We start from the raw sequence: 57,199 nt of genomic DNA on the forward strand, positions 1-57,199 counted from the left end.
TGTCGCTCAAGGCGACCCAGGAAGACCCGTGGCGTCAATTCGCCCGCACTCACGCGATCGGCCAGATCGTGCCGGGCAAGGTCACCAAGCTCGTTCCGTTCGGTGCGTTCGTGCGCGTCGAAGAGGGCATCGAGGGCTTGGTGCACATCTCCGAGCTGGCCGAGCGTCACGTGGAGGTCCCGGACCAGGTCGTCGCGGTCGGCGACGACGCGATGGTCAAGGTCATCGACATCGACCTGGAGCGTCGCCGGATCTCGCTGAGCCTCAAGCAGGCCAACGAGGACTACCACGCCGAGTTCGACCCGTCGAAGTACGGCATGGCCGACAGCTACGACGAGCAGGGCAACTACATCTTCCCGGAGGGCTTCGACCCCGACACCAACGAGTGGCTCGAGGGCTTCGACAAGCAGCGGGAGGAGTGGGAAGGCCGCTACGCCGAGGCGGAGCGTCGCCACAAGATGCACACCGCACAGATGGAGAAGATGGCGGCCGACGCCGCGGCCGAGGCCGCGAACGGCGGCGGCGCATCGAACTACTCCTCCGAAACCGGTGCGCAGTCCTCCGCCAGCCAGGCCGAGACCGGGGGCGGTTCGCTTGCCAGCGACGCTCAGCTGGCGGCCCTGCGGGAGAAGCTCTCCGGCAACGCCTGATCGGCATCAGCTGAACACTTGCGCCCCAACCAGGAAACCGGTTGGGGCGCAAGTTTTTTTTAGGGGGAGGGGGTTCTCCACAGCCACGTTGGACAGTCGACAACAGCCCGGTGTCGCCCACCGGTCGGCTCAGGAATGCACCGCGCGGCTCGATCGCCCACCGTCACCGCCCTGCGGGGCGCCTACGCCGATGTGGCCTGCGTATCCCGCGCGAGGGTTTCGTCGTCCCGCGTCGCACTTCGGGGAGATCGGTCGGTGGCTCGATCGCTTCATACGGTGCCGCCATCTGCGCCGTCGTGAGCGCGACGACTTGAATTTCCTCCAAACGCAGGCCGAGCGCGGCGAGCCGCGCGATCACGCCGAGCCGATGTTCCGGCAGGCCGGGACGGATCGGCAGCGGAACCTGTCCGGGCCGGCGCAGGACATACATCCTGCGCTCGGCGTCGAACACCACCGGCACGCCATCCCGGATCGCCTGATACGCGTCCAAATCCAGTGTGCTGTGCCGGATCGGGTCGATCATCATCGCCGCGATGAGGTGCTCTGCCTGCCGCAGCCGCAGGTCCCGATCCGGTGGGTCCAGATGCTCGACCCGCTGCTCGACTCGCCACCGGTAGTCCTCCACCGCACGGTGCAGCAGGTACCGGTGCCGTTCGATCTCGACCGCCAGCGCGATGAGGCGGTCGTGGTCGACCGTGCGCGGGCCACCCGGGTCGGGCGTCGAAGCATGGGCGTCGGGCATGGTGCCTCCCTCGTTCGAGTTGCGGATTACATTGAGGAGCAACTCGATCGACGTCCGACCGGATCTGATTGTGCCGGAGGGGTCCGACAAAAACGGACCCGAGGGCAGCAAGCGACAGCGGGTCGCACTCGGGATGGTCAGATGGCCTTCAACGCGCCGCCGTCGATGACCAGGTCGGCGCCGACGATGCCGCGGGCGTGGTGGGAGGCCGAGAAGGCGACCTGTGCGGCGACCTGCTCGGCCTCGATGAAGCGCCCAGCGGGCATACCGATAGCGACGGGCAACTGCGGAAAGAACTCTTCCCCCCGAGACCCCTTGGTAGTGGCGCTCTTTCCACCAGGGCCATCGGCGGCTTCCCGGAATGCGGTGTGGAGAGGCCCTGCGACACGGTGTTCACTGCTCAGTAGCCGACGGTGAAGCGGCGTTGGATGAATCGGGGTTGTTCGACCTCGTCAAGGAGGGCGACCGCGACGTCCTCCGCCGAGATGTCTTCCCCGCCGATGAGTAGTTGGTCGCCGCCGACGCGGAAGCGGCCGGTGCGGACGCCGGGGTTGATCCGGCCGGACGACGGGCTGAGGTAGGTCCAGTTGCGATTGGATGCCCGATAGACGTTCAAGGCATCGCGCAGCGCCCGCACCACGTCGGCGTACGCCGCGGGCACGTCGAGGGCGTCCGTGAGGTTTCGGATGAATTCGTCTCCGGTATCGAGCAATTGCACGCCAGGTGCCACCTCCAGGCTGCCCGCGCCGCCGACCGCGATCAGCCGCACGCGCGGCTGCTGGTCGAGCGCGGCGACCATCGCGTGCGCGCCTGCCACGAAATTGCTCGCGTTGGCGATGGTGTCCGCGACGCCGTGCCCCGCATTCACCGCGCTGACGACAACATCCAGGCCCGCGATGGCCGACGCGATGCTGTCGGCATCCAGCCAGTCGGCGACCGTCCACGCCGCGTTCCCCCGCTCGGCGGGGATCCGTGCGGCATCGCGCGTGAACGCGGTGACCCGATGCCCACGCTGCTGCGCTTCGGCGACGACACACGCGCCGATGACGCCGGTCGCCCCGAAAACTCCGATATCCATCAGCACTCCCTAAGCCTTGTTAATTTACTACACGCCGTTCAGTAACAGTACGGCTGATACTAGCCAAACGCTGTAGAGTGTCAAACGTGGCCGAGGTGGTGAAGAGTCGTAGAGAGCGCCTGCGTGCGCAGGCGTCGGGCGATATCAAGGCGATTGCGATGCGCCTGCTGGCCGATGGCGGCCCCGATGCGATTTCGCTCCGCGCCATCGCCCGTGAGATGGGCATGACCGCCGGCGCCATCTATGGCTACTACGCCACCCGGGACGACCTGATCTCCACACTCATTTCCGACGTGTACACGGCCCTGGTCGACCGGCTCGAGACGGCGCGTGACGCCGTCCCCGTGGCTGACCCGGCCGGGCGCATCGTGGCCTGGGGTGAAGCTGTTCGCGGCTGGGCGGTCGAGCGGCCCGCCGAGTTCCGGCTCATCTACGGTGATCCGGTGCCCGGCTATCGGGCACCGCCGGGTGGCGCGGCCGCGGAGGCCGAATTGCGTGCGTGCACCGGTCTGGTCGGTCTCGCGGCGGCGGCATGGCCGCGCGCCGCGACACGGCAGACCATCGGTGAGTCCACGTGGTCGGACTTCGACGCGGGCCTGGTCGGGCATGTCCGCGCCGACTTCCCGGCGCTGCCGCCCGCGGCGCTCGGCCTCGCCCTGCGTATGTGGGGTCGGATGCACGGTCTGATCGCGCTGGAGGTGTACGGCCACCTGCGTCCGCAAGCGCTGGATCCCGCCAAACTTTTCCGCACCGAGATGCTCGACCTGGTCCGCTCGCTCGGGCTGTAGTCCGCATCCTGGATTGCCCGGCCGAAATTCTTACTCGGTGCGGATGAATGCGATGTCGAACGAACGGCCGGTATGCCACGCACGTCCATCGGCCTCGTCTACGCATGAAAGTGGCCCAGCCTGGCTAGGGCTGGGCCACCGTCGAGAAAGAGTTCAGGCCGCGGCGGCAGGCACCCAACGAACCACGGGTGCGGTCGAACGTCTCCGCAGGGTTCCGAAACTGTGTCGGGCGGGACTGACGAACGCGGTGAACCACGAACGGCGGTGCTCGGCTAGCGCCGCCGCGACGGCGGGGATTTGAATGCAGTGCACTCGACCCGCCCTACCCAGGCGGTGGCGACCCGTCGGGTTGATTCTGGTGCCCAATGATGTTCCTTTGCTTTGCTGGTGCTGGCCTGGAGCGCCACGGCGAAGATTAGTCGAACCAAACAGCTCGGCAGAGTATTTTACGGAAGTAATTGCCTCGGCGTGTCGGAAAGTTGTCGCCGGCAAACCGGAACCGGCCGGAAATGTTGCGAATCGGTCTCGGCGCAGTCACGGATCGAGCAAATGGCAGCAGGAGTGGTGAAATGAGTGACCGCACCGGGTAATCGAGGGGATCGCGCCGAGGGCCGCCAATCACATGCGGCGCGCGGCTCAGATGTCCGAACCGTGTCGACGAGGCGTGTGTTCGGCTGGGTCGGGCCAGCCGGCGGCTGGTCGGTGGCTGGATGACAGACTGGTCGAATGTTACGGATCGGCCTCACCGGAGGCATGGGAGCGGGCAAGTCGACGGTGGCGCGGGCACTCGCCGACCTCGGCGCGGTGATCATCGATTCCGATCTGATCGCCAGGGAAGTGGTGGCGCCGGGCACCGGGGGCCTCGCGGCACTGGTCGAGGCGTTCGGTTCGGACATTCTCGCCGTGGACGGTAGCTTGAATCGTCCCGCGCTCGCGGCCAAGGCATTCGGTGACGACGCGGCACGCGCGAAACTTAATTCCATCACCCACCCGCTGGTCGGAAAGCGCACCACGGAATTGATTTCCACAGCACCGCAGGATGCCATTGTCGTACAGGATATTCCCCTGCTGGTGGAAAATGGTCTCGCGCCATTGATGAATCTTGTTCTGGTGGTCGATGTCGACGCCGAAACGCGTATTCGCCGTTTGGCCGAATTTCGCGGTGTTGCCGAATCCGATGCGCGGGCGCGTATTTCGGCGCAAGCCACCGACGAGCAGCGGCGTGCTGTTGCCGATGTATTGCTCGACAACAGCGGCGTTCCCGGCGAGGTCGCCGCCGTGGTGCACCGGCTGTGGGAGGAGCGGCTGGTGCCCTTCGAGCGCAATCTGCGCACCGGGACGCCCGCTGGTCGCAGCACGGTGCGGGTCGTGCCCCCGAATCCGGAGTGGCCCGCGCAGGCGCAGCGGCTGATCGCCCGGCTGTGGGTGGCCTGCGGTGCGTCCGCGTCACGGATCGACCACATCGGCTCGACCTCCGTGCCGGACCTCCACGCCAAGGACGTGATCGATCTGCAGATCACGGTCGCGGACCTGGCCGCGGCCGACGGGTTGCGGGAGGCGCTCGGCGTGGCCGGATTCCCGGTCCGGCCGGAGATCACCAGCGACCACCCTAAACCCACTCCGCAGGATCCGGTGGTCGCCGACCCCGCACTGTGGGCCAAACGGTTCCACCAGAACGCCGACCCGGGCCGGTTGGCCAACGTGCATGTGCGGGTCGAAGGTACGCCGGGCCAACAGTTCGCGCTGTGGTTCCGCGACTGGCTGCGCGCCGACGCCGCCGCTCGCGCCGAGTACCTCGAGGTGAAGCGCGAGGCGGCGGCCAAGGCGGCCGGGCTGACCGGCAAACAGGCAAAGCTGGCCTACCTCGAGGTCAAGGAGCCCTGGTTCGACGCGGCCTTCGCGCGCGCCTTGCGGGGCAGCTAGCGCCGCACTGCCGTGGCGAGGCGGTCCGAGAGCTCTGGACCCAGCCTTCCTCGGCGCCGTGCTCCGGGCTGAGCGGACCAGGCGGCAGCAGGTGGAACGACATGGTGGTCTTGCCGTCTCGGGTGTCGGCGAACGTGAGTGCGCCGGGCCGGTTGGCGTTACATCCAGGTCAGGGTGATGCCGAGGGAATTCATCCAGCCCTCGAAGGTGTGGCCGTTGCCGGCGATGCCGTCGATCGCCGTGGCCGCGTGCTGCATGGCTGCCTCCGCCTCGGCGAGACTGATCAGTCCGGCGGCATGCGCGGCGAGCAGTTCGTCGACGTCGAGCAGTTGGGTCTCGCGCGTCGAGCGCACGACGATGTCCAGGTAGTGGTCGACCGACTTCCACTTCTTCGGCCCGACCACACTGAACTCGCCCAGGTCGAGGTAGTAGTCCTGGTCGCGCTGATGGGCCGGATGGTAGTGGAACACGGTCGCGCGGATGGACAGCTCTGGCAGCAGCCAGGACTCGAGGTAGTGGAACTGTGGATGATCCGAGGTGCGCGCCATGTACAGACCCCACGGCTCGACGTGGTACCGCTCGACCGGCCGCACGAAGCCCTTCGGGTCGGTGTTGGTCAGGTCCGCGAGATTGAAGTACTCGACCTTGGGGCGGTGCACGTCGACGGAAGCTGCCTGCGTCATGGGTCCAGAATCTACCGTCGTGACGACTCCGTCGAGTCGAGCGGCGGTGACCAGCGGGTTACAACCAGGTGAGTGTGATGCCGTGAGTGGCGAGCCAGTCCTCGACGCAGTGGTCGTGCGCGGCCAGCCCGTCGAGCGCGGCCGTGGCGCGCGCGACTGCGCGGTGCGCCTGTGCCGTGTCGACCAGGCCGGCCGCGTGCGCGGCGAGCAACTCGCCGACGCCGAGGAGTTCGGCAGTGCGACCGCGGCGCACCACGATGTCCAAGTAGTGGTCCACCGCCTTCCAGCGCTTCGGACCAAGCTGGGTGAACTCGCCGATGTCGAGGCGATAATCCGGGTTCCTGTGGTGTGCCGGGTTGCGCCGCGCGACCGTCGCGCGCAGCGAAAGCCCTGGCAGCAACCAGGATTCGAGATAGTGCGAGCTCGGACCGTCGACCGCGCGCGCCATGTACAGGCCCCACGGCTCGACATGGAAGCGCTCGACCGGCCGGACGAAGCCCTTGGCGTCGGTGTTGGTGAGGTGGTCGAGGTTGAAGAACTCGATCCTCGGCCGGTGCGGGGCCGGGACGGCCGGGCCGGGTGGTGCGATCGCGGGGGCACCCGTCGTGGAGGGAACCGCCGCGCGGAGATCTCTTGCGACAAACCCGGCAAGGCCGGTGACGGCCGGCACGGCGACGAGCAATGGAATCAGACCAGTCATAGCTCTTGTCCTTCACCACATCCGAATAACCAATTCAGGCTACACCGGAGACCGGGTCGCCGCGCGGTTCCTGACGTGTTTCCGAATGTGAAATATGTTGCCGCAACGGACATTTCGGGCACGTGACGGTTTGCTCCGATAATACCCGCCCGGACTGTGAGAACGCTGTGCGCCCACCCCGAACCACATGCTGCCGATCGGATTCCGGTCGGCACCCGGCACCCGGTGATCGCCGTCCTCGGCCTCGCCGCGGCATCCGTATCGAGCGGTGCGGCGGGCGTGACCGGTCGCACCGGCCGTCGTCGCACGGCCGCGAAGTCTGTCGGTGGCTGCGCCTAGGCTGATGAGCATGGCATTCGCAACCGAGATTCCGGCGGAGGGCTACGAGGGCAGGGCCGCGGGCGAGCCGCCGCTGGCGCACTCGGAGTTCCGTCCCGTCGGCGAGATCGAGCGCGTCGACGGCCGGTTCCAGGTGGTCAGCGAGCACCAGCCGGCCGGTGACCAGCCTGCCGCGATCGAGGAGCTCGAGCGCAGGATCAGGTCGGGCGAGCGTGACGTGGTGCTGCTCGGCGCCACCGGGACCGGCAAGTCGGCGACGACCGCATGGCTGATCGAGCGGCTGCAGCGACCCGCGCTGGTAATGGCGCCGAACAAGACCCTCGCGGCCCAGCTGGCCAACGAGCTGCGCGAGATGCTGCCCAACAATGCCGTCGAATACTTCGTCTCGTATTACGACTATTACCAGCCCGAGGCGTACATCGCGCAGACCGACACCTACATCGAGAAGGACAGCTCGATCAACGACGACGTCGAGCGCCTGCGCCACTCGGCAACGTCCAGCCTGCTGTCCCGGCGCGACGTTGTGGTGGTCGCCTCCGTGTCGTGCATCTACGGCCTCGGCACACCGCAGTCGTATCTGGACCGTTCGGTGCAGCTGGAGGTGGGCGCCGAGGTGGACCGCGACGCGCTGCTGCGGCTGCTGGTCGACGTGCAGTACACGCGCAACGACATGGCGTTCACCCGCGGCTCGTTCCGCGTTCGCGGCGACACCGTGGAGATCATCCCTTCCTATGAAGAACTCGCGGTCCGCATCGAGTTCTTCGGCGACGAGATCGATGCGCTGTACTACCTGCACCCGCTCACCGGCGACGTGGTCCGCCGAGTCGACATGCTGCGCATCTTCCCGGCCACCCACTATGTGGCGGGTCCGGACCGGATGGAGCGCGCGGTGCACGACATCGAGGCCGAGCTGGCGGAGCGGCTCGCTGAGCTGGAGCGCCAGGGCAAACTGCTCGAGGCGCAGCGGCTGCGCATGCGCACCCAGTACGACTTGGAGATGATCCGGCAAGTCGGATTCTGCTCCGGCATCGAGAACTACTCGCGCCACATCGATGGGCGCCCGCCCGGCTCGGCTCCCGCGACGCTCCTGGACTACTTCCCCGAGGATTTCCTGCTCGTCATCGACGAGTCGCATAACACCGTCCCGCAGATCGGCGGCATGTACGAGGGCGACATGTCCCGTAAGCGCAACCTGGTGGAGTACGGTTTCCGGCTGCCGTCCGCGGTGGACAACCGGCCGCTCACCTGGGAGGAGTTCGCCGACCGGATCGGGCAGGCGGTATATCTTTCGGCCACCCCCGGACCGTACGAGTTGGGGCAGACCGGTGGCGAAGTGGTCGAGCAGGTCATCCGGCCGACGGGCCTGGTCGACCCCAAAGTCGTGGTGAAGCCGACCAAGGGCCAGATCGACGACCTGATCCACGAGATCAGGGGGCGCACAGAGCGCGACGAGCGGGTGCTGGTCACCACGCTGACCAAGAAGATGTCCGAGGACCTCACCGACTATCTGCTCGGACTCGGCATCCGAGTGCGGTACCTGCACTCCGAGATCGACACCCTGCGTCGCGTCGAATTGCTGCGGCAGCTGCGGCTCGGCGAGTACGACGTGCTGGTGGGCATCAACCTGCTCCGCGAGGGTCTCGACCTGCCCGAGGTGTCGCTGGTGGCGATCCTCGACGCGGACAAGGAAGGCTTCCTGCGCAGCACCACCGCGCTGATTCAGACGATCGGCCGCGCGGCGCGCAATGTCTCCGGCGAAGTGCACATGTACGCCGACAAGGTCACCGCTTCGATGCAGTTCGCCATCGATGAGACCGAACGCCGCCGCGCCAAGCAGATCGCCTACAACGAGGAAATGGGCATCGACCCGAAACCATTGCGTAAGAAGATCGCCGACATCCTCGACCAGGTGTACCGAGAAGCAGACGAGACCGAGGTCGAGGTCGGCGGTTCCGGTCGTAATGCCAGCCGCGGTCGCCGTGCACAGGGCGAGCCGGGCCGGGCGGTGAGCGCGGGGGTGTACGAGGGCCGCGACATCAAGTCGATGCCGCGCGCCGAACTCGCCGATCTGGTCAAGGAACTGACCGCACAGATGATGAACGCGGCCAGGGAGTTACAGTTCGAGCTCGCCGGGCGGTTGCGCGACGAGATCGCGGACCTGAAGAAGGAACTGCGCGGCATGGACGCCGCCGGGTTGAGTTGAGCTGTGCCGCAACGGCTCTGCCTCCGCGGACCGGGCGCCGGGCGGTCGCGGAGGCGGCACGGGCGTCAGGCCTGGGCGGCCATCCACTCGTTCACTCGGCGCTCGGCCTCCTCGCGCGAGACCTCCTCTACCTTGGTGAGCACCGCCCAGCGGTGGCCGAACGGATCGATGATCACGCCGTAGCGGTCGCCGGTGACGAAGGTCTGCGGCTCTTCGACACGGCGGGCGCCGTGTTCGACGGCGCGCCGCACGACCGCGTCGACATCAGGGCAGTAGTGCACGATCGAGGTGTGCACCCACTCGCCGTTCGGGGCGAGCACGCCGTTGTCCGGTATGGGCATGCCCATCTGCAGGGTCGAGTCACCCAACTTCAACTCCGCGTGCGCGGGCTGACCATCAGGCAGATCGTTGCGGCTGAGCACCTCCGCTCCGAAGACGGCGGTGTAGAAATCAATGGCCTTGTTGCCGTCGCCGACCGCGAGGAAGCAGGTGATCGAGTGGTAGCCGTCGGCAATGGGGTTCACTGTGTTCGTCATGGCATCAACCCTTGTCGCTCGCGGTCCGCGGGTCTTGTAAGAAAGCGACACCATGCCCGGCCGCGCTGAATCGCCCGGCATCGAGCCAGGGCGGGCCCGTAATCCGGCCGTGCCCGCCGACACCAAGGGCATCCTGCACCCGGACGAACAGGCCAAGCATCGATCTCTGGCCCGGTTGGTCCCCGGCCCGGCAATGGATCGCTACGTCGAGTGGTACTGGTCAGTGCGCTGGGATCTGCGCGGCAGATCGTCGTATCGCGCCGAGGTGCTGTCGTATCCGAGCGTCAATATCACCTTCGAACGATCCGACACACGCACCGGCGGATTCGTGAACGGCATAAGCACCAGCAAATACGTCCGCGAGCTCAGTGGACTCGGTGAAACATTCGGTATTCGCTTCCGGGCGGGCGGTTTCGGCGCGTTCACCGGACTCGATGTCGGTTCGTTTCGCGACAGCTCCGTCGGCCTCACCGACATCATGCCCGAGGCGGCGGGATTGGCCGAGCGTGTGCTCGACGTGCCCACCGACGGGCAACGCCGCGCCGTCGTCGAGGAGTTCCTCGCGGGCAAGCCGTCGGTCGACGACTCGACCTACCGGCTGGTGCTGCGCATCGTCGACGCGATGGCCAACGATCTGGAGCTCACCAGAGTCGATCAGATCACGGACCGCTTCGGTGTGCCCACGCGCACCCTGCAGCGCATGTTCCGCCGTTACGTCGGTGCCGGCCCGAAATGGGTACTGCGCCGCTATCGGTTGCAGGACGGGGCCGATCTGCTCGCCAAGGGCCGCACCGAAGACCTGGCCGCACTGGCCGCCGACCTGGGATACTTCGATCAGGCGCACTTCTCGCGTGAGTTCACCGCGGAGGTCGGAATGACTCCACTGGAATACGCCAAGAATTCGCTACGTTCGCGTAACGAGATAACGTCAAAGGTCATGCCGATTAGAAATTAGTTGCTGTCTCGATCGATTGTGGGGATTCTTCCGCCCATCCAGGAAGGGTGACCAGGCACGCAGTCGAAGTTGCGCTATCAACCATCAGCCGACAAGGAGTTGACATGGACGTCGTGGTGTTGATCGGGCGGGTGTTGTTCGCTTTCCTCTTCCTGGGCTCCGCACTCGGGCACTTCACTCAGACGGAGGCGATGGCGGGGTATGCACAGGGTCGGGGGATCCCCATGCCGAAGTACGCCGTGCTGGCCTCGGGTGTGGTGTTCGCGCTGGGCGGACTGAGCGTGCTTCTCGGCGTATGGGCGGATCTCGGGTCGCTGCTGCTGGTGGTTGCCCTACTGCCGACTGCCTTTCTGATGCATCCGTTCTGGAAGGAGACCGACGCGGAAACCGAACAGGGCGAGATGGTCCAGTTCAACAAGGACGTTGCCCTGGCGGGCGCCGCCCTGATGCTGTTCGCGTTCTTCGCGCATGTCGACGATCTCGGATTGACCATCACCGGGCCACTTTTCGACCTCTAGGCAGACCGGCCGCGCTAATAGTGCGCGTCCTATTTGCGGCAGAGAGAGGAAGGCATGACATCGGAGCGATTCTCGGCATTCTCTGGGCAAACTATGGCCAGTGGCCTTATCGCGCGGTGGGCCGATCTTCGTCTGACGGACCCAACTGTGTGACGCATATCCCATGGCGGCAACACCGTTCATCTCGATTGTGCGAAATCACAGGTTTCGAACGCCGAAATCGGTTCGGCGCTGGTTGGTTGCGCCTTTCTGGCATTTGCCGGAGAACCCGTGGCAGGAATGGTTGAACACCCCGACTGTGATGTATTGCGATTTCTGATATTTCCGCACCGTTTGCCGCTATGGTCGAGCCCAATCGCCGCGCCGGCGCCCCGATCTGCGGGACAGACCGGATGCAGCACCCGACCCACCGCTTAGTTGGAGGAGAGAATGACCGCCTACCGGACCATTGTCGTCGGTACCGATGGCTCGGACTCGTCGTATGTCGCCGTCGAGAAGGCCGCCACTCTGGCTGCGGTTTCCACCGCGACCTTGGTCGTGGCCTGCGCGTACTACCCGACCGACGATCGCGATCTCGCCGCTGCCACCGATGTCCTCAAGGAGGAGGCCTACCAGGTGCGGGGTTCCGCCCCGACCAGCGAGATCTTGCGCGTCGCGCGGGACAAGGCCATCGCCGCCGGCGCGGCGGACATCATCGAGCGCGCCATTGTCGGCGAGCCGGTGGAGTCGCTCCTGGCGCTGGTCAAGGAGGTCGAGGCCGACCTGCTCGTGGTCGGCAACCGGGGGCTGAACACCCTGGCAGGTCGGCTACTCGGCTCGGTGCCCTCCGATGTGGCGCGCAAGTCGCGCTCGGACGTGCTGATCGTGCACACCGTGCGCTGAGCCCTGCTCGAGGAAAGGCTCCGTGCTCGTCGCGTACCGCGATGGGGCACGGAGCCTTTCGTATTTCGGCGTGGGACGTCAGCACAACCTGCCGAGCACGTCCGGGAGCTTCGCGCTGTGCACAACGCCGAGCCGCTGCGTGGCGCGGGTGAGCGCGACATAGAGGTCGTTGAGCCCGCGTGGCGATTCGTCGAGGATGCTCTGCGGCTCGACCAGGTAGACCGCGTCGAACTCCAGGCCTTTCACATCGTGCACGGTGAGCACCCGCACCGACTCGCCCGTGAGGTCGTCCAGCCGAGCCACCAGCGCGTGCGGCGCGATCACCGCTGTGGTGCCCGGCCCGGATTCCGCGGCTACCAGCCGGGCGACCTCCGCGTGCACATCGCCTGGGGCCACTCGGTACGCGCGCGGCACGGTGCCGGTCTCGCGGACCGAGCGCGGTGCGTCTGCCGTCGGGTCGATCGCGGCGAGCACGTCCGCGGCGACGGCCATGATCTCGGCGGGTGTGCGGTAGTTGACCGTCAGCTCGGTCAGCTTCCACCGTGCGGCGACATACGGTTCCAGCATCCGCTGCCATGACGACGTGCCCGCCGGGTCGCCGGTCTGCGCGACGTCGCCGACCACCGTGATCCACCGATTCGGGACTCGCCGCATCACCATGCGCCAGGCCATTTCCGACAGCTCCTGCGCCTCGTCCACGATGACGTGGCCGTAGGTCCAGGTACGATCGCCCGCGGCGCGTTCCGCGGTGGTCTGGCGGGTGCGCACATCCTGTCGTTCGGCCAGCTGGCTCGCGTCGATCAGGTCGTAGGCCATCAGGATCTCGGGATCGAGTTCGTCCTCCAGGTCCTGCGGCGCGGAGCCGGTCAAGATGTCCAGCGCGTCCTGCGCCTCGGCGAGCTGGGCGCGCCAGCGGCGGCGGGCGCGTTCGCGCTCCTCGGCATCGTCCACGCCGAGCAGCTCGGCCAGCTCGTCCAGCAGCGGCGCGTCGGCCGCGCTGAACGCGCCGTTGTCCGGACGCACCAGCTCGGCACGGTCCGCGGGGTCGAGCGCGGTCGCGACCCGGTCCAGCCGCTCCGGGGCGGCGAGCAGGTCGGCAAGGACCTCCTGCGGGGACAGAATCGGCCAGAGTCTGCCGATGGCGGACTGGATCTCCTGGTCGGCGCGCATCTCGTCCCTGATCTCGGTGAGGTCGGTCGAGCTGAGTAGGCTGGGACCACCGGAAAGGTCGCCGCCCATGGTCTGCGCGAGCTGGTCGGTCAGCGCGTCGATCACCGAACTGGCGAAGATCGGTCTGGCGAGGTTGTGCGGGCGGCGCGACGAACGGGCGCGGCCGCGGGCCCTGGTGACGATCTTGCGGTCCAACGTGACCGGATAGCCGTCGAAGCTCAGCCGGATCGGTTCGGCAGGTATCTCCTGGCGATCACGCACCGCTCGCTCGAGTACCTCGATGATCGCCTGCGAACCTTTGATCTCGCCCGCGCGCAGGGAGTCCTCCCGGGTGGCCTTCACTCCCGGGTACAAGTCGCCGATGGTGGACAACAGCACGCCGGTCTCGCCGAGGGAGGGGAGCACCTGGCCGATGTAGTCCAGGAAGGTGGCGTTCGGCCCGATGATCAGCACGCCACTCTTGGCCAGCTGCTGGCGGTAGGTGTAGAGGAGGTAGGCGGCGCGGTGCAGCGCGACGGCGGTCTTACCGGTGCCCGGCCCGCCCTGCACGACGAGCACGCTCTTGTGCTCCGAGCGGATGATCGTGTCCTGCTCGTGCTGGATGGTCTCCACGATGTCGTTCATGTGGCCGGTGCGGGCGGCGTTGAGCGCCGCGAGCAGCGCGCTCTCGCTGCCGACGCCGCCGTCGGAGGCGGTGACGCCCGCCCGGCGCGCGGTGTCCAGATCGAGGTACTCGTCGTTGATCGCGGTCACCGTGCGGTTGCGCGACCGGATATGCCTGCGCCGGGTCACGCCGTCCGGGGTCGCCGTGGTGGCCAGGTAGAACGGCCGGGCCAGCGGGGCGCGCCAGTCCAGTAGCAGGCTCTCGTAGTCGTCCTTCTCGTCGAGGATGCCGAGCCTGCCGATGTAGCGGTACTCCTCCTGCTCGCCGTCGAGGTCGATGCGGCCGAAACACAGACCGTGTTCCGCGGCATCGTATTTCGCGAGGTCCTCGGTGTAGAGCTGGCTGAAGGACTCCCGTTCGCTGCGGGCCTGCGGGGTGCCGCCGGTTTCCAGCAGTACGGTGCGCAACCGGTTGCGCGCGTAGTCGCGCATTTCGTCGAGCCGGTCGTACAGCACCGACAGGTAGGCCTGTTCCCGCTCGGTCTCGCGGGTCCGCTCGTGCTCGTCCTCAGGGGTCGACAACGGCGTGCTGTCGCCCGTGTCCGCGGAGGGCGCACGGTCTTGTGTGAGGTCGGGCAAACTAACTCCTTGTCACCGCGATGAGCTGGGAGCACGGTGCCCGGACCGGGCACGTGAACGCTCGGAAAACAGAGTTGTCGAGTCTACTGTGATCGCGGCACGCTCGCCGTAACAGCAGGTCACGCCCACGGTCGCAGCACAGCGGCCCGTTCGCAGGACAGGCGAATCGCACCGGGGTGAAGTGTGTGACCAGCCGTATAACTGGCACCGCACCCGTCAGGACACGTGGGTGTTGTTTTGGCCCTTGGCGACGGCACCATCGCGGTGTCCCGGCGGCTTGGCGCGGTACATCGCCAGGTCCGCGTCGTGCAACACGGCCTCGGGGGTGCGGCGGTCGCCGATCGTCAGCGCGGTGACGCCGATCGAGGCGTTCACCTCGATTCGGTGCCCTCGCGCGACGATCGGCTCGGCCATGGTGTGGCGCAGCCGGGCGACCAGCATGTCGATGTCTACCTGGCGGGTGCGGCCGGAGAGCAGGACGAGGAACTCGTCGCCGCCGAGTCGGCCGACGATGTCGTCGCTGCGCAGCGCGCGCTGCAGCCGCTGGGCGACGATCTGCAGCACAGTGTCGCCGATGGCGTGCCCGAGGCTGTCGTTGATCGACTTGAACCCATCCAGGTCGATGAACAGCACGGTGGAGACCGGCAGCTCTTCCACGGTGGCCAGTGCGGCCGCCAGCTGGGACAGGATCAATGAGCGGTTGGCCAGACCGGTGAGCCCATCGTGCGTGGCCTGGTACTCCAATTGCCGCCTGCTGGCGCGGAACTCGGTGATATCGGCGAACGAGGAGACCGCCGACGAGCGCGGATCTCCGGGGTTGAGCAGGCGGCTGCTGCCGGAGAGCCAGCGCCGCTGTCCGTCCACCCGGTCGACGCCGAAGACATAGCCGGTGATGGTCTCGCCGGTGGCGAGCGTGCGTGCGATGGGGTGGCGGCTCGGCGGTAGCGGCTGGGCGTTTCCGTCGAGCAGCACCAGTGGCAGTGACTGGATGGTGTGGCCGATCACTTGTTCGTCGGGCCCCTCGGTGCCGAAGATGCGCTTGGCCGCCGGATTCATCGATTCGATCCGCCCCTCCGGATCGATCACCACGACGCCTTCCTCCAGTTGGGAGACGACCGTGGTGAAGTACTGTTCGGCCCGGCGCTGCGCGTCCTCGGCGTGCCGCTGTGCGGTGAGGTCGTGGATGACCACCTGGTAGGCGAGGTGGTCCTGCCAGGCGGTCAGCACCGAAACGGTCTCGACGGGGATGCTTACACCGTCCACTCGCCGCAGCATCATCTCGGTCGGCTCGGATGCGGCGCCCGCCGTGGTCAGGGTGCTGATGCGGTCCAGCATCGCGGGGATCGAGGCGGGATCGACGAACTTGGTCAGCGGTTGGCCGATCACCTCGTCTACGCTCGCGGCGGCGAGCATGCGGATGGTCGCGGGATTGACGTAGACCACGGTGCCCCGCTCGTGCACACAGATCCCGTCGGGAGTGTGCTCGACCAGGGAACGGTAGCGCTCGGCTAGTTGTTCGGCGGCGTCAACCGCGGCGGCTGCCATGTCCTCACCCACTCGAACCCCCGATCGTCGACCTTATGGCCATTGGAACACGGGATTATTCTGGTATCGACGTGTACAAGATCACACCGTCGACGCAATTGCTCAGGTCACAGTTCGGGCACTTCGTACGATTCGGGCTGGTGATCATGAGAAACCGGGTCCCACCCAGAAGCCGGGCCGACCGCTGGTCGCCGGGGGAAACCGGTGAAGGAGCGATGCTATGCCGGGTGCCAACGCCATTCGGTCCCGAAACGACAGACCGCAGTATCAAGATCATATGTCCATCGCCGGGCTCGGTGCGGTGACCGGATACGGCTGGGGGCGGGAAATCTTGTGGCAAGGTTTGCTGAGCGGCAAGTCGGCGGCGTCCATACAGAGCGGCTACGGGTTGGAGCGGGACGAGGATGCCTGGGTGTCGCTCGTGCCCGACGGCGGCGATCACCACGTGAGCACCAGCCGATACGGGCGTGCCGTACACGAGGCGGCGCGGGAGGCGATCGCGGACGCGCGAAGCCGGGGTTGGCGGCCGGGCCGCACGGTCGGGCTGCTGCACGCGATCGTGCTGGGTGACGTGGCGAACTGGCACGACTTCTACGTTGTCGATCACGGACATCGGGGCTCCCGCGATTATCTTCGGCTGTTGCCGTCTACCCCGATCTCGGTGCTATTGCAGGAGTTCGGTTTCCACGGTCCGGCGATGAACGTGTCCGCGGCGTGTAGTTCGGCCAACGTCGCGCTGATCACCGCGAAGCTCTGGCTGAACGCGGGACTGGCCGACGACGTGATCTGCGTCGCCACCGACATGTCCGCGAGCCCGGACATGGTGGAACATTTCGTCGGGCTCGGCGCGGCGGTCACCGACGCCGAACCGCTGGACGCGTGCCGGCCCTTCCAGGAGGGCAGCCGCGGGTTCAGTATCGGTGAGGCCTCGGTCGCCTTCGTCCTGACCCGCTCGGTGGACCGGCCCTACGCCGCCGTGCTGGGCGGGGCCATGACCAACGACGCCTACCACGTGGTCTCCGTCGACCCGAGCCACGAGCAGATCCTCGACTGCGCCCGTCGTGGGCTCGCCGACGCGGGGGTGAGCGCGGAGGAGGTGAGCTACTTCAACGCCCATGGCAGCGGTACCAGGCAGTGCGATGTGGCCGAAAGCCATCTGGTCGAGCACCTGTTCGCCGACCGCCCGCACATCTACGCGCTGAAACCGCTGGTGGGCCATTGCCAGGGCGCGTCGGCCGCGGTGGAGGTGGCCGCGGCGGCGCTGGGTTACGACCGCGGCGTCATCGCCGCGGCACCGGTCGTCGCGTCCGCCCACCCGCGGTTGCTGGACGGCCCCGCGCCGTTCGAGGGCGGTATCACCGCGAAGCTCTCGCTGGGCATGGGCGGGAACAATTCCTTCGTGGTGCTCGGCGCGGCCTGACCATGCTTCACGCAGCACCACCTCGGCGTGACCGGGCGGCGCCTCGGCTCGGGGTGATCGCGCGGTGGTTCGAACAAGCACAGCGCGCGGCGAGCCCGTCGGAATGGCGCGTGGCGCCGAGCTGTTGACCCTAGGCGCCGGACGGGCGATCCTACGGAGGCGTCCGGCCTGTCTCCCGGCTGATTCAGCGGTGCCCGCGGCCCGGCTCCCGCCGTTCATCGAGGTGGCGGGTGGTCCGCGAAACCTGTCGGTGCCCACGCCTAGCATGGCGGGCGGGGGTCTGTCTGGACGCTGAACACGAATGAGAAGGGACGGCTTGTGGCGGAACGCCTCACTGTGCGTGGAGCTCGGGAGCACAATCTGAAGGGGGTCGATCTGGAACTGCCCCGCGACAGCCTCATCGTGTTCACCGGTTTGTCCGGCTCCGGCAAATCGAGCCTGGCCTTCGACACGATCTTCGCGGAGGGCCAGCGGCGCTATGTCGAATCGTTGTCGGCATACGCGCGGCAGTTCCTCGGTCAGATGGACAAGCCCGACGTCGATTTCATCGAGGGCCTCTCGCCCGCGGTCTCGATCGACCAGAAGTCCACCAACCGCAACCCCCGCTCGACCGTCGGCACCATCACGGAGGTGTACGACTACCTGCGTCTGCTCTACGCGCGGGCGGGCACGCCGCACTGCCCGGTGTGTGGTGAACTGATCGCCAAGCAGACCCCGCAGCAGATCGTCGACCAAGTGCTGGCCATGGCCGAGGGCATCCGGTTCCAGGTACTCGCCCCGGTGGTCCGCACTCGCAAGGGCGAGTTCGTCGACCTTTTCGACCAGCTGAACACGCAGGGCTATTCCCGCGTCCGGGTCGACGGCGTGGTGTATCCGCTCACCGATCCGCCGAAACTGAAGAAGCAGGAGAAGCACGACGTCGAGGTCGTCGTCGACCGCCTTGCGGTGAAGCCGAATTCCAAGCAGCGCCTCACCGATTCGATCGAGACCGCGCTACGGCTGGCCGACGGAATCGTGGTGCTCGACTTCGTGGATCGCGACGAGCACGCGCACGACCGGGAGCGCCGTTTCTCCGAACGTCTGGCCTGCCCGAACGGCCATCCGCTCGACATCGAGGACCTGGAACCGCGCTCGTTCTCGTTCAACTCGCCCTACGGCGCCTGCCCGGACTGCACCGGCCTCGGCATCCGCAAGGAGGTCGACCCGGACCTGGTGGTGCCTGACCCGGCACTGAGCCTGAACGAGGGCGCGATCGCCCCCTGGTCGCGCGGCCAGACCGCCGAGTACTTCACCAGGCTGCTGTCCGGCCTCGCCGAGGCGATCGGCTTCTCCATGGATACGCCATGGCAGGACCTGCCGCTGAAAGCGCGCAAGGCGGTGCTGGAGGGCAGCGCCGACCAGGTGCACGTCTCCTACACCAACCGCTACGGCCGCAAACGCTCGTACTACGCCGATTTCGAGGGCGTGATGCCGTTCCTGCAGCGGCGCATGGAGAACACCGACTCCGAGCAGATGAAGGAGCACTACGACGGGTATATGCGGGATATCCCGTGCCCGGTGTGCAACGGCGCCCGCCTCCGCCCAGAGATTCTCGCGGTCACCATCGCCGCGAACGGCGACAAAAAGTCCATCGCCGACGTCAGCGAGCTGTCCATCGGCGATTGCTCGGAATTCCTGAACTCGCTGACCCTCGGGGAGCGCGAGGCCGCCATCGCCGGGCAGGTGCTCAAGGAGGTGCAGGCGCGGCTGGGCTTCCTCCTCGACGTCGGTTTGGAGTACCTGAGTCTGTCGCGCGCGGCGGCCACGCTGTCCGGCGGTGAGGCGCAGCGGATCCGGCTTGCCACCCAGATCGGCTCCGGCCTGGTGGGCGTGCTGTACGTGCTCGACGAGCCCTCGATCGGCCTGCACCAGCGCGACAACCGGAGGCTCATCGAAACCCTGACCCGGCTGCGTGATCTCGGTAATACGCTGATCGTGGTCGAGCACGACGAGGACACCATTCGCGCCTCGGACTGGGTAGTCGACATCGGCCCGCTCGCCGGCGAGCACGGTGGCAAGGTGGTGCACAGCGGGCCTTACCAGGAGCTGCTCACCGATCCGAATTCGCTGACCGGCGCGTATCTCTCGGGCCGCGAGCGGATCGAGGTGCCGCTGGTACGCCGCCCTGTTGCGAAGAAACGGCAGCTCACCGTGGTCGGGGCGACCGAGCACAACTTGAAGGGCATCGACGTCAGTTTTCCGCTCGGCGTGGTCACCTCGGTCACGGGCGTGTCCGGGTCGGGCAAGTCGACGCTGGTCAACGACATCCTGGCGACCGTGCTGGCGAACCGGCTCAACGGCGCGCGGCAGGTGCCGGGCAGGCACACCAGGGTGAACGGGCTCGACCACCTGGACAAGCTGGTGCAGGTGGACCAGTCGCCGATCGGCCGCACCCCACGTTCGAACCCGGCCACCTACACCGGTGTGTTCGACAAGATCCGGACCTTGTTCGCCGCCACCACCGAGGCGAAGGTGCGTGGCTACCAGCCGGGCCGGTTCTCGTTCAACGTCAAGGGCGGTCGCTGCGAGGCCTGCTCCGGTGACGGCACGTTGAAGATCGAGATGAACTTCCTGCCGGACGTCTATGTTCCGTGCGAGGTTTGCCACGGCGCCCGTTACAACCGCGAAACCCTCGAGGTGCACTACAAGGGCAAGACCATCGCCGAGGTGCTGGACATGTCCATCGAGGAGGCCGCCGAGTTCTTCGAGCCGGTCACCTCGATCCACCGCTACCTCAAGACGCTGGTAGACGTCGGGCTCGGCTATGTGCGCCTCGGTCAGAGCGCGCCGACCCTCTCCGGCGGCGAGGCCCAGCGCGTCAAGCTGGCCGCCGAGTTGCAGAAGCGCTCCACCGGCCGCACGGTGTACATCCTGGACGAGCCGACGACCGGTCTGCACTTCGAGGACATCCGCAAGCTGCTCGGCGTCATCAACGGCCTGGTCGACAAGGGCAACACGGTGATCGTTATCGAACACAACCTGGACGTCATCAAGACATCCGACTGGGTGGTCGATATGGGTCCCGAGGGTGGTTCCGGTGGCGGCACCGTCGTTGCCCAAGGAACCCCCGAGGATATTGCGGCCGTTGCGGAAAGCTACACCGGTCAGTTTCTGCGCGATGTGCTTGCGCAGCCGTCCGCGCCGAAGGCGCCTGCGAAGAAGACGCCGGCCAAGGCCACCGCGGCCAAGACTCGGGCAGTCGAGCCGACTACGACCAAGGCCACGAAGCGGGTGGCGAAGAAGGCGGCGCCGGTCGGCTGACACGGCGTTCGGAGCGGTGCGCCGGATGCGGTGGGTGTGCCAGGGAAAGTTTCGTGGCACTCGCCGTTGAGAGCTGCGAGGTCAGTAGACCGGGCCGGTGTACTTCTCGCCAGGTCCTTTGCCCGGCTCGTCCGGGTGTGCGGAGGACTCCCTGAAGGCGCGCTGCAGCGATTGCAGCCCTTCGCGGATCGGCCCGGCGTGCGGACCGAGATACTCCACCGAGGCCGTGACCAGCCCGGCCAGTGCGGTGATCACCCGCCGCGCCTCGTCCAAATCGCGGCGCGGGCTGGTGGTCGGATCCTCGTCGGCGAGCCCGAGCTTCTCCGCCGCCGAGCTCATCAGCATCACGGCGGCGCGGCTGATCACCTCGACTGCGGGGATGTCGGCCAGTTCGCGCACGGAGGTGTCGAGCTCTTCAGTCATGCCTTTCAGGCTAGCGACGCCGTACGCAGCATTCGGAGGTGGCCGATCTCCGCGACGTTTTTCATCAGCTCCGCGTTCACCCAGCCCGCCAGGTGTGCGAGGGTCAGCCCGGCGTCGGCGGGCCACGGGTAGGCGGACGGGAGGTCCAGATCGGCTTCGGTGAGCCTGTCGAGCACGCGCACCCACTCCTCGCGTAGATCGCGCAGGCAGGCGATGGTGGCGGCGCCGTCGCCGGGCCAGTGCACGTCCGCCCGCGCCGGTGGGATGCGTTTCTCGGCGTGGTCGATGGCCGTGCCCCACCACCAGCCGATGTGCCACGTGAGCCAGCCGATGGTCGGGACCGGCATGGGGTCGGGTTCGGTATCGGCCCAGTCCGGCCGCCATATGCCTTGGGGATCCGGTCGTACCGTCCAGACCAGGTCGGTCGGCTCCCAGAGGAAGTCTTCCGGCATGAGCGTGTCGAGGTGGATCGCGGCGAGCGACCAGGTCAGGTCGAATTGCCATCGCAGCAGGTCACGGCGTGGTGTGGACATCGGGGGAGCGTGGCACGCGCCGGGTGGTCTGGCAAGCGGTTTTCGCCCGATTCGGCGATAGCCGAACAGAATGTTAAACTTTCCGCTGACGACCGCCCCGGGCCTGCCCGGGGCCTGATAAGTGGAGCCCGACTCCCACCGTTGCCGACGAGCGATCGTACAGGTCAAACGGTCCGGTCATCCGTCCGTATTGGGCGGGTTTCTTGTGCCGGGGTTCTCGCGGGAGAACCACCGTACAAGGGTCGATCCGCGTGTTTTCGCGGTCGGCGATCGGTCGACACCCGGGCCCCGTGCGGAATACCGCACCGGGGCCTTTGTGTTGAAGAGGGGTTGCAGTTATTGCGTGCGGTCGTCCGACGACACCGCTTGACCTAGGAGGCCCCATCAGCACTGAGACCCGCATCAACGATCGCATCCGTGTTCCCGAAGTCCGGCTCATCGGGCCTGGCGGCGAGCAGGTTGGGATCGTGCGTGTTGAAGATGCACTACGCGTCGCCCTCGAAGCCGACCTCGACTTGGTCGAGGTGGCCCCGGATGCCCGTCCGCCGGTCTGCAAGATCATGGATTACGGCAAGTTCAAGTACGAGACGGCGCAGAAGGCGCGTGAGTCTCGGAAGAACCAGCAGCAGACCGTGATCAAGGAGCAGAAACTCCGCCCGAAGATCGACGACCACGACTACGAGACGAAGAAGCGGAATGTGGTCCGCTTCCTCGAGGCGGGGTCGAAGGTCAAGGTGACGATCATGTTCCGGGGTCGCGAGCAGTCCCGGCCCGAGCTCGGGTTCCGGCTGCTGCAGCGGCTGGCCTCCGACGTTGCCGAGCTGGGTTTCGTAGAGACCTCGGCCAAGCAGGACGGTCGCAACATGACCATGGTCCTCGCCCCCCACAAGGGTGCGAAGACGCGCGTGAAGGCGCAGCAGGAGTCGGCCCCGCGCCCGGCGCCCAGCGCCGCACCAGCCGGTGAACCGGCCGCGGAGCAGGCCGAGACGGCAGCACCTCCGCAGTAACACCGATCAGGACACCGGCGGTCCGCGAGGACCGCCGGAACGACAGATAGAGGAATCCATGCCGAAGATGAAGAGCCACAGCGGCGCCTCGAAGCGATTCAAGGTGTCCGGTAAAGGCAAGCTGCTTCGCCAGCAGGCGAACCGTCGCCACCTGTTCGAGCACAAGCCCACCCGCCGGACTCGTCGTCTGGACGGCACGGAGGTCGTCGCGGCTGCCGACGTCCGTCGCGTGAAGAAGCTGCTCGCTATCTGATTGCGCCACCGCGCAGGCTAGCTACCAGCACACCGCGACGGAGATTCTCCGGCGCCACCCCGACCAATTTCGGGCGCTGCCCGCGCCCCCAGATCGAACAGGACTGACCAGTGGCACGCGTCAAAAGGGCCGTCAACGCTCAGAAGAAGCGCCGTTCCATCCTCGAGGCCTCCAAGGGTTACCGCGGCCAGCGCTCGCGGCTGTACCGCAAGGCCAAGGAGCAGCAGCTGCACTCGCTCGCCTACGCCTACCGGGACCGCCGGGCGCGCAAGGGTGACTTCCGCAAGCTGTGGATCGCCCGCATCAACGCCGCGGCGCGGATCAACGACATCACCTACAACCGCTTCATCCAGGGCCTGAAGGCCGCTGGTGTCGAGGTGGACCGCAAAATCCTCGCCGAGCTCGCGGTGTCGGACGCCGAGGCGTTCGCCGGTCTCGTGACGATCGCCAAGGCCGCTCTCCCGCAGGACGTCAACGCCCCGGCTGCCTGATTCGCGGACTCCGTTGACACACGGACGACTCTCGGAACGACCCGTGGAGGCGCTCAGCGAGCGCAATCCGCGGGTCGTTTTCGCTGTCAAGCTGCAGCGCAGTGCGCAGCGCAAGAAGGCGGGCCGATTCCTCGCCGAGGGAGCCAACGCTGTTGCCGCGGCACTGAGCACCGGGCGGGTGCATGAGCTGTTCTACTCGACGGCTGCCGCCGAGCGTGAGCACGCGCTGATCGCAGGCGCGGCCGCCGCGGGGGTGCGCAGCACGCTGGTGAGCGACCGCGCAGCGCAGCATCTCGGCGAAACCGTCACTGCTCCGGGACTGGTCGCGGTCTGCGACCTTGTCGACGTGCCCCTGGCGCGGATACTCGAGCCGCGCCCGCGGATGCTGGCCGTTCCCGTCGAGATTGCCGAGCCGGGCAATGCCGGAACGCTCGTCCGGGTCGCCGATTCGGTCGGAGCCGACGGGGTGGTGCTGGCGGGAGACACTGTCGACCCGCACAACGGGAAATGCGTGCGTGCGAGCGCGGGCAGCATTTTCCACGTGCCGATCGCGCGGCACCGGGATGTGGGCGAGACGGTGGATTCGCTTGCCGCCGCCGGCATCACGATCCTCGCGACCGCCGCCGACGGCGAAGTCGACCTGGACGACGCCGACGAGCTGTTCACCGAACCCGTCGCCTGGCTGTTCGGCAACGAGGCGCATGGCCTGGACCCCGCCGTCGCGCATCGCGCCGACCATCGCGTCCGCATCCCTATTCGCGGCCGTGCCGAGAGCCTGAATTTGGCCACTGCCGCGGCGATCTGCCTTTACGCGAACTCCCGGGTCCGCTACCGCGCCGATTCCTGACGTCGCGAGTCTCCAGATCGGCGCGGATCGCCAAGTCATCCATTCGGCCCGATAGCAAGGCCCGCGCGCCTGGTCAATGGCATGCAGCGGGCAGATCCGGCCCGATCGCGAATTCGGCAGCCCTGATCTCCGCACACCGCGGCTTGATCGCGAATCGGCCCGCGCCTCCTCAATCGCCGTTGGCGCTCAGATCCGCCAAAATCTCCGTCGCCCACGCGGCAGACACCGCATCCGGCCCCGCGACACGCATCGAGCTCATCACCGTGAGCAGCATCCCGGAGGCCAGGAAACGGCGCGCCTCCGCTACTGGTGCGCCGGTCAGTTCGCGCACCAGCACGTAGATCCGGCCGAATCGCGTACGGACATCGTCACCGATCGCAGGGTCCGCGCTGGCCGAGAACCCGTGCAACAGCAGTTGGAGCAGTTCTCGTTCGGCATGGCTCCTACCTCGGCCCGCAGAGCTACGTCGACGGGCTGGTGCCCGCGGTGTGGGTCGGCGCGGCGATCGTGGCGGCCGGCGCGCTGGCGTCGCTGCTGCTGCCGCGCCGGGTGGTCTCGGCGGACTGACCCGCCGATCTGTGCGTCCTTCCCGCTGCTTCCGCGGGAGGGCGCCACAGCGGCGTCGGTTGGGGCGTTCCAGGCGGGATGAGCGCAGTTGCGGAGGGGCCGGAACGGTCCTGATGTTCGGTTCATCGCGTCGTAACGAGACCAGTCTTCCGTGGCGGCGGGGCGCGTCATCAGCACGTTTCGCGGGCGGAACCCGGATCCGCGGTGAGCTGACAGACCATTTGGTCCGTGATGGCGGGGGAATCCGCGTGAATTCTCCACAAGGCATCGAATACGATTCGACCAGCAGCAATGTGGGTAGGCAATCAGCTGTGCCCGCGAACCGATCCCCAGGGGAGAGACGGAGCATCGTGGCCGACGACATCGACGCAGGCGAGCAGAACGCGGCGCTGACCGAGGAGGCACTGGCCGCGGCCGCGGCGGCCGCCGAGAAGGCGTTTGCCGCTGCCGGCGATCTGGATGCGCTCGCGGTCGCGAAAACCGAGTATCTCGGTGGCAAGGCGCCGCTTGCCCTGGCGCAGCGCGCGCTGGGCAGTCTGCCGAAATCGGCGAAGGCCGACGCCGGCAAGCGAGTGAATATCGCGCGTGGCCGGGTGTCCGACGCGTTCGAGGCTCGCCGTGCCACGCTGCTCGCCGAACGCGACGCCGCGGTGCTGGTCGCCGAGGCCATCGATGTGACGCTCCCCGCCCGCCGTACACCGGTCGGCGCCAGGCATCCGATCACGGTCATCTCCGAGCAGATCGCCGACGTGTTCGTCGGGATGGGCTGGGAGGTCGCCGAGGGTCCCGAGGTGGAGACCGAGCACTTCAACTTCGACGCGCTGAACTTCCTGCCCGACCACCCGGCCCGGACCATGCAGGACACCTTCCACATCGCGCCGGAGGGTTCGCGCCAGGTGCTTCGCACGCACACCTCCCCGGTGCAAGTGCGCTCCATGCTGGCACGCGAGCTGCCGATCTACGTGGTCTGCCCTGGGCGGACCTTCCGCACCGACGAGTTGGACGCCACACACACGCCGGTGTTCTCCCAGGTCGAGGGTCTGGCGGTGGACAAGGGCCTGACCATGGCGCATCTGCGCGGGACCCTGGACGCCTTCGCCAGGGCACTGTTCGGTCCGGACACCCGTACACGCATGCGCCCCAACTACTTTCCGTTCACCGAGCCCTCCGCCGAGGTCGACGTGTGGTTCCCGGACAAGAAGGGCGGCGCGGGCTGGGTCGAATGGGGCGGCTGCGGCATGGTGAACCCGAAGGTGCTGATCGCCAGCGGGATCGATCCCGAGATATACAGCGGGTTCGCGTTCGGTATGGGCATGGAGCGGACCCTGCAGTTCCGCAACGGCATCCCGGACATGCGGGACATCGTCGAAGGGGACGTGCGTTTCACCCTGCCCTTCGGTATCCGGTCCTGATCTGCCCCTTCGATCGAGAGAGCGAAACGTCAAGTGCGAGTAGCGCAGTCCTGGCTGACCGACATCATCCAGCGCACCAACCCCGAGTGGTCGGTGCCGCCGGAAGAACTCGACGCGGGGTTCGTCCGTGTGGGTTTGGAGGTCGAAGAGGTCGACAAGCTGGAGCGGGTCACCGGTGACCCGGTGGGTAACGGGGCAGGATCGGACGCCGCGCGGCTGTTGGTGGTGGGCCGGGTCGCCGAGATCACCGAGCTCACCGAGTTCAAGAAGCCGATCCGCTTCTGCAAGGTCGACGTGGGCAATCCCGAGTTGCAGGAGATCGTCTGCGGCGCACGCAACTTCGAGGTCGGCGACCTCGTGGTCGTTGTCCTGCCGGGCGGCGTGCTGCCCGGCGGGTTCCACATCACCTCGCGCAAGACCTACGGCCACGTCTCCAACGGCATGATCTGCTCGGTCGCCGAACTCGGTATCGGCAAGGACCATTCCGGCATTCTGGTGCTGGAGCCGGGCACCGCGGAGCCGGGTTCCGACGCCAACGAGCTGCTCGGACTCGACGACACGGTCATCGAGCTGAACATCACCCCCGACCGCGGCTACTGCTTCTCGGTGCGCGGTCTGGCCCGCGAACTGGCCTGCGGTTTCGACCTCGAATACGCCGACCCGGCCGTGCGGACGTTGCCTGACGACGAGCGGGAGGCCTGGCCGATCCGGGTTGAGCCGAGCTCTCAGTGCACCCGTTTCGCGGCTCGCCGGGTCACCGGCGTCGACCCGAAAGCGGTCAGTCCTTGGTGGTTGCAGCGCAGGCTTCTGCTGTCGGGTGTGCGCCCAATTTCGCCCGCGGTCGACGTCACCAACTATGTGATGCTCGAGCTCGGTCAGCCACTGCACGCCTTCGATGCCGAGAAGGTGTCGGGCGGGCTGGTGGTGCGCACCGCCAACCAAGGCGAGACGCTACGCACCCTGGACGATGTGGAGCGCGTGCTCGATGCCGAGGATGTGGTGATCGCTGACGATTCCGGCGTCGTCTCCTTGGCCGGCGTGATGGGTGGCGCGAGCACCGAGGTCGGCACCGAGAGCACCGACATCCTGTTGGAGGCGGCCACCTGGAACCCGCTGCTGGTGTACCGGACCGCCCGCAGGCACAAGCTGGTGTCCGAGGCCGGCAAGCGCTACGAGCGGGTGGTCGACCCCGAGATCAACGTCGCCGCGCTCGACCGCGCCGCCAGACTGCTCGCCGAAATCGCCGGTGGCACAGTCGAATCCGTGCTATCCGACATTCGCCTACCGGTCCCGGTAGCCGAGCCGATCCGCATCGACATCGACCTGGCCGACCGCGTCGCGGGCATTATCTACCCGACCGGGACCTCGGCTCGTCGCCTGGCGCAGATCGGCTGCCTCGTCGAGGTCGGCGTCAGCGACTCCGGGCACGGCCAGCTGGTGGTCACGCCGCCGAGCTGGCGCCCCGACCTGACCCAGCCCGCCGACCTGGTGGAAGAGGTGTTGCGGCTGGAGGGGCTCGAACAGATCCCGTCCGTGCTGCCGACCGCCCCGGCCGGCCGTGGTCTCACCCCGGCACAGCGCCGCCGCCGCGCGGTCAGCCGTGCGCTGGCTTTCGCGGGCTGCGTGGAGGTGTCGCCGCCGGCGTTCCTGCCCGCCGGGGTGTTCGACACCTGGGGTCTGGACGTCGACGACCCGCGCCGCGCCACCACCCGAGTGGTGAACCCGCTCGACGTCGACCGCGCCGAGCTGGCCACCACCTTGCTGCCCGGTCTGCTCGAGGTGGCGGCACGCAACATTTCGCGCGGGGCGCGTGATCTGGCCATCTACGGCATCGCGCAGGTCGTGCTGCCCGGACCGAACACGAGGCCGGTCCAGGAGCTGCCGGTGGATCGGCGTCCGACCGACGACGAGATCGCCGAACTGCTCGATTCGCTGCCCGCCCAGCCGGTGCGCGTGGCGGCCGTCCTGACCGGCCGCCGCGAGCCGCGCGGGCCGTGGGGCGAGGGCCGCCCGGCCCAAGCCGCCGACGCATTCGCCCTCGCCGACGCTGTCGCCGACGCGGCGGGCGTGACCATCGAACGCCGTGCCGCGGTCTATCTGCCGTGGCACCCTGGTCGCTGCGCCGAGCTGGTGGTCGAGGGAACCGTCGTCGGTTACGCGGGTGAACTGCACCCCGCCGTGCTGGAACGTTCGGGCCTGCCGCCGCGCACCTGCGCCGTCGAACTCGATCTGGACGCGCTTCCGTTGCGGGAGTCCCGGCCGGTCCCGACGGTGTCCCCGTTCCCCGCGGTGTTGCAGGACGTTTCGGTGAGCGTCGAGAAGACGATCTCCGCAGCATCGGTGGAGTCCGCGTTGCGCACCGGCGGCGGCGAACTGCTCGAGGACATCGCGCTGTTCGACGTGTATGAAGGTGCCCAGGCGGGCGAGGGACGCAAGTCGCTCACCTACGCGCTGCGCTTCCGTGCCACCGACCGGACGCTCACCGAGGACGAGGCCAGCGCGGCGCGTGACGCGGCCGTCACCGCGGCTTCCGACACCGTCGGTGCGGTCCTGCGCGGCTGATCGGCACCGTTTTCGAGACCGTGCTGCCATGTGGCCGCACGGTCTCGTCGTCTCCGCCCCCGCTCGGCAGTCATCTGGACGCGGACCTGGCCATTCGCCTGGACATGTCTATCGCGGTCCTCCGGGCCTTCCACCGCACCCGGTGCGGACTATCCCGCGCACCGCGGGCCCGTTGTCGGCGTCGATCCGTACTGGCACCGGCATCGCCGCTTCCCGGCGCGGCATGACCTGCCTGCCGCATCGGCGCCGACAGGGAGTAAGAACGTGGGCATGCGACATCCGGCCAGTCCGATCCTCAACGCGCTGACCTACTTGCCGGCGCGGACGGTGCTGCATACCCCGGCGGTGCTCGGGATGGACTACACCGAGCTCTCCCCGCGCACGGCGGACGGTGAGATCCTGCATGCCTGGTGGATGCCCGCGCGAAATTCGATCGGGCATATTCTGTTCGCGCACGGCAACGCGGGCAACATCGGTGACCGGGTGCCGATCTTCGCGCTGCTCACCGAGGCCGGATTCGACGTGCTGGCCTTCGATTACCGCGGCTACGGACGCAGCACCGGCAGGCCCACCGAGCACGGCACTTACCTCGATGCCCGCGCCGCGCGCAAGGCCATGCTGGCACAACCGGGTGTCGATCCGGATCGGGTGGTGTACCTGGGGAAGTCACTCGGCGGCGGCGTCATGCTCGAACTGGCGCAGGAGCATCCACCGGCCGGATTGATGCTGATGTCCACGTTCACCGGCATCCGTGACGCGGCCCGCTCGGTGTACCCATTCCTGCCTGCACCGCTCGTGCCGAACGCCTATCCGAGCGAGCGCCGCATCCGCGCGCTGCGCGCCCCGGTGCTGATCATGCACGGAGACCAGGACGAACTGCTGCCGCTGCGGCACGCCGAACGGCTCTACGCCGCGGCGCGAGAGCCGAAACGGCTCGTCGTGTTTCCCGGCGCGGGTCACAACGACCTGATCCTCGTCGGTGGCTCGGCGTGGTACGGCCTCGTGCGCGACTGGGCGGGCGCGCTCGTCCGGCTGTGAACCGTTCGCCGTGGTCGCGGCTGCGTAGCCTGGCGGTATGAGTGACAACAGCGAGATCGCGGGGCGGCTGGCGGCGCTGTCCGACGCGGAATTGGCCGGTGTGCTGCTGGTCGCGACGGCGGAACGCTCCGGGTTCGCGGCGGTGCACGCGGCGCTGCTCGGCCTCGTCGAGGCAGGTGATCCGGGGGCTGTCGCCGATGTGAGTCCTGACACTTCGGGCGCGGCCGCATACGGTCCTGCGGCGGTGCCGGACGTATCCGGGCAGGTCGGAGACGTTACGGGGGTACCCGTGGTACCGGCACCGCCGCCCGGTAATTCGACGCACGTCCCGGGTGGCGGGTATTCGTCGGCTGGCGTTCCTACTTTTGAGTCAGTTCGCGATAAGGTCGAGCAGCGCTTCGGCACTGCCCAGGGGATGGGCGAACTCGACCGGGAGACCCCGGCCGGCCGCGGCGTCGACGAACAATGGGAGGCACGCGAGCAGGCCGCGCGTGCGCGCCTGGATCGGATACGGAAATCGTTGCACGACAACGAGTTCGAGACGCGTGAGCCGTAATCCGGGCCGGGTGCACCGGACTACGACTGTGATGGGTGGAACTCGATGACCGAGCCGCGTGAGATCGCCGAACGGCTGCTGGACGCCCAGGTGGAATTCCTCCTCGCCGAGGTGACCGGCGACCGCTTCGCCGAGGTGGTCGCACGCGACACCGAATCCGTCCTTCAGGTCGCCGACACCCTGGTCTTCCGTGACATCGTCGAGGTCGAGCAGGCCAAGCAGACCGTTCGCACCGTCATCGATCTGATCGGCGGCAGCCCGGTGTTCGCCGACATGGTCGGCGTGTTCGCCGACTCCGTCTACGACCACATCGCCGCCAACCACGACTACACGCTCGGCCAGGTGGTCGAGCGCGAGCCGGTAGAGGCGCTGCTGGAGAAAATCTTCGGCATGCACCAAGCCCAGGAACGCATCCTGGACCGGCTCACCGAGAGCCCGCTCGTGGCCACCGTCGCCTCGAAGTTCGTCGACAAGCTGATCAACGACTTCATGCAGGTCAACCGAGAGCGTGCTGAGAAGATCCCGGGCGTCTCCTCGCTCATGTCGTTCGGCCAGTCCGCTGCCAACCGCGCGAAGAAGGTGGCCGACAGCACGTTCGTGGGCGACCTGGCGGGCAAGGGGGCGCTGTTCGCACTGAAACGCACCAACAACGCCATCCGTGAGATGCTGCGCGACGCTCCGGTGCACGACGCCGCGATGGAGTTCTGGGACCTGCACGCCGACGAACCGGTCAGCGGTCTGCGCGAATACCTGAGTCAGAAGGACCTCAACGAGCTGGTCGTGCTCTGCTACGAGATCGCCGTCACCACCCGTGAGAAGGAGTATTTCGGCTTGCTCGTCGACGAGTGTGTCGAGGTGTTCTTCACGAAGTACGGCGACTACACCGTGGCCGCCATGCTGCCGGAACTCGGACTCACCGGCGACGACATCGCCAACGAGATTCTGCGCTACGGGCCCGCGGTTCTCGAGGGCGCGAAGAAGAACGGCGTCCTGGCCGGGCTGATCCGCGAGCGTCTGGCGCCGTTCTACACTTCCGACGCGGTGCTCGGCATCCTCGCCGGGAAGTAGCGGCGGGGACGGTCTCGGGCAGAATCGTCGCGTGATGTCGGAGCGGTTGCCGAGGCAGGTCGGTTTGTCGCGTCGACGGCGAAACTTCTGTGCGGGTCAGGGTGGGGCCGGCTCAGGTTCACGGTTCACCGACGTTTGACACCAGCCACCTGGTCCGGGTCCAACGCGATCAGCCGTGGGTCATCGATGTCATCGACGAGGTCCGAGATCGCGGCAAATTCCGCCGTCGTCAACGACGCTCCTCGCAGACTGTCCAGTAGCAGCGATACGAACGAGGCAGGCGTGTCGATGATTTCGCGAAGTTCGGCCAACGCCATGTCGCCGAGACGGTCGGCCACCTCGTTGAGGATACGGTCGGCGGCGGTTCGATGGGATTGTGGCGCGGCCGGGTTCCCGTACCGCACCTCGAACCGCGCGTAGTACTCCGCGGCGCTCAGTACGGACCCGCGCCGGTCGTAGCCGTAGGACATTCCGATCAGGTCCGGCACACCGGGCCAGGAGGAATCATCCCAGAACAGTGGAGTGCCGAGGTGCGGCTCGAGCAGCGCCGCGAATCCTTCGTTGGTGACATCGTCATCGTGACAGGGAGCGATTTCGATGAACAGTCGGGCACCGGCCGCGACCTTGTGGTGCCCGTCCAACAGGTAACTCATCCGGGTATGGGGATACTCGGGACCGGCCGGGCCCGGCGCGACGAGTACCGCTACCGGTTCCGCGCCGGACTGGATCTTGGTGCGGTACCACTCGATTCGGTCGAGATCCGGCGGGGGCCAGGTGTCGGTGGGAAGGAAATCGCCGCTGGCGCCGAATTGGAGATCACCGGTTCCAGGCGGCCACGGCCAGGTATGCAGATGTTCGTTGGTGAATATCCCCAATCTCGGATGTAGCCAGTGCTCTCCGATCCTGATTTCGTACTGCCCAGGCTCGAACAGCGTGAACAACGGCCGGATTCGGTCCAGGAGCTCCCGAGTCACGAACGGCTTGCCGGAGTAATCACGTTCGATCACTGGATCGGCAAGCCAGTCGGTCAGGTCATCGAACCCGGACGGACGGTGTTCGGGCGCCAGCCGAGCCACCAGCCGCAGGTAGGTGCCGCGCGCGACCAATGCCTCGGCGAACGCGGGTTTTCCGCGAAACCACAGCACGCTCGCCTCTGGGTTCGCCCGTGAGCCGAGAACGCGGATCACGCCCGCACCCTCGGATATGTCGACGAGTTCACCGGGCCAGGTCAGCTCGGGCTCGCAGACCGAGGCGTACAGGGGGCGCGCCCGCCGAGCGGTGCGTGGTTGATCCCGCAGCGCGGCATCGAGATCAGCCGGGCCGAACTCCAGTGGATCGTCGGTGTGGCATTCGGACCAGTCACCCGCGGCGCAACCGCATGGCAGTTCGTGCCCGTCCGGCTTGGGCACCAGCTCATCGGGCGAGTGATGCCGCAGCCCCTCGGTCTGCTCGATGAACCGCGAAGCGATTGCCACGGACGTTCGATACTCGTCCGAATCCGCGGTATACCGTCGCCGTGGTCGCCCGTTCGGATGCCAACACCAGCGCTCACTCCGAGGAATGCAGTCGAGCAGCCGCACCGTCGGATCCAGACCCAGCGCCTGGTAGGCGGCGAGGATGTAGTGGCCGTCCAGGACAAACGCCAGTTCGTCGCTGTGCCCCGGCCGGGAAGCATCCAACGCCAAGACCACCGGGCGCTCGCCTGACCGGATCGCCGCCATGCTGTTCTCGAAAGCCGGATCGTTCACCGTCTTGTCTGAACTGGGATCGGCACCGCGGTGTGCGGCGATCAACGTCAACGCGCCTGCCTGGACCAGGATGGGACGTTCAGTGTCCGGATGTTCGACCCGCACCGATAGCTCGACGGACGGAGGAAACTGCCACCAGCTCGGTGTGGTCAACGCGGCGATCCTGTGCTCCGCCGCAGGGCTTTTCGCGAGTTCGAAGGGAAGACCGACGCACTCGACCAATTCGCGTGGCCGAGCCGGGCCGCCCGAGGCGCGTGCGACAACGACCCCATCCGCACTGGGCCAGCACAACCAGGACCATTGCCGGTCGTATCGCACCGCGCACCCGATCCCCGCCGACACGATCGCCACCGCGGCATTGCCATCGCACACGAGGGTCGGCTTGTCCGTCCACGCCATCGGCCGGGATCGTCGCCTACTTCGGCAGTGCCGGGACGATGGCCTCGCCGACGCTCTGCAAGCGATCGCATGGGTCGCCGCTGGTCTTGTTGACCAACGTCAGCTGCAGCAGCCCCTGCCCGGCGGGGAACAGCACGTCGCACATCTGATCCTTGGCCGCGCCGTCCACCCGGAACTGGCGTCCGCTGCGTCCGGCGATCGTGACGTCCTGGAAGTCGACGTTGCCCGGCCTCCGCTCGAACTCGGCCACGGTCCCGCCGGTGGAGAACACGCCGAGGGTGTAGTCGGCGCCCCTCCACCCGCAGATCTCCCAGCCGGGCTGCTTGACGCCGCCGACGCCGACCTGCTTGGTCGCCGGATCGAGCCCGGCGGCGCTCAGCGCGTCGTCGGGTATCCCGGTGCATGGATCGAACAGCCGCGTGGGCGCGTCACTCGTTGCCGCGGCCTGCGTCGTGGTCGTGGCCGGTGTCGTCTCGGTCGACTCGCCGCAGGCGGCGAGTCCGAGCACAAGTGCTGCCGCCAAGGGGACCAATGTGATTCGGTGCGCCATCCCGCCCTCTTGCCCTCCGATGTATCCGGGCCGGACTGTATCAGACCTCGTAGCGGGCCTGATAGTGGGCGAAGACCGAGAAGCGCACAATGGCTGTCGGCGACAGCCATTGTCCGGAGACAGAGCGGGATCCGCGGTCAGCAGGTGTCGGTCGCGCGGTTTCCCAGCTCGCGGGCTGACCGCGGAGACGCGTCTGCACTGAAATCCCGTGAGACGCCGCAGATCTGCGGTTACCTCGGCGAGAGTGGGGACCTGCACAGATCCAGGCTCTTGGTCGGCGATGGATCGTGTTCGCGCGCGGTGGTTCGGTGATCACCCGAGAGGCCCGATCGCCCGATCGCCCGATCGCCCGGTCGTCGGCGGAACGTGGTCGCCCAGCATCTGGGCGGGTCGGTGCCAACGCGGTCCGTCGGATCGTCTGTCCGCCTCCGGCGCCGACCCGATCGCATACACCGCAGTGCCCCTGGCCTGCATGTTCGCTGGCGCAGTGTGCTCAGCGTCGCCGCGGTGTGTGCCGCGTCGCATACCGTCGCCGGCCGAAGGACAATACTGTCGGAACATGGGCGAATCGACGATCGAGACGCAACAGGACGCCACCCGGCCGCTGCGCGACGACATCCGGTTTCTCGGTGGCGTGCTCGGTGACACCATCCGCGATCACGAGGGCCCTGAGGTCTTCGACCTGATCGAGCGGGTGCGTATCGAGGCGTTCCGGGTGCGTCGCGAGGAAGTCGGACGCAGCGCCGTCGCGGAGATGCTCGACGGTGTCGACATCGCGGTGGCCCTACCGCTCATTCGCGCGTTCAGCTATTTCGTGCTGCTGGCCAACTTGGCGGAGGACATCCAGCGCGATCGCCGCCGCGCCGCGCACGAGGCGGCCGGGGAGCCACCGCAGGATTCGTCGCTGGCGGCGACTTACCGCAAACTGGACGCGGCCGCGCTGGACGGCGACCGGGTCGCCGATCTGCTGGCCGATGCGCTGGTGTCGCCGGTGATCACCGCGCACCCGACCGAGACCCGCCGTCGCACGGTCTTCGACGTGCAGACCCGGATCACCGAGCTGATGCGTCTTCGCCAGCGCTATAGCGAGACCGAACGGGAGCGCGCCGATTTCGAACAGCAGATCCGCCGCCAGGTGCTGAGCCTGTGGCACACCGCGCTGATCAGGTTGGCGCGCTTGCGGATCCAGGACGAGATCTCGGTGGGCCTGCGCTACTACGACATCACCCTGTTCGACGTGATTCCGGCGATCAACGCCGAAGTGCGCGCCGCCTTGCGCTCGCGCTGGCCGGGAGTCGAGCTGCTGCGGCGCCCGATCCTGCGTCCCGGCTCATGGATCGGCGGCGACCGCGACGGAAACCCTTATGTGAACGCCGATGTCGTGCGTCAGGCGGCGTACCGGGCCGCGGCTGTCGCCTTCGGGCGCTATCTGCACGAGCTGGTCGAGCTGGAGAAATCGCTGTCGCTCTCGGCCCGTCTCGTCGCGGTGACGCCCGAGGTGGCCGCCCTCGCCGCGACCGGTTACCGCGATCCGGCCACGCACGCCGACGAACCGTATCGCCGTGCACTGCACCATATTCGCGGCCGTGTGACCGCCACCGCCGAGGCCGCGCTCGGGGAGATTCCGCCGGGTGGCCTCGACGTCGGGGCGCGGCCCTACTCGACGCCGCAAGCGGTCCTCGACGATCTCGACGCGGTGGACGCGTCGCTGCGCGGTAGCGGCGACGACCTGCTCGCCGACGACCGTCTCGCGCGGCTGCGCCACGCGGTGGAGACGTTCGGCTTCCACCTGCAGGGTCTGGACATGCGACAGAATTCCGAAGTGCACGAGCAGGTGGTCACCGAGCTGCTGGCCTGGGCGGGCGTGCACCCGGACTACGCGAGCTTGTCCGAGGCACAGCGGGTGCAGCTGCTCGCTGCCGAGCTGCGCACCCGCCGCCCGCTGCTCGGCCCGCATGCGCGGCTGAGCGAGCTCGCCGTCAAGGAACTCGACATCGTCCGCGCCGCACGGGATGTCGTGGCGGTCCTCGGCGCCGAGGCGGTGCCCAGCTACGTGATCAGCATGTGCACCTCGGTCAGCGACCTGCTCGAGGCCGCGCTGTTGCTGAAGGAGGGCGGGCTGCTCGATCCCGGCGAGCCGGACGGGCAGCCGAGCTGCGCGGTGGGCATCGTGCCGCTGTTCGAGACCATCGAGGACCTGGGCGCCGGTGCCGCGACCCTGGCCGCGGCACTGGACGTGCCGGTCTATCGCGAGCTGGTGACGGCACAGGGGATGCGCCAAGAGGTGATGCTCGGCTACTCCGACTCCAACAAGGACGGTGGATATCTGGCCGCCAACTGGGCGCTGTATCGGGCGGAGCTGGATCTGGTGGAGGTCGCCCGCAAGACCGGAATCCGGTTGCGGCTTTTCCACGGTCGCGGTGGCACCGTCGGCCGGGGCGGCGGCCGCAGTTTCGACGCCATTCTCGCCCAGCCCGCAGGCGCGGTGCGCGGCTCGCTGCGGCTCACCGAACAGGGCGAGGTGATCGCGGCGAAGTATGCGGAACCGGGTGCGGCGCACCGTAACCTCGAGTCGCTGATCGCGGGCACCTTGGAGTCGACGTTGCTCGACGTGGAGGGCCTCGGCCCGGACGCGGAGCCGTCCTACGGCATCATGGACGACCTGGCCGAGCGCGCCCGCGCGGCGTATGCCCACCTGGTGCACGACACCCCGGGATTCGTCGAGTACTTCCGCCAGTCCACGCCGGTCGCCGAGGTCGGCGACCTGAACATCGGCAGCAGGCCCGCCTCGCGCAAGCCGACGAACTCGGTCGCCGACCTGCGCGCCATACCGTGGGTGATGTCCTGGAGTCAGGCGCGGGTGATGCTGCCCGGCTGGTACGGCACCGGGACGGCGCTGGAGCAGTGGATCGGCGGCGATCCGGAGCGCCTGGCGACCCTGGCCGATCTCTACCGTCGCTGGCCGTTTTTCCGTACGGTGCTGTCCAACCTGGCCCAGGTGATGGCCAAGAGCGACCTCGATATCGCCGCCCGCTACGCCGAACTGGTCGACGAGGTGGCGTTGCGGGAGCAGATCTTCGGCATGATCCGCGACGAGCACGCCCGCACCATCCGCATGCACGCCGCGATCACCGGCAACGACCACCTGCTCGCCGACAATCCCTCGCTCGCCGAGTCCATCCACAACCGCTTCCCCTACCTGGAACCGCTCAACCAGATGCAGGTGGAACTGTTGCGCCGCCTCCGGGCCGGTGACGACTCGGAACTTGTGCGGCGCGGAATCCTGCTGACCATGAACGGCCTGGCCACCGCCCTGCGCAACTCCGGCTGAACGGGATACGTTCGGCACGGAAGTCCCCGCACCGAGCACGCCGGCGATCAGAGGTGACGATGGCGACGGCGTCGATCTCGACGAGTATCTCAGGGCTGCAGAACAATTGGACCAAACACTATATGCAACAAGCGTTGCGCGTACGGCAAGAGCTATCGGGTATGTGCACCGGGCTGGCCGGGAAGGAATGCCGTGTCGATCGACCAAGCAGTCGTAGCAGCACTGGGGGACCGCACGATCGGGCCCGAGCACAAGGGCATGCCGCCCGCGTCCTGGGGGCACACCGTGCGCGAATTCCTGGCGACCGCCCCCACCCTCGACCAGCTGGAGACCCCGATCCTGACCGTCGACCGGGCGGCCGTCTCGGCGAACGTCGCGGTAATGGCCGACTGGGTGAGCGCGGCGGGCGTGCGGTTGGCGCCGCACGGCAAGACCACGATGGCCCCACAGTTGTGGGCCGAACAGTTGGCCGCCGGGTCGTGGGGGATCACCCTGGCCACCATCTGGCAGACGCAGGTCGCGCGATCCTTCGGCGTCGCGCGGGTGCTGCTGGCCAACGCGTTGGTCGATCCGGTCGGATTGCACTGGGTGGCGGCGGAATCGGCGAACGATCCGTCGTTCGAGTTCGTCTGCTGGGCAGACAGCGTCGAAACGGTCGCGCTGATGCAGGAGCATCTGAACACGGCTCCAGGTGCGGAGCGGGTCCGTGTGCTGGTGGAACTCGGTGGACCGCACGGCCGTACCGGCGCGCGCACCGTCGACCAGGCACTCGCCGTGGCGGAGGCGATCGGTGCGGCGTCGCGACTGTCCCTGGCAGGGGTGGGCGGTTATGAGGGCGCGCTCGCGCACGACCGCACGCCGAATGGCATCCACGCGGTGCGCGACTACCTGGACGAACTCGCGCGACTGCACCGCGAGATCGACGCCGCCGGGCTGTACCACGGCCCAGCGATCGTCACTGCGGGGGGCAGCGCCTACCCCGACTTGGTCGTCGAACGCCTGGCCCTGCTCGCCGACGAGCAGGCCGCACAGGGTGTCTCGACCACGGTCGTCCTGCGGTCCGGGGCCTATCTCATCCACGACGACGGCTTTTACGAGGGCATTTCACCCTTGGCGGCGCCGCGCAGCGAGAAGCCGCTGCGTTCGGCGATGCACGGCTGGGCGCGCACGCTCTCGCGCCCGGAGCCCGGGCTCGCCCTGCTGGACGCGGGGAAGCGCGATCTGCCCTTCGATGAAGGGCTTCCGGTCCCGCAGCGGATTGCGGGACCGGAAGGCACTCCACTGAACCCGGGCGCCACCGTGTCGGCGCTCAACGACCAGCACACCTTCCTGCGCCTGCCGGGTGGCGACGCGACGGAACTGCCGATCGGTACGGTCGTGCGCCTCGGCCTGTCCCATCCGTGCACCGCCTTCGACAAATGGCGGCTCATTCCCGTGATCGACGACGCCGACGCACCGACGCCGCGCGTCGTCGACCTCCTGCACACCTTCTTCTGATGAGCCGAAACCCATCACCGACTTGCTCTTCGGTGCTGTCGACATCATCGACGGCACCGGCGAGCGCTCGCGGTGGCCGCGATCCTGTTCGCGCTCTTCAGTTGAGCGCGCCGCCGACCAGTGCGCGTACCAACCGGTTCAACGCGCCGTGCGGGTCGAACTCCGGCACGGGGCTGATCACCTGGTGCAGGATCGCGCCATCGAGGTAGTCGACGAGGATCTTCGCCACCGCCCGCTCGGCGCCGACGTTCGCCAGCAGCGTCGCCGCCCATTCGGTCAGCCGAGGGTGCCCGCGTCGCACGGTTTCCCGCAGCGCGGGCATCGTCTGCGCTTCCAGGAGAAGGGCGTATCTGGCCAGTGTCCTGGTGCGATCGGCCGCTACCGCGTGGACGACAAAGCCTGTCATGGCGTCGATGAGTTCGGTGATCGTGCGCGGCGCTGGTATCCGGTTCAGCGCCTCCCAGTCCGCGTAGTCGCGTTCCTCGAGCCGCTCGGCGATGCCGATCAGCAGCGCCTCGCGGGTGCGGAAGTAATTGGAAGCCGACCCGCTCGGCATGGCGGCGGCCTTGTCGACGGCGCGGTGGGTGAGCGCGCGCGTGCCTTGCGACCCCAGTAGGTCGATTGCCGCGTCCAAGAGGAGTTCGCGCTTCATGGGCACCTGTTGATACTACATCGGTAGTGATGTGCGTAACGGCGATGTTGCTCGACACCGCATCCGTAGTGCTGTGCGGGTCATGACGGCTCGTCCCTGTCGAGCAGGCCGGTGGCGGCTGAAGGCGACGACTCGACCCGCTATGACCGTGAACGCAGGCCGCGCACCCAGATGATCGCGACCCGGTCGCGACGCATCGGCGTGGTGGCGCAGCTTTCGTTCGCGCCCGCCGTCGCGATCGCACCGCCTCGGCCGTGTACCTTCTAGCTCGGTTCCACTGAAATCGCTTGCGCCGGTGTGGGATTGGATCTGTGACCAGCTGTTGCGGGTCATGCTGTCGTAGTTACTGCGTTGGCTGGACGTGAGTGGGTTGTTATGGTGTGGGCGTGAATTCTCCGGAGTCGTCCAGACGGTAGCCGTCCAGCCTGTGTGCTGGACGGCGTTGTGAGTGCGAGGCCTGTCGGTCGTTGAGCGACTGATGACAGGTGGGTATTTCGCAACGCCGGGCGATGGTGGTTTCTTGCCGTCGGGTGATGGTTCGCCCGATTCTGCGACGATCTCGGGTGCCATGTCATATGCGTGGTACCCCTCGTATCCGGGGAGTTGTCTTTCTATGCCCGTTGTGGTGTTCGTGCTGGCTGTCGCGGTCTTCGCGCAGGGCACGTCTGAGTTCATGGTGTCGGGGTTGCTGCGGCAGATCGCTGCCGACGTCGGGGTCTCGCCGGGGACCGCGGGGTTGCTGACGTCACTGTTCGCGGCCGGCATGGTGCTCGGGGCGCCGGTGATGGCGATGGCGGCAGTCCGGTCGCCGGTCAGGTATTCCGTAGCAGCGTTTTTGGCGTTGTTCTGTGTCGCTCATGTCGTCGGTGCTGTGGCCACGGATTTCGCGGCGCTGCTGGCGACCCGGGTCGTCGCGGCGGTCGCCAACGCTGGATTCTTGGCGACAGTGTTGGCTGCTCTGCCGCGGCTGGTCGGCCCGGCCGTGGTCGGACGCGCCACCTCTGTGGTTGTGTCCGGGGTGACGGTTGCCTGCATTGCCGGTGTGCCTGCCGGGACATTGCTCGGACAGGTCTGGGGATGGCGTTCGGCGTTCTGGGCCGTTGCCATCGTCAGCGCAGCGGCGCTGGTGCCGGTGTGGGCGATGGTTCCTCGTGACGACGCGCGCGACCGTGACCGCCTGGACACGCAGGGGCCGTCGATGTGGCGAGAGTGGGCCGTGGTGGTCAGACGGCCGGTCCGTGCTGCCGTCATCGTCGGTGTGCTGGTCAACGCGGCGACATTCGCCGGGTTCACCTATCTGGGCACGATCACCGGCGGTATTCCCGAGGCGAGTGGTGGTGGGGTTCCGGTCGTGCTCGCATTGTTCGGCGTCGGTTCGTTCGTCGGTGTGACTCTCAGCGGCCGCTACATCGACCGCTACCGCAGGCAGATCGTCACTGTCGGAACGGTGGTGCTCGTCGGCGTCTGGCTGCTTGCCGCTCTGACCGCACACACACTCACCGGCGTGTCGATCATGGCGGCGGTCGCGGGCGCGGTCGCGTTCGGTGTCGGGTCGACCCTGATCGCAACGATTATGCAGACCGCTGCGCCAACCGCCTCGCGTATCTCGGGGGCACTGGCGACCACGGCTTTCAATATCGGCGCCGTCCTCGGCCCCGCCGCTGCCGGTGTGGTCGTCGACCACACTGATCACCCCACGACGGCGCTGTGGTGCAGCAGCGCCTTCATGCTTGCCGCGGTGGCTGTCGTGCTGGTCGGTCGTCGGCGCACCGCGACCCCGGTCGAGGAGGTGCGTGTCGATGCACACTGACGCTCAGCTTTCCGTGGAACGTCGGCGACGGCCGTCCGACCGGTGGAGAGTTCGATGGCACACTGTTCAGGACTCGCGCTGGCGTCGGTGGAGTGGTCCGGGGCGGGCTCGGCGGAGGTCGGGCGCCGCGGAACTATGGTGCGGGGAAGTCGCGCACCGCGCGGTCGCAGCGGACGGCCTGGGCGCGGATCGCGCCGACCAGTTCCGGTGGACCGGTCAGCACGGTGAAATCGATGTCGACCGAGGTGATCATCCAGACCAGCCCCTCGGGCGACTCGCCGCCGACGTGTAGTCGGCAGCTGCGGTCGTCGACGGCCTCCACGACACCCATGCCGGGCCATACGCTGTCTGCGGCGTCCTCGGCGGAGCTGTGCAGCAGTACCGTCGCCTGATAGGGCCACGAGCGGGCGGACAATCGCATCGAAAGATACGCGACCACACCACCTTCGGGTGGCTCGCGCGGCGAGAATCGAGGTCCGGTGGGAATTCGTGGCGTGATCCGGTCGGCGCGGAAGGTACGCCAGTCGGCGCGGTCCACATCCCAGGCGACCAGGTACCAGTGCCTGCTGAAATGCACCAGGGTGTGCGGCTCGACCGAGCGGACGCTCGACACTCCGCTGTGCGCGCGGTAGTCGAACCGCAGGCGTTCGTGTCGATCACACGCCTCGGCGATGGCCATCAGCGTGTCCGGCGGTACGGTCGCGCCGGGGGCGGCGACGCGCAGGGTGGCGCCGCGTAGCGTGCGAACCCGGTGACGCAACCGTGGCGGAAGCACCTGTTCCAATTTCGTCAGGGCCCGCAGCGATGCCTCCTCGATGCCGGTCACGGTGCCGCCGGAGGCGCTGCGCAGGCCGACCACCACCGCGACCGCCTCGTCGTCGTCGAGCAGCAGCGGCGGCAGTGCGGCGCCCGCGCCGAGCCGATAGCCCGCGGCGCCGCGGGTGGCGTGCACCGGGTAGCCGAGTTCGCGCAGCCGGTCGATATCGCGACGCACCGTGCGTCCGGTGACGCCGAGCCGTTCGGCCAGTTCGGCCCCGGTCCAGTCGCGATTGGCCTGTAGCAGGGCCAGGAGTTTGAGCAATCGCGCCGAGGATTCCAGCATGACGTCCAGAATGCCAGGAAGTTAGGAACGAAACTGTCCTAAGCGCTTCCTAGCGTGGTCGCCATGAGCACCGAACACGACATCCGCCCCTTCCGCATCGACATCCCGCAGGACCGGATCGACGATCTGCACCACCGGCTCGCGAACACGCTGTGGCCGGACGACCTGCCCGGCGTCGGCTGGGACAAAGGCATGCGCGTGTCGTATCTGCGGCCGCTCGCCGAATATTGGCACACCGAATTCGATTGGCGCGCGACGGAATCCCGGCTGAACGAGCTGCCGCAGTTCGTCACCGAGATCGACGGGCAGCAGATGCATTTCCTGCATGTCCGTTCGCCGGAGCCGGGCGCGCTGCCGCTGCTGCTCAATCACGGCTGGCCGGCCTCGTTCGTCGAGTTCCTGGACGTGATCGGGCCGCTGAGCGATCCGCGCGCGCACGGCGCCGACCCGGCCGACGCCTTCCATCTCGTGATCCCTTCGCTGCCTGGGTTCGCGTTCTCGGAGGTGGCAACCGCGGTCGGGGCAGGCGCGACCGAGCAGTTCGCGGAGGTGGTCGCAAAACTCATGGCGCGACTCGGTTACGAACGCTACGGCGTGCATGGTGGCGACGCGGGTTTCTTCGTCGCTAGCCGGCTGGGCCACATCGCGGGCGAGCACCTCGCCGGGATCCACCTGAACGGACCGATCACCATGCCGGGATGGGACAGCGGCGACGCCGAATCCTGGGGTGACGCGGACGAATCCACGACCGCGGGCGATCCGTCCTGGGGCGGTGGCGAATCCGACTACAGCACCGAGGATCAAGCGAAGCTGGCCGCGCTGACCGGGCCGGAGAGCTATTCCCGCTACGACTACGCGATGGTGCAATCCACGCGACCGCAGACGCTGGCGATCGGCGTGCACGACTCGCCCGCGGGGCTGCTGTCCTGGATCATCGACCTGTTCCGGCAGTACACGAATCCGGCGATCGAACTGCCTGAAGACGCGGTGGGCCGGGACGCGCTACTGACCAATATCAGCCTCTACTGGTTCACCGGGACCTTCGCCTCCTCGCTTCGGCTCTACAGCGAGTCCGCGGCGTGGGGCGCGCCGCTGCAGAAGTCCGGCGTGCCGACCGCGGCGGCGATCTTCCCCGGCAGCATGTCCATCCGCAAGCTGGCCGAGAACGAGCACAACATCGTGCGGTGGACCGAATTCGACCGCGGCGGGCATTTCGCGGCGATGGAAGCGCCGGATCTGCTGACCGTGGACGTGCGGGAATTCTTCCGGTCGCTGCGCTGACCGCTCGGGTGTTTGCGCCGCCGCCCCGGGTGCTCGCCAGGGCGGCGTCGGTCTATGCGCGCGCGTAGCGCGCGTGCATGGCGGCGGCCGTGGCCGCGAGCCGGGCGCGCAGTTCGGCCGGTTCGAGGACCTCGAGGAATTCACCGAGCGGCAGAATGCCGTGCGCGAGCACCTCGTAGGACTCCGAGGGCACGACCACCTCCACCCACCCTTCGGCATCGGGCGGGCCCGCCGAAGCCATCGCCTCCGCGACCGCGACCGGATCGTTCATCAGCCGCAGTAGCCGCAGGTGCGTGGCCGCGATCCGGCAGCGCGCGCGGACGCGCAGCATCGAGTGTGCGAAATCGTCGGCCGCGTCGGACCAGTGCGCCCGCAGATCGAAGTCCGCGGGACGGACGAAGGTCTCGACGGTCGGTTCGGCGGCGAGAATCCGGCCCACCCGGTAGGAGCGGACCGCCGATCCGCCGCGTGCGACGAGATACCAGGTGCCCGCCTTCAACACCAGGCCGAGCGGGTCCAGGTAGCGTTCGACAACCTCGTCCTTGCGGCCGTAGCGGACGTGCAGCCTGCGGTCGTGCCAGAGCGCGTCGGCGACCGTGGCGAGCGTCGGCGTCTCGTCGGGACGGTGGAACCAGCCCGGTGCGTCGACGTGCACGCGCTCGGCGATGCGCGTCGCGCGCCCACGCAGTTCGGGTGGCAATGCGGCGAGCACCTTCAGTTGCGCGGTGGCCAGTACGGTGCCGAGTCCGAGATCAGCTGCGGCACTCGGTAATCCGGCCAGCAGCACCGCGTCGGCCTCCTCCGTGGTGAGTCCGGTCAGCCGGGTCCGGTAGCCGTCCACCAGTTGCACGCCGCCCCCGCGCCCCGGCTCGCTGTACACCGGCACGCCCGCCGCCGAGAGCGCATCGACGTCGCGGTAGACGGTGCGCACCGACACTTCCAGTTCCTTGGCCAGTTCCGGCGCGGTGGTGCGGCCCCGCGTTTGCAGCAACAGCAGCAGCTGCACCAGTCGACTCGCCCGCATGCCGCGAGACTAGCCGGAAAACATGACAGGCGATGTCAAGAATGCGTCGTACTGTCCTCGCCATGACCCCTTGGAGCGCATTCGTCGAAGAAGCCCCCCGCGTCGCCGAAATCTTCACCCGCAGGCACCGAGCCACGGGCAATCTCTGCATGCTCGGCACCCTCCGTTCCGACGGTTTCCCGCGAATCAGTCCGATCGAGCCGAGGGTCTTCGAGGGGATGCTCGTGATCGCCGGTATGCCGGGGACTACCAAGTTCCGTGATCTGGCCCGTGATCCGCGTTTCTGCCTGCACACCGCCACCGTCGACCCGAATGTGTCCGACGGTGACGCCAAGCTCTTCGGCACTGTCGTCCACCTTCCGGACAAGGAAGTGCACGCCCGTTTCGCCCAGAAACTCTTCGACGACAGCGGATTCGACATCCGGGGCCAGGAGTTCGACCACTTCTACGTCGCCGATCTCACCGGCGCCTCTACGGTGGAAGTCGTCGACGACCACCTCGACATCACCATCTGGAAGCCCGGCGAGGGTGAGCGCGTGGTGCGCAAGCACTGAGGCACGGTGGCGATTCCGGCGGCCACCGCAGCATGTGCCACCGGGGTATCGGCGCGTCCGGGCGGGGATGGCGTCATCGGTCCGGTGCCCGCTCTTTCACCAGATTCAACGCCGTTTCGGGCCCATCGCACGTCCACACCGTGTTGTCGCTGGCCGTCCGGCCGACGTCTCACGAGTGGGGTTGGGTGATCGCGCGAATCTCCCGGTAGCTCGGAATCCGGGTGGTGACTGGCGTACTGTCGCGCACGGCGCGCGCGACGTCGACAGCTGCCGCCAGGGCAGCGCGGTACAGCAGCGAGCCGGTACTGATCCGGCGAACACCGAGCTCGGCGAGCGTCGCGATCGACGGCCCAGTCGCCGAGTAGAGAATGTTGACGGGCACGGGTATCGCCGCGACGATCCGGCCGATTTCGTCCGGATCGGTCAGGCCGGGGACGAAGACGCCGTCGGCGCCGGCGGCGGTGTACCGCTCGGCGCGGGCGAGGGTGGCACCGTGCTCGAGGTTCAACCAGTAGGTGTCGACGCGGGCGTTGACGAACAGCTCCGGCGTACGTGCCTTGATCGCGGAGATCAGCTCGGCCTGATGCTCTGGTCCGGCCAGCGCGGTGTCCGCCCGGCCGTCCTCCAGGTTCACTCCGGCGATACCGAATTCGGCCAGCCGTCCGACGTATTCGGCGACGGTGGCCGGACAATCGCTGAACCCACCCTCGATGTCGACGGTCACCGGCACCGGCAGCCTGGCGAGCCGTCGCGCCAACGCGAGGGTTTCCTCGCCGGTGACCCCGGTGCCGTCGGCGAGCCCCGCCGCCGCGGCGACTCCGAGGCTGGTGGTGCCGATCGCCGGAAAGCCTTCGGCCGCGAGCAGTGCCGCCGACCCGAAGTCCCAGGCATTGGGCAGGACCAGCGGCTCGGCGCGGTGGTGCAGCGCACGGAAGGTCTGGGTTCTGGTCATCGACATTACTGGGCATACCCGGTCCATCCCGCGACGCTATCTCGCGGTTGTTTCGGCGCCCGCCGAAACAACCGCGAACAATCATGGTGTGGTGCCGACCAGAGGAGCCCAGCTGGCGGGCCTGGCCATGTTGCTCGCCGACCCGACCCGCGCCGACATGTGCCTCGCCCTGATAGACGGCCGAGCCTGGACCGCGGGCGAACTCGCGCGCCACGCCGGCGTCGCGCCGTCCACCGCCACCGAGCACCTCGACCGCCTGCTCGACGGCGGCCTTCTGATCGAGCGTCGCCAGGGCCGTCACCGCTACGTTCAGCTGGCCGGCCCGCACGTGGCGGAACTCTTGGAAACCATGGTCGCCCACCTCGGCCCGCCCGGCGCCGCGGTGAGCGGACTGCGCACCGCCACCGTCGCGGCCGCGCTCGCCCGGGGCCGCACCTGCTACGACCACCTCGCAGGTCGTCTCGGCGTCGTCGTCACCGGGGCCATGATCGCGCGCGGCCTGCTCGACGACGACGGCGGTTTCGTGCTCACCGCATCGGGGCTCGCCTGGCTCACCGGGCCGATAGGCGTCGATTCCGCGGCGCTGCACGCCACTCGGCGTCCGGTCGTTCGCCCTTGCCTGGACTGGACCGAGCGCCGCACCCACCTGGGCGGCTCGGCGGGCGCGCAGCTCTGCCGCCGGTTGCGGGACTTGGCCTGGATCACGCGAGTCGGCACCGGACGTGCCGTGCGCGTCACCCCGGAAGGAGAAGCCGGGCTGGCGGACGCCCTCGGCATCGACCCGGCGGCGCTGCGCTGAGGCGCGGGGTGCTGCTCCGGGTTCACAGACCGCCGCGGTGGCGATTCGTCCGCGTCACGGCAGGGGTCTGCCGCGGCGCGGTATTCGGCGCGACGGTAAGCCGGTATCCGGTGCACCTCCCGCGGCGGGTACTGCACCGCGGGAGGTGCTCGGGTGCATGCTCCTCGCGTCGTCCGGTGCTCCGTGGCGGACTGTTTGGGTAACTTCGGGCCGGGTATCACGGGCGCGTGGCCGACCAGGACGGACCCCGGTCTGTGAATGAGATTGCATAGTCATGCATAATCATCACATGGTTGATTCCTCGGATATGCCTCACCAGCCTGTCGTGCGGGTCGCGGTGGCTGGTGCGAGCGGATACGCGGGCGGCGAAGTGCTGCGCCTGCTTCTCGGGCATCCGGCCTACCGAGCCGGGCGCCTCGCCATCGGGGCGCTGACCGCGGGATCGAACGCAGGAGCCACGCTGGGGGAGTTGCAGCCGCATCTGCTGCCGCTTGCCGAACGGATACTCGCGCCGACCACGGCGGACGAGCTGGCCGGACATGACGTGGTCTTTCTCGGCCTGCCGCACGGGCAGTCCGCGGCCATCGCGGAGAAGCTGCCCGAGTCGACGGTGATCATCGACTGCGGTGCCGATTTCCGCCTCACCGACCCGGAAGCGTGGGAAAAGTACTACGGCAGCCCGCACGCGGGCAGTTGGCCCTACGGTCTGCCCGAGCTGCCCGGCGGCCGGGACAAGCTGCGCGGCGCGCACCGGATCGCGGTCCCGGGGTGCTACCCGACCGTGGCCAGCCTCGCGCTCGCCCCCGCCGTGGCGGCGGGCATCGTCGAGCCCGCCGTGCACGTGGTCGCGGTCAGCGGCACCTCCGGTGCGGGCCGCAAGCTGGACGTGGCGCTGCTCGGCACCGAGGTGATGGGCTCGGCGCGGGCCTACGGCATCGCGGGCGCGCACCGGCACACGCCGGAAATCGCGCAGAACCTGACGGCGGCGGGCGGCACGGACGTCGCCGTATCGTTCACCCCGGTGCTCGCACCGATGCCGCGCGGCATCCTCGCCACCTGCACCGCACCCACCCGTGTCGACGCCGCGCAGGCGCGCGCCGTCTACGAAAAAGCCTATGCCGACGAGCCTTTCGTGCACATGCTGCCGGAAGGCGTGCTGCCGCAGACCGGTTCGGTGCTCGGTTCCAACGCCGTCACGCTGCAGGTGGCGGTGGACGCCGGCGCGGGCCTGCTGGTCGTGATCGGCGCGATCGACAACTTGACCAAGGGCACCGCGGGTGCCGCGGTGCAATCGATGAACTTGGCCGTCGGATTCGACGAGACCGCAGGACTTTCCACCGTAGGAGTGGCACCGTGACGACAACCGCTGGGAGTACGACCGAGAGCGCGGGCGGCAAGCTGGTGCGCAACCAAGGCGTCACGGCGCCGCTCGGCTTCCGCGCGGCGGGCATCGCCGCGGGCATCAAGGCCAGCGGCAAGCCGGATCTGGCGCTGGTGTTCAACGAAGGCCCCGAATACGCGGCCGCGGGCGTGTTCACCAGCAACAAGGTGAAGGCGGCTCCGGTGCTGTGGTCGCAGCAGGTGCTGACCGGCAAGCAGTTGCGCGCGGTGATCCTGAACTCCGGCGGCGCCAACGCCTGCACCGGGCCCGCCGGATTTCAGGACACGCACCGAACCGCCGAGGAACTCGCCGCCGCGCTGAGCAATTGGGGTACCGAGACCGGTGCTGGTGAGATCGCCGTCTGCTCGACCGGACTCATCGGCGACCGGCTGCCGATGGACAAGCTGATTCCCGCCGTCACCGAGATCGTGCACGAGATGGGCGGTGGCCTCTCCGGTGGTTCGGACGCCGCGTACGCGATCATGACCACCGACACCGTGCCCAAAGAGGCGGCCTACCACCATCGCGACAAATGGAACGTCGGCGGCATGGCCAAAGGGGCGGGCATGCTGGCCCCCGCGCTGGCGACGATGCTGGTGGTGCTGACCACCGACGCCGCGGTCACCGCCGACCAGCTCGACCAGGCCCTGCGCAACGCCACCGAGCGCACCTTCGACCGGCTCGACGTGGACGGCTCCTGCTCCACCAATGACACCGTGCTGTTGCTGGCCAACGGCGCCAGCGAGGTCACCCCGAGCCAGGAGGAGCTCGATGCCGCCGTGCTCGCGGTCTGCGACGACTTGGCCGCCCAACTGATGGCCGACGCCGAGGGTGTCACCAAACGGGTGCTGATCACCGTCGCGGGCGCGGTCAGCGAGCACGAGGCGCTGGCCGCGGCGCGGACCGTCGCCCGCGACAGCCTGGTCAAGACGGCGCTGTTCGGCTCCGACCCGAACTGGGGCCGGGTGCTCGCCGCGGTCGGCATGGCGCCGGTCACGCTCGACCCGAACCGGATCTCGGTGTCGTTCAACGGGAACCCGGTGTGCCTCGACGGCGTCGGTGCGCCGGGCGCCCGCGAGGTGGACCTGTCCGGCGCCGACATCGAGGTGCTGATCGAGCTGAATGTCGGTGCCGCCCGCGCGACCATCCGCACCACGGACCTCTCGCACGGCTACGTCGAAGAGAACTCGGCCTACAGCTCATGACCAGTCAGGTGCTGCATACGCTCTCGGCGCTGGACAAGGCGCACGTCCTTGCCGGCGCGTTGCCGTGGCTGCAGAGGTTTCGGGACAAGATCGTCGTGGTGAAGTACGGCGGCAACGCCATGGTCGACGAGGAACTCAAGCGGGCCTTCGCCGCCGACATGGCTTTCCTGCGCACGGTCGGTGTGCGCCCGGTGGTGGTGCACGGGGGCGGCCCGCAGATCAGCGCGATGCTGAAGAAGCTCGGCATGCAAGGGGAATTCCGAGGTGGCTTCCGGGTGACCACACCCGAGGTGATGGACGTGGTGCGGATGGTGCTGTTCGGCCAGGTCGGCCGCGAACTGGTCGGGTTGATCAACGCGCACGGCCCGTATGCGGTCGGCACCTCCGGTGAGGACGCGGGGCTGTTCACCGCGACCCGCCGCACCGTCGATGTGGACGGCGAGCCGACCGACATCGGCTTGGTCGGTGACGTCACCGCGGTGAACCCGGATGCCGTGCTCGACCTGATCGGCGCGGGCCGCATCCCGGTGGTGTCGACGATCGCGCCGGACGCCGATGGCGTGGTGCACAACATCAACGCCGACACCGCCGCCGCCGCGCTCGCCGAGGGTATCGGGGCAGAGAAGCTGGTGGTGCTCACCGATGTCGAGGGCCTGTACACGAACTGGCCGGACCGGTCGTCGCTCGCGACGCGCATCGACACCGCCGAGCTGACGGAGTTGCTCCCCAGCCTGGACACGGGCATGGTGCCCAAGATGGAAGCCTGCCTGCGCGCCGTGCAAGCGGGGGTGCCGACCGCTCATGTGATCGACGGTCGCGTCCCGCACGCCGTGCTGCTGGAACTGTTCACCGGAGAAGGAATCGGAACGATGGTGACGCCCGCCCCGCTCATCCCGAGCGGGTCGCGGCCACTGGACGGAACGAAACAATGACGACAGCTGAACTGCGGAAGCGGTGGTCCGCCGCGCTGATGAACAACTACGGCACCCCCAAGGTCGCGCTGGTGCGCGGCGCGGGCGCAGTGGTCTACGACGCGGACGGGAACCGCTACCTCGATTTCCTCGGCGGCATCGCGGTCAACAGCCTCGGCCACGCGCACCCGGCGATCCTGGAGGCGGTTACCCAGCAACTCGGCACGCTCGGGCACGTCTCGAATCTGTATGCCAGCGAGCCGGTCATCGAGCTGGCCGAGCGGTTGCTCGCGCACTTCGGCGACGGCGAGGGCCGGGCATTCTTCTGCAACTCCGGCACCGAGGCTGTCGAGGCGGCGTTCAAGATCGCTCGGTTGACCGGGCGGCGCAAGATCATCGCCTGCGACGAGGCGTTCCACGGCCGCACCATGGGGGCGCTGGCTCTCACCGGGCAACCGTCCAAGCGGACGCCGTTCGAGCCGATGCCCGCGGGCGTCGTGCACGTGCCCTACGGTGACGCCGCGGCGCTGGACGCCGTGGTCGACGAGGACACCGCCGCGGTGTTCCTCGAGCCGATGATGGGGGAGAGCGGCGTGGTGGTTCCGCCGTTCGACTACTTGGTCACGGCGCGCGAGATCACCGCGCGCAACGGAGCGCTGCTGGTGCTCGACGAGGTGCAGACCGGTATCGGCCGGACCGGGACGTTCTACGCGCACCAAGCAGTCGGCGTCGTGCCGGACGTGATCACCCTGGCCAAGGGCCTCGGTGGCGGGCTCCCGATCGGCGCGGTGCTGGCCAACGGCCGGGCGGCCGAACTGCTCACGCCTGGCCTGCACGGCACCACCTTCGGCGGCAACCCGGTGTGCGCGGCGGCTGCCCTCGCGGTGCTGCGCACGATCGACGACACCGATTTGCTGTCGCATGTGCAGTCCGTCGGCAAGCGGCTCAGCGACGGCATCGAACTGTTGGAGCACCCGCTGATCGACCGGGTGCGCGGGGCGGGCCTGCTGCTCGGCATCGTGCTCACCGAGGACCTGTCTGCGCAGGTCGAGGCGCGGGCGCGGGCGGCGGGATACCTGGTGAACCCGGCCAAGCCTGACGTGATCCGGCTCGCTCCGCCGCTGGTGCTCACCGAGACCCAGGCCGACAACTTCGTCGCCGACCTGCCGGGGATCTTGGACGGCGCACTAGCGGACGCGAAAGGGGTTGCGGCGCAATGATCTCCGGGCCCTTGCGGCATTTCCTGCGAGACGACGACGTCAGCCCGGCCGAGCAGGCCGAAATTCTCGCGCTCGCGGCCGAACTCAAGAAGGCACCATTCTCCCGGCGCCCCCTGGAGGGTCCGCGCGGCGTCGGCGTGATCTTCGAGAAGAACTCCACTCGCACCCGGTTCTCCTTCGAGATGGGCATCGCCCAGCTCGGTGGACACGCGGTGGTCGTCGACGGTCGCGACACCCAGCTGGGCAGGGAGGAGACGCTCGGCGACACTGGCCGCGTGCTGTCGCGCTATGTCGACGCGATCGTGTGGCGCACCTTCGAGCAGGTCCGGCTGGACGAAATGGCCGCCAGCGCGACGGTCCCTGTGGTGAACGCGCTGTCCGATGAATTCCATCCGTGCCAGGTGCTCGCCGACCTGCAGACCCTCGCCGAGCACAAGGGCGACCTGATCGGCCGCAACCTCGCCTACTTCGGCGACGGCGCCAACAACATGGCGCACTCGCTGCTGCTCGGCGGTGTCACGGCGGGTCTGAACGTGACCATCGCCGCGCCTGCCGGTTTCGAACCGCTGCCCTGGATCGTGGAGGCCGCGCGTAAGCGGGCCGCCGACACCGGTGCCACCATTACGTTGACCGGCGATCCGGTCGCCGCCGCCGAAGGCGCCGACGCGCTGGTCACCGATACTTGGACCTCTATGGGACAGGAGAACGACGGCCTGGACCGGGTCGGCCCCTTCCGGCCGTTCCAGCTCAACGCCGGCCTGCTCGCGCACGCGCAGCCGGACGCCGTTGTGCTGCATTGCCTTCCCGCACACCGCGGCGAGGAGGTCACCGACGAGGTGCTGGACGGCCCGCACAGCGTGGTGTGGGACGAGGCGGAGAACCGGCTGCACGCACAGAAGGCGCTGCTGGTCTGGCTGCTGGAGCGACGATGCGGGAGCGCGGTGTGACCGAGGTCAGAGGCGGCCCGGCCATCGCGCGCACCCGCGCCGGTCGGCAGTCACGCATCGTCGAACTGCTCTCGGCGCACGCGGTGCGCAGCCAGACCGAGCTGGCGGCGCTGCTGGCGGCCGAGGGCATCGACACCACTCAGGCGACGCTGTCGCGGGATCTGGACGAACTGGGGGCAGTGAAGCTCCGTGCCGCCGACGGCGGTGCGGGCGTCTACGTGGTGCCCGAGGACGGCAGTCCCTTCCGCGGCGTCACCGGTGGCACCGACCGGTTGTCCAAGTTGCTCGGCGACCTGCTGGTCTCCACCGACTCCAGCGGCAACATCGCGGTCCTGCGCACCCCGCCCGGCGCCGCCCACTATCTGGCCAGCGCCCTCGACCGCGCCGCCCTGCCGTACATCGTCGGCACCATCGCGGGCGACGACACCATCGCTGTCATCGCGCGTGAGCCCCTCACCGGCGCGGAAGTGGCCGCCAAGATCGAGGAACTCGCCTGACGGTGCGGTGTCTCTCGGCTGTCGCCAGCAGTTCTGACCGCTAGGTGCGTGGTGGGCTGGCAGTCGATCGCGCAATCGACTGGCGCGCCGATGGCGAACTTCCTAATGTAGGTAAGTACCTACTTAGGGAGGTCTCTATGACCACGATGAGTGCGCGTGAGTTCAATCGCGACGTGAGTGCGGCCAAACGCGCCGCTGTCGAGGGCCCGGTCGTGATCACCGATCGTGGCGCGGAGGCTTTCGTGCTGCTATCGATCGAGGAGTATCGGAGGTTGCGCGCGGACAGTCAGGACATTGTGGAGCGGTTGAGCATGGAGGATGACGACATCGACTTCGATCCGGCTCAGTTGACCGTCGAGTTGAAGGTTCCGCGGCTGTGACATTCCTGCTCGATACGAACGTCCTGAGTGAACTGCGGAAGTCCTCTCGTGCGGCGAATCCTTCGGTTCGGGCCTGGATGGCAGGCCGGAGGCCGTCCGAGCTGTATATGAGCGTCGTCACTGTACTGGAGATCGAGGTTGGCATCGGTCGAGTCGAACGACGTGACTCGACGCGGGGGAAGCGGCTGCGAAGGTGGCTGGAGGACGACGTGCTCGATGTGTTCGCAGGCCGGATTCTGGGGATCGACCCGGCCGTCGCGCGTCGCGTCGCGCGGCTGCACGTGCCGGACCCGCGCCCCGAGCGTGATGCCATGATCGCCGCTACGGCGAGCGAACACGGCATGACGCTCGTGACGCGGAACGTGAAGGACTTCGCTCCGATGGACGTGCCGGTGATCAATCCTTGGGAGTCGTGAGCACGCCCATCGGCATTGCCGGTCGGGCGTCTGGATGGCCTCGCCGGGATGCGTCACCGGCGTGGTGCTGCGGCAGGGGGTGGTGAGGCAAGAGGTATTGCCGACGGGTTCGTCAGTCTGAGCGGGTGGCGCACGCCAGCCCCGGTTGTGAATGGGATTGCATCGTCGTGCATAATCATTTGTAGCACGACGTGGGCGAGCCGAGAGTGGTCTCGAGGCGTCGGGGCCGGGCCGCGCCCGCCGCTCGGACCCGCCATACTGCTGGTACACCTACCGAAAACCGAGGAGCACACAGAACATGTCCGAGCGCGTCGTACTCGCCTACTCCGGTGGGCTGGACACCTCCGTGGCGATCAGCTGGATCGGCAAGGAGACCGGCGCCGAGGTGGTGGCCGTGGCCATCGACCTCGGCCAGGGTGGCGAGGACATGAACGTGGTGCGTCAGCGAGCGCTGGACTGCGGCGCCGTCGAGGCGATCGTGGTCGATGCCCGTGACGAGTTCGCCACCGAGTACTGCCTGCCCACCATCCAGGCCAACGCCATGTACATGGGCGAGTACCCCCTGGTCTCGGCGATCAGCCGCCCGCTGATCGTCAAGCACCTGGTCGAGGCCGCCAAGTTCCATGGGGCCAGTACCGTCGCGCACGGCTGCACCGGCAAAGGCAACGATCAGGTCCGCTTCGAGGTCGGCATCGGCGCGCTCGCGCCCGACCTGAACGTGATCGCCCCGGTCCGCGACTACGCGTGGACCAGGGAGAAGGCCATTGCCTTCGCCGAGGAGAACGCGCTGCCGATCAACGTCACCAAGAAATCCCCGTTCTCCATCGACCAGAACGTCTGGGGCCGTGCCGTCGAGACCGGCTTCCTCGAGGACCTGTGGAACGCTCCGACCAAGGACGTCTACGACTACACCTCCGACCCGACCGTCAACTTCGAGGCGCCGGACGAGCTCATCGTCACCTTCGACAAGGGCGTGCCGGTGGCCATCGACGGGCGCCAGGTCAGCGTGCTCGAGGCGATCGTCGAACTGAACCATCGCGCGGGCCGCCAAGGCGTCGGCCGCCTCGACATGGTCGAGGACCGATTGGTCGGCATCAAGAGCCGCGAGATCTACGAGGCGCCCGGCGCCATCGCGCTGATCACCGCGCATCAGGCCCTCGAAAACGTCACCATCGAGCGCGAACTGGGCCGCTACAAGCGGCAGGTCGAGCAGCGCTGGGGCGAGCTGGCCTACGACGGCCTGTGGTTCTCCCCGCTCAAGCGCGCTCTGGACGCCTTCATCGGCGACACCCAGCAGCATGTCTCCGGCGACATCCGAATGGTCCTGCACGGCGGCTCCGCCGTGGTCAACGGTCGTCGCTCCGAGCAGTCGCTCTACGACTTCAACCTGGCCACCTACGACGAGGGCGACACCTTCGACCAGTCGCTGGCCAAGGGCTTCGTGCAGATCCACGGCTTGTCCTCCAAGGTCGCCGCCCGCCGTGACCTGAGCCAGAAGTAGTCCCACGCGCGCCGGTGCACGGACGCGCACCGGCGCGCTGTCGGCTACCGCCACAGTCGTAGTCTCGCAAATCCTCATCACCCAACTAGTACGGCCTGAAGGCTCGGAGAGGCGGACCAGTGACGCAGAGCGGCAGCACGAACCAGGGTGCGCTCTGGGGCGGGCGATTCGCCTCCGGGCCCGCCGAGGCCATGGCCGCGCTGAGCAAGTCGACGCACTTCGACTGGGCTCTGGCCCCATACGATATCCGTGCGTCGAAAGCACACGCGCGGGTGCTGCACAAGGCGGGGCTGCTCTCCGACGGCGACCTGTCGGGGATGCTGGCCGGACTGGATCGGCTTGCGGCGGATGTGGATTCGGGTGTGTTCCGGCCCGCCGACTCGGACGAGGACGTGCACGGCGCGCTGGAGCGCGGGCTGATCGAGCGAGTGGGCGCCGAGCTCGGCGGCAGGCTGCGTGCGGGCCGTTCGCGTAACGACCAGGTGGCCACCTTGTTCCGGATGTGGTTGCGCGACGGTGTGCGCCGGGTCGCGGCGGGTGTGCTCGCGGTGGTCGACGCGCTCGTCGCTCAGGCCGCGGCGCACCCGGACGCGGTGATGCCGGGCAAGACGCACCTGCAGGCCGCCCAGCCGGTGCTGCTGGCCCACCATCTACTCGCCCACGCCCACCCGCTGCTGCGCGACCTTGACCGGCTGCGCGACTTCGATAAGCGGGCGGCGGTGTCGCCCTATGGTTCCGGCGCGCTGGCGGGCTCCTCGCTCGGACTCGACCCGGAGGCGATCGCCGCGGACCTGGATTTCGACGCGGCCGCCGCCAACTCGATCGACGCCACCTCGGCGCGGGATTTCGCCGCCGAGGCTGCCTTTGTGCTCGCCATGATCGGCGTAGACCTGAGCCGGATGGCCGAAGAGGTGATCCTCTGGAGCACACCGGAATTCGGCTACATCACCCTGGCCGACGCGTGGTCCACCGGCTCTTCGATCATGCCGCAGAAGAAGAACCCGGACGTCTCCGAGCTCACCCGCGGCAAGGCCGGCAGGCTGATCGGAAACCTCACCGGACTGCTGGCCACCCTCAAGGCGCAGCCCCTGGCCTATAACCGTGACCTGCAGGAGGACAAGGAGCCCTTGTTCGATTCGGTCGCCCAGCTCGAGCTGCTGCTCCCGGCCATCGCGGGCCTTGTCTCGACACTGACCTTCCACACCGACCGTATGGCCGAACTCGCGCCCGCCGGTTTCACACTGGCCACCGATATCGCCGAATGGCTTGTCCGCCAGGGTGTTCCATTCCGTGTCGCGCATGAGGCGGCAGGCGCCTGCGTGCGTGCCGCCGAATCCCGCGGCGTCGGCCTCGACGAGCTCACCGACGAGGAGTTCGCCGCCATCGACCCCGCGCTGACCGGAAGAGTGCGTGAGGTTCTCACCGTGCAGGGCTCCATCGCGTCTCGGGACGCCCGCGGCGGAACCGCGGGCGTGCAGGTCGCCTCCCAGCTCGAGGAGGTACGGCGGGCGGCGGCCGAGGCACGCGCCTGGCTGGGCTGACTCAGCGGGGCCGTGCGGAGCCGGTATTCGGAGCGAATGTCCCTGTTCGGCGAATGACGTCGAGTCGATC

General features: G+C 68.0%; 53 protein-coding genes (1 of these 53 only partly in view). 35 read left to right on the plus strand and 18 right to left on the minus strand.

Features of this window, described 5'->3' with window-relative positions:
• Window positions 1-650: the 3' end of a 30S ribosomal protein S1 gene (rpsA, locus tag AB0H00_RS21390; RefSeq protein WP_357268625.1), read on the plus strand. The gene continues 817 nt to the left of window position 1, outside the view; 650 of the gene's 1,467 nt are visible here — the last part of the coding sequence; its start codon lies beyond the left edge, outside the window; the stop codon is at window positions 648-650.
• A gap of 163 nt (window positions 651-813) precedes the next feature.
• Here the strand turns inward: rpsA and AB0H00_RS21395 are convergent, their stop codons facing one another.
• The 3 genes from AB0H00_RS21395 to AB0H00_RS21405 form a co-directional block, all read right to left on the minus strand.
• Window positions 814-1,392, minus strand: coding sequence for a hypothetical protein (locus AB0H00_RS21395; RefSeq protein WP_357268627.1), 579 nt, complete (start codon window positions 1,390-1,392; stop codon window positions 814-816).
• Window positions 1,393-1,529: 137 nt separating this feature from the next.
• On the minus strand, window positions 1,530-1,658 hold the full coding sequence (locus tag AB0H00_RS21400) for a hypothetical protein (RefSeq protein ID WP_357268629.1): 129 nt from the start codon (window positions 1,656-1,658) through the stop codon (window positions 1,530-1,532).
• Between the two features lie 134 nt (window positions 1,659-1,792).
• Window positions 1,793-2,470, minus strand: coding sequence for an NAD(P)H-binding protein (locus tag AB0H00_RS21405; RefSeq protein WP_357268631.1), 678 nt, complete (start codon window positions 2,468-2,470; stop codon window positions 1,793-1,795).
• Between the two features lie 86 nt (window positions 2,471-2,556).
• Between AB0H00_RS21405 and AB0H00_RS21410 the strand changes: the two genes are divergently transcribed.
• The gene (locus AB0H00_RS21410; protein ID WP_357268632.1) at window positions 2,557-3,258 is read left to right on the plus strand and encodes a TetR/AcrR family transcriptional regulator; all 702 of its coding nucleotides are present in this window, start codon (window positions 2,557-2,559) and stop codon (window positions 3,256-3,258) included.
• A 153-nt stretch (window positions 3,259-3,411) separates the two neighbouring features.
• On the opposite strand, the gene AB0H00_RS21415 is transcribed toward AB0H00_RS21410, so the two are convergent.
• Window positions 3,412-3,624, minus strand: coding sequence for a hypothetical protein (locus tag AB0H00_RS21415; protein WP_357268634.1), 213 nt, complete (start codon window positions 3,622-3,624; stop codon window positions 3,412-3,414).
• Window positions 3,625-3,984: 360 nt separating this feature from the next.
• Between AB0H00_RS21415 and coaE the strand changes: the two genes are divergently transcribed.
• The gene (gene coaE / locus AB0H00_RS21420; RefSeq protein WP_357268637.1) at window positions 3,985-5,181 is read left to right on the plus strand and encodes a dephospho-CoA kinase; all 1,197 of its coding nucleotides are present in this window, start codon (window positions 3,985-3,987) and stop codon (window positions 5,179-5,181) included.
• Window positions 5,182-5,339: 158 nt separating this feature from the next.
• Here the strand turns inward: coaE and AB0H00_RS21425 are convergent, their stop codons facing one another.
• Both AB0H00_RS21425 and AB0H00_RS21430 read right to left on the minus strand, forming a co-directional pair.
• A complete protein-coding gene (locus AB0H00_RS21425) occupies window positions 5,340-5,864 on the minus strand; it encodes a DUF402 domain-containing protein (protein ID WP_357268640.1) in 525 nt (174 codons plus the stop codon).
• Between the two features lie 58 nt (window positions 5,865-5,922).
• A complete protein-coding gene (locus AB0H00_RS21430; RefSeq protein ID WP_357268643.1) occupies window positions 5,923-6,564 on the minus strand; it encodes a DUF402 domain-containing protein in 642 nt (213 codons plus the stop codon).
• Window positions 6,565-6,720: 156 nt separating this feature from the next.
• Here AB0H00_RS21430 and AB0H00_RS21435 point away from each other — a divergent pair, with 156 nt between their 5' ends.
• Together AB0H00_RS21435 and uvrB are read left to right on the plus strand one after the other, a co-directional pair.
• The gene (locus tag AB0H00_RS21435) at window positions 6,721-6,903 is read left to right on the plus strand and encodes a hypothetical protein (protein ID WP_357268645.1); all 183 of its coding nucleotides are present in this window, start codon (window positions 6,721-6,723) and stop codon (window positions 6,901-6,903) included.
• Between the two features lie 10 nt (window positions 6,904-6,913).
• Complete coding sequence (gene uvrB / locus AB0H00_RS21440; protein ID WP_357268648.1) at window positions 6,914-9,106, plus strand: excinuclease ABC subunit UvrB; 2,193 nt, start codon at window positions 6,914-6,916, stop codon at window positions 9,104-9,106.
• Window positions 9,107-9,171: 65 nt separating this feature from the next.
• Here uvrB and AB0H00_RS21445 read toward each other — a convergent pair whose 3' ends face one another.
• Window positions 9,172-9,642: a VOC family protein gene (locus AB0H00_RS21445; protein WP_357268651.1), complete on the minus strand. Its 471-nt coding sequence runs from the start codon at window positions 9,640-9,642 to the stop codon at window positions 9,172-9,174.
• A 52-nt stretch (window positions 9,643-9,694) separates the two neighbouring features.
• Here AB0H00_RS21445 and AB0H00_RS21450 point away from each other — a divergent pair, with 52 nt between their 5' ends.
• From AB0H00_RS21450 to AB0H00_RS21460, 3 genes are all read left to right on the plus strand, one after another.
• Window positions 9,695-10,597 (plus strand): helix-turn-helix domain-containing protein, encoded by a 903-nt coding sequence (locus tag AB0H00_RS21450; protein ID WP_357268654.1) that lies wholly within the window; start codon window positions 9,695-9,697, stop codon window positions 10,595-10,597.
• Window positions 10,598-10,701: 104 nt separating this feature from the next.
• Complete coding sequence (locus AB0H00_RS21455) at window positions 10,702-11,115, plus strand: DoxX family protein (RefSeq protein WP_357268657.1); 414 nt, start codon at window positions 10,702-10,704, stop codon at window positions 11,113-11,115.
• Window positions 11,116-11,544: 429 nt separating this feature from the next.
• Window positions 11,545-11,997 carry a universal stress protein gene (locus AB0H00_RS21460; protein WP_357268660.1) on the plus strand — a complete coding sequence of 151 codons (453 nt, stop codon included), beginning with the start codon at window positions 11,545-11,547 and terminating at the stop codon, window positions 11,995-11,997.
• Window positions 11,998-12,075: 78 nt separating this feature from the next.
• Here the strand turns inward: AB0H00_RS21460 and AB0H00_RS21465 are convergent, their stop codons facing one another.
• Both AB0H00_RS21465 and AB0H00_RS21470 read right to left on the minus strand, forming a co-directional pair.
• Window positions 12,076-14,352 carry an ATP-binding domain-containing protein gene (locus AB0H00_RS21465; RefSeq protein ID WP_357268795.1) on the minus strand — a complete coding sequence of 759 codons (2,277 nt, stop codon included), beginning with the start codon at window positions 14,350-14,352 and terminating at the stop codon, window positions 12,076-12,078.
• Between the two features lie 273 nt (window positions 14,353-14,625).
• Complete coding sequence (locus AB0H00_RS21470; protein WP_357268663.1) at window positions 14,626-15,954, minus strand: diguanylate cyclase; 1,329 nt, start codon at window positions 15,952-15,954, stop codon at window positions 14,626-14,628.
• A gap of 277 nt (window positions 15,955-16,231) precedes the next feature.
• Between AB0H00_RS21470 and AB0H00_RS21475 the strand changes: the two genes are divergently transcribed.
• Window positions 16,232-17,374, plus strand: coding sequence for a beta-ketoacyl synthase N-terminal-like domain-containing protein (locus tag AB0H00_RS21475; RefSeq protein WP_357268666.1), 1,143 nt, complete (start codon window positions 16,232-16,234; stop codon window positions 17,372-17,374).
• A 318-nt stretch (window positions 17,375-17,692) separates the two neighbouring features.
• Window positions 17,693-20,674 carry an excinuclease ABC subunit UvrA gene (gene uvrA / locus AB0H00_RS21480; RefSeq protein ID WP_357268669.1) on the plus strand — a complete coding sequence of 994 codons (2,982 nt, stop codon included), beginning with the start codon at window positions 17,693-17,695 and terminating at the stop codon, window positions 20,672-20,674.
• Window positions 20,675-20,755: 81 nt separating this feature from the next.
• Here the strand turns inward: uvrA and AB0H00_RS21485 are convergent, their stop codons facing one another.
• Together AB0H00_RS21485 and AB0H00_RS21490 are read right to left on the minus strand one after the other, a co-directional pair.
• On the minus strand, window positions 20,756-21,097 hold the full coding sequence (locus AB0H00_RS21485; protein ID WP_357268672.1) for a DUF1844 domain-containing protein: 342 nt from the start codon (window positions 21,095-21,097) through the stop codon (window positions 20,756-20,758).
• A gap of 5 nt (window positions 21,098-21,102) precedes the next feature.
• Window positions 21,103-21,630: a DinB family protein gene (locus AB0H00_RS21490; protein WP_357268675.1), complete on the minus strand. Its 528-nt coding sequence runs from the start codon at window positions 21,628-21,630 to the stop codon at window positions 21,103-21,105.
• A gap of 338 nt (window positions 21,631-21,968) precedes the next feature.
• Here AB0H00_RS21490 and infC point away from each other — a divergent pair, with 338 nt between their 5' ends.
• The 4 genes from infC to AB0H00_RS21510 all read left to right on the plus strand — a co-directional run bounded on the left by infC (window position 21,969) and on the right by AB0H00_RS21510 (window position 24,228).
• On the plus strand, window positions 21,969-22,637 hold the full coding sequence (gene infC / locus AB0H00_RS21495) for a translation initiation factor IF-3 (RefSeq protein ID WP_357268798.1): 669 nt from the start codon (window positions 21,969-21,971) through the stop codon (window positions 22,635-22,637).
• A gap of 58 nt (window positions 22,638-22,695) precedes the next feature.
• Entirely contained in the window at window positions 22,696-22,890 is a 195-nt protein-coding gene (gene rpmI / locus AB0H00_RS21500; protein WP_327114804.1) for a 50S ribosomal protein L35, read from the plus strand.
• Window positions 22,891-23,000: 110 nt separating this feature from the next.
• Window positions 23,001-23,381, plus strand: coding sequence for a 50S ribosomal protein L20 (gene rplT, locus AB0H00_RS21505; RefSeq protein ID WP_357268679.1), 381 nt, complete (start codon window positions 23,001-23,003; stop codon window positions 23,379-23,381).
• A gap of 43 nt (window positions 23,382-23,424) precedes the next feature.
• Window positions 23,425-24,228, plus strand: coding sequence for an RNA methyltransferase (locus AB0H00_RS21510; protein WP_357268682.1), 804 nt, complete (start codon window positions 23,425-23,427; stop codon window positions 24,226-24,228).
• A gap of 169 nt (window positions 24,229-24,397) precedes the next feature.
• Here the strand turns inward: AB0H00_RS21510 and AB0H00_RS21515 are convergent, their stop codons facing one another.
• Window positions 24,398-24,637 carry a hypothetical protein gene (locus AB0H00_RS21515; protein WP_357268685.1) on the minus strand — a complete coding sequence of 80 codons (240 nt, stop codon included), beginning with the start codon at window positions 24,635-24,637 and terminating at the stop codon, window positions 24,398-24,400.
• 508 nt (window positions 24,638-25,145) lie between these two features.
• On the opposite strand from AB0H00_RS21515, the gene pheS reads away from it, so the two are divergent.
• The 5 genes from pheS (at window position 25,146) to AB0H00_RS21540 (ending at window position 31,431) form a co-directional block, all read left to right on the plus strand.
• On the plus strand, window positions 25,146-26,207 hold the full coding sequence (pheS, locus tag AB0H00_RS21520) for a phenylalanine--tRNA ligase subunit alpha (RefSeq protein ID WP_357268688.1): 1,062 nt from the start codon (window positions 25,146-25,148) through the stop codon (window positions 26,205-26,207).
• A gap of 33 nt (window positions 26,208-26,240) precedes the next feature.
• Entirely contained in the window at window positions 26,241-28,769 is a 2,529-nt protein-coding gene (pheT, locus tag AB0H00_RS21525; protein ID WP_357268691.1) for a phenylalanine--tRNA ligase subunit beta, read from the plus strand.
• A gap of 270 nt (window positions 28,770-29,039) precedes the next feature.
• Window positions 29,040-29,807 (plus strand): alpha/beta hydrolase, encoded by a 768-nt coding sequence (locus tag AB0H00_RS21530; RefSeq protein WP_357268801.1) that lies wholly within the window; start codon window positions 29,040-29,042, stop codon window positions 29,805-29,807.
• 37 nt (window positions 29,808-29,844) lie between these two features.
• Window positions 29,845-30,363, plus strand: coding sequence for a hypothetical protein (locus AB0H00_RS21535; RefSeq protein ID WP_357268694.1), 519 nt, complete (start codon window positions 29,845-29,847; stop codon window positions 30,361-30,363).
• Between the two features lie 45 nt (window positions 30,364-30,408).
• Entirely contained in the window at window positions 30,409-31,431 is a 1,023-nt protein-coding gene (locus AB0H00_RS21540) for a hypothetical protein (RefSeq protein WP_357268697.1), read from the plus strand.
• A gap of 125 nt (window positions 31,432-31,556) precedes the next feature.
• Here AB0H00_RS21540 and AB0H00_RS21545 read toward each other — a convergent pair whose 3' ends face one another.
• Entirely contained in the window at window positions 31,557-33,578 is a 2,022-nt protein-coding gene (locus AB0H00_RS21545) for a hypothetical protein (RefSeq protein ID WP_357268700.1), read from the minus strand.
• Window positions 33,579-33,594: 16 nt separating this feature from the next.
• The gene (locus tag AB0H00_RS21550; protein WP_357268703.1) at window positions 33,595-34,101 is read right to left on the minus strand and encodes a DUF3558 domain-containing protein; all 507 of its coding nucleotides are present in this window, start codon (window positions 34,099-34,101) and stop codon (window positions 33,595-33,597) included.
• A gap of 586 nt (window positions 34,102-34,687) precedes the next feature.
• Between AB0H00_RS21550 and ppc the strand changes: the two genes are divergently transcribed.
• Together ppc and AB0H00_RS21560 are read left to right on the plus strand one after the other, a co-directional pair.
• On the plus strand, window positions 34,688-37,459 hold the full coding sequence (gene ppc, locus AB0H00_RS21555) for a phosphoenolpyruvate carboxylase (protein ID WP_357268706.1): 2,772 nt from the start codon (window positions 34,688-34,690) through the stop codon (window positions 37,457-37,459).
• 258 nt (window positions 37,460-37,717) lie between these two features.
• Window positions 37,718-38,956 (plus strand): amino acid deaminase, encoded by a 1,239-nt coding sequence (locus tag AB0H00_RS21560; protein ID WP_357268804.1) that lies wholly within the window; start codon window positions 37,718-37,720, stop codon window positions 38,954-38,956.
• Between the two features lie 97 nt (window positions 38,957-39,053).
• On the opposite strand, the gene AB0H00_RS21565 is transcribed toward AB0H00_RS21560, so the two are convergent.
• Window positions 39,054-39,608 carry a TetR family transcriptional regulator gene (locus tag AB0H00_RS21565; protein WP_357268807.1) on the minus strand — a complete coding sequence of 185 codons (555 nt, stop codon included), beginning with the start codon at window positions 39,606-39,608 and terminating at the stop codon, window positions 39,054-39,056.
• A gap of 613 nt (window positions 39,609-40,221) precedes the next feature.
• On the opposite strand from AB0H00_RS21565, the gene AB0H00_RS21570 reads away from it, so the two are divergent.
• Window positions 40,222-41,418: a Cmx/CmrA family chloramphenicol efflux MFS transporter gene (locus AB0H00_RS21570; RefSeq protein WP_357268709.1), complete on the plus strand. Its 1,197-nt coding sequence runs from the start codon at window positions 40,222-40,224 to the stop codon at window positions 41,416-41,418.
• Between the two features lie 133 nt (window positions 41,419-41,551).
• On the opposite strand, the gene AB0H00_RS21575 is transcribed toward AB0H00_RS21570, so the two are convergent.
• Window positions 41,552-42,520, minus strand: a complete 969-nt coding sequence (locus AB0H00_RS21575; protein WP_357268712.1) for a YafY family protein — start codon at window positions 42,518-42,520, stop codon at window positions 41,552-41,554.
• Between the two features lie 63 nt (window positions 42,521-42,583).
• On the opposite strand from AB0H00_RS21575, the gene AB0H00_RS21580 reads away from it, so the two are divergent.
• The gene (locus tag AB0H00_RS21580; RefSeq protein ID WP_357268715.1) at window positions 42,584-43,801 is read left to right on the plus strand and encodes an epoxide hydrolase; all 1,218 of its coding nucleotides are present in this window, start codon (window positions 42,584-42,586) and stop codon (window positions 43,799-43,801) included.
• A gap of 52 nt (window positions 43,802-43,853) precedes the next feature.
• Here the strand turns inward: AB0H00_RS21580 and AB0H00_RS21585 are convergent, their stop codons facing one another.
• Window positions 43,854-44,825 (minus strand): WYL domain-containing protein, encoded by a 972-nt coding sequence (locus tag AB0H00_RS21585; RefSeq protein WP_357268718.1) that lies wholly within the window; start codon window positions 44,823-44,825, stop codon window positions 43,854-43,856.
• 62 nt (window positions 44,826-44,887) lie between these two features.
• On the opposite strand from AB0H00_RS21585, the gene AB0H00_RS21590 reads away from it, so the two are divergent.
• Window positions 44,888-45,379, plus strand: a complete 492-nt coding sequence (locus AB0H00_RS21590; RefSeq protein WP_357268721.1) for a pyridoxamine 5'-phosphate oxidase family protein — start codon at window positions 44,888-44,890, stop codon at window positions 45,377-45,379.
• Between the two features lie 169 nt (window positions 45,380-45,548).
• Here the strand turns inward: AB0H00_RS21590 and AB0H00_RS21595 are convergent, their stop codons facing one another.
• Window positions 45,549-46,331, minus strand: a complete 783-nt coding sequence (locus AB0H00_RS21595) for an isocitrate lyase/phosphoenolpyruvate mutase family protein (protein WP_357268724.1) — start codon at window positions 46,329-46,331, stop codon at window positions 45,549-45,551.
• Between the two features lie 91 nt (window positions 46,332-46,422).
• Here AB0H00_RS21595 and AB0H00_RS21600 point away from each other — a divergent pair, with 91 nt between their 5' ends.
• The 11 genes from AB0H00_RS21600 (at window position 46,423) to argH (ending at window position 57,129) form a co-directional block, all read left to right on the plus strand.
• A complete protein-coding gene (locus AB0H00_RS21600) occupies window positions 46,423-47,130 on the plus strand; it encodes a helix-turn-helix transcriptional regulator (RefSeq protein WP_357268727.1) in 708 nt (235 codons plus the stop codon).
• Between the two features lie 289 nt (window positions 47,131-47,419).
• Window positions 47,420-48,487, plus strand: coding sequence for an N-acetyl-gamma-glutamyl-phosphate reductase (gene argC, locus AB0H00_RS21605; protein ID WP_357268730.1), 1,068 nt, complete (start codon window positions 47,420-47,422; stop codon window positions 48,485-48,487).
• Window positions 48,484-49,716, plus strand: coding sequence for a bifunctional glutamate N-acetyltransferase/amino-acid acetyltransferase ArgJ (gene argJ / locus AB0H00_RS21610; RefSeq protein ID WP_357268733.1), 1,233 nt, complete (start codon window positions 48,484-48,486; stop codon window positions 49,714-49,716). The genes argC and argJ overlap by 4 nt, the downstream gene beginning before the upstream one ends.
• Window positions 49,713-50,648 carry an acetylglutamate kinase gene (argB, locus tag AB0H00_RS21615; RefSeq protein WP_357268736.1) on the plus strand — a complete coding sequence of 312 codons (936 nt, stop codon included), beginning with the start codon at window positions 49,713-49,715 and terminating at the stop codon, window positions 50,646-50,648. The genes argJ and argB overlap by 4 nt, the downstream gene beginning before the upstream one ends.
• Window positions 50,645-51,847, plus strand: a complete 1,203-nt coding sequence (locus AB0H00_RS21620) for an acetylornithine transaminase (RefSeq protein ID WP_357268739.1) — start codon at window positions 50,645-50,647, stop codon at window positions 51,845-51,847. The genes argB and AB0H00_RS21620 overlap by 4 nt, the downstream gene beginning before the upstream one ends.
• On the plus strand, window positions 51,847-52,794 hold the full coding sequence (gene argF / locus AB0H00_RS21625) for an ornithine carbamoyltransferase (protein ID WP_357268810.1): 948 nt from the start codon (window positions 51,847-51,849) through the stop codon (window positions 52,792-52,794). Before AB0H00_RS21620 ends, argF begins: the two co-directional genes overlap by 1 nt.
• Window positions 52,776-53,291 carry an arginine repressor gene (locus tag AB0H00_RS21630; protein ID WP_357268742.1) on the plus strand — a complete coding sequence of 172 codons (516 nt, stop codon included), beginning with the start codon at window positions 52,776-52,778 and terminating at the stop codon, window positions 53,289-53,291. The genes argF and AB0H00_RS21630 overlap by 19 nt, the downstream gene beginning before the upstream one ends.
• 137 nt (window positions 53,292-53,428) lie before the next feature.
• Window positions 53,429-53,671: a type II toxin-antitoxin system Phd/YefM family antitoxin gene (locus tag AB0H00_RS21635; protein WP_357268745.1), complete on the plus strand. Its 243-nt coding sequence runs from the start codon at window positions 53,429-53,431 to the stop codon at window positions 53,669-53,671.
• On the plus strand, window positions 53,668-54,087 hold the full coding sequence (locus AB0H00_RS21640; protein ID WP_357268748.1) for a type II toxin-antitoxin system VapC family toxin: 420 nt from the start codon (window positions 53,668-53,670) through the stop codon (window positions 54,085-54,087). Before AB0H00_RS21635 ends, AB0H00_RS21640 begins: the two co-directional genes overlap by 4 nt.
• Before the next feature lie 298 nt (window positions 54,088-54,385).
• Window positions 54,386-55,588 carry an argininosuccinate synthase gene (locus AB0H00_RS21645; RefSeq protein WP_357268751.1) on the plus strand — a complete coding sequence of 401 codons (1,203 nt, stop codon included), beginning with the start codon at window positions 54,386-54,388 and terminating at the stop codon, window positions 55,586-55,588.
• 119 nt (window positions 55,589-55,707) lie between these two features.
• Window positions 55,708-57,129, plus strand: a complete 1,422-nt coding sequence (gene argH / locus AB0H00_RS21650) for an argininosuccinate lyase (RefSeq protein ID WP_357268754.1) — start codon at window positions 55,708-55,710, stop codon at window positions 57,127-57,129.
• Window positions 57,130-57,199: the final 70 nt, after the last annotated feature.

The sequence above is a fragment of the Nocardia sp. NPDC023852 genome (genome assembly GCF_040639505.1).
Lineage (GTDB): Bacteria > Actinomycetota > Actinomycetes > Mycobacteriales > Mycobacteriaceae > Nocardia.

Coding starts and splice junctions, on each gene's coding strand:
- AB0H00_RS21425 (WP_357268640.1), bottom strand. CDS start 5,864: ATGACGCAGGCAGCTTCCGTCGACGTGCACCGCCCCAAGGTCGAGTAC.
- AB0H00_RS21585 (WP_357268718.1), bottom strand. CDS start 44,825: ATGCGGGCGAGTCGACTGGTGCAGCTGCTGCTGTTGCTGCAAACGCGG.
- AB0H00_RS21630 (WP_357268742.1), top strand. CDS start 52,776: ATGCGGGAGCGCGGTGTGACCGAGGTCAGAGGCGGCCCGGCCATCGCG.
- AB0H00_RS21430 (WP_357268643.1), bottom strand. CDS start 6,564: ATGACTGGTCTGATTCCATTGCTCGTCGCCGTGCCGGCCGTCACCGGC.
- AB0H00_RS21645 (WP_357268751.1), top strand. CDS start 54,386: ATGTCCGAGCGCGTCGTACTCGCCTACTCCGGTGGGCTGGACACCTCC.
- AB0H00_RS21535 (WP_357268694.1), top strand. CDS start 29,845: ATGAGTGACAACAGCGAGATCGCGGGGCGGCTGGCGGCGCTGTCCGAC.
- uvrB (WP_357268648.1), top strand. CDS start 6,914: ATGGCATTCGCAACCGAGATTCCGGCGGAGGGCTACGAGGGCAGGGCC.
- AB0H00_RS21395 (WP_357268627.1), bottom strand. CDS start 1,392: ATGCCCGACGCCCATGCTTCGACGCCCGACCCGGGTGGCCCGCGCACG.
- AB0H00_RS21470 (WP_357268663.1), bottom strand. CDS start 15,954: ATGGCAGCCGCCGCGGTTGACGCCGCCGAACAACTAGCCGAGCGCTAC.
- argB (WP_357268736.1), top strand. CDS start 49,713: ATGACCAGTCAGGTGCTGCATACGCTCTCGGCGCTGGACAAGGCGCAC.
- AB0H00_RS21490 (WP_357268675.1), bottom strand. CDS start 21,630: ATGTCCACACCACGCCGTGACCTGCTGCGATGGCAATTCGACCTGACC.
- AB0H00_RS21635 (WP_357268745.1), top strand. CDS start 53,429: ATGACCACGATGAGTGCGCGTGAGTTCAATCGCGACGTGAGTGCGGCC.
- AB0H00_RS21570 (WP_357268709.1), top strand. CDS start 40,222: ATGCCCGTTGTGGTGTTCGTGCTGGCTGTCGCGGTCTTCGCGCAGGGC.
- AB0H00_RS21575 (WP_357268712.1), bottom strand. CDS start 42,520: ATGCTGGAATCCTCGGCGCGATTGCTCAAACTCCTGGCCCTGCTACAG.
- coaE (WP_357268637.1), top strand. CDS start 3,985: ATGTTACGGATCGGCCTCACCGGAGGCATGGGAGCGGGCAAGTCGACG.
- AB0H00_RS21475 (WP_357268666.1), top strand. CDS start 16,232: ATGTCCATCGCCGGGCTCGGTGCGGTGACCGGATACGGCTGGGGGCGG.
- AB0H00_RS21485 (WP_357268672.1), bottom strand. CDS start 21,097: ATGACTGAAGAGCTCGACACCTCCGTGCGCGAACTGGCCGACATCCCC.
- argC (WP_357268730.1), top strand. CDS start 47,420: ATGGTTGATTCCTCGGATATGCCTCACCAGCCTGTCGTGCGGGTCGCG.
- AB0H00_RS21620 (WP_357268739.1), top strand. CDS start 50,645: ATGACGACAGCTGAACTGCGGAAGCGGTGGTCCGCCGCGCTGATGAAC.
- AB0H00_RS21405 (WP_357268631.1), bottom strand. CDS start 2,470: ATGGATATCGGAGTTTTCGGGGCGACCGGCGTCATCGGCGCGTGTGTC.
- AB0H00_RS21530 (WP_357268801.1), top strand. CDS start 29,040: ATGCGACATCCGGCCAGTCCGATCCTCAACGCGCTGACCTACTTGCCG.
- AB0H00_RS21560 (WP_357268804.1), top strand. CDS start 37,718: ATGCCGCCCGCGTCCTGGGGGCACACCGTGCGCGAATTCCTGGCGACC.
- AB0H00_RS21445 (WP_357268651.1), bottom strand. CDS start 9,642: ATGACGAACACAGTGAACCCCATTGCCGACGGCTACCACTCGATCACC.
- AB0H00_RS21450 (WP_357268654.1), top strand. CDS start 9,695: ATGCCCGGCCGCGCTGAATCGCCCGGCATCGAGCCAGGGCGGGCCCGT.
- AB0H00_RS21400 (WP_357268629.1), bottom strand. CDS start 1,658: ATGCCCGCTGGGCGCTTCATCGAGGCCGAGCAGGTCGCCGCACAGGTC.
- AB0H00_RS21590 (WP_357268721.1), top strand. CDS start 44,888: ATGACCCCTTGGAGCGCATTCGTCGAAGAAGCCCCCCGCGTCGCCGAA.
- rpmI (WP_327114804.1), top strand. CDS start 22,696: ATGCCGAAGATGAAGAGCCACAGCGGCGCCTCGAAGCGATTCAAGGTG.
- AB0H00_RS21455 (WP_357268657.1), top strand. CDS start 10,702: ATGGACGTCGTGGTGTTGATCGGGCGGGTGTTGTTCGCTTTCCTCTTC.
- AB0H00_RS21580 (WP_357268715.1), top strand. CDS start 42,584: ATGAGCACCGAACACGACATCCGCCCCTTCCGCATCGACATCCCGCAG.
- AB0H00_RS21565 (WP_357268807.1), bottom strand. CDS start 39,608: ATGAAGCGCGAACTCCTCTTGGACGCGGCAATCGACCTACTGGGGTCG.
- AB0H00_RS21540 (WP_357268697.1), top strand. CDS start 30,409: ATGACCGAGCCGCGTGAGATCGCCGAACGGCTGCTGGACGCCCAGGTG.
- AB0H00_RS21545 (WP_357268700.1), bottom strand. CDS start 33,578: ATGGCGTGGACGGACAAGCCGACCCTCGTGTGCGATGGCAATGCCGCG.
- AB0H00_RS21595 (WP_357268724.1), bottom strand. CDS start 46,331: ATGACCAGAACCCAGACCTTCCGTGCGCTGCACCACCGCGCCGAGCCG.
- ppc (WP_357268706.1), top strand. CDS start 34,688: ATGGGCGAATCGACGATCGAGACGCAACAGGACGCCACCCGGCCGCTG.
- AB0H00_RS21460 (WP_357268660.1), top strand. CDS start 11,545: ATGACCGCCTACCGGACCATTGTCGTCGGTACCGATGGCTCGGACTCG.